The sequence below is a fragment of the Massilia sp. UYP34 genome (assembly GCF_056279385.1).
Window position 1 is genome coordinate 171,967 of record NZ_JBWBRF010000008.1, and the last position, 52,196, is coordinate 224,162.

Genomic DNA, 52,196 nt, shown 5'->3' on the forward strand with positions numbered 1-52,196 from the left:
CGGGACGCAGCAGCGCCAGGCGCTCGCCGCCAGCGCTCGCCCCGCCCCTGCCGGCCGGCCGGTCGGCGACGATCATGCCGATGCCGCGCCTGCGCTCCAGCAGGCTTTCCAGCTCGAGCAGGCCATACGCCTTGGACACCGTCATCGGATTGACGGCAAGCTGCAGCGCGACCTCGCGCACCGACGGCAGCGCATCGCCCGGCGCCAGATGGCCGCCGGCTACCAGCCGACGCACCTGCTCGACCAGTTGCCGGTAGATCGGCTCGGTAGAACCAGGGACGATCGAGAACAGTTGGGGAGAATGGCTGGACATCGCGTATTAGTGTATTAGTTGGTTAATACACTAAGCGATCATGATCTGCTCGTCAATAGCGGTCGAGATTTTATCCGCCATGGGTACGCGCACTTCCAGCGCATTGAGCGCACGTTGTCGATGTCCGCCTCCTTGCGGCCGGCATCAGCCACAGGAGACCATCCACAGCGCAGGGATCGGAACGATCATGGATAAGGCCGGCGTGGAAACTGCCTAAAGGATCCAGACATGACGCAGAGAAACAAGCTGATGTCGGTCAAATTCCGGTTGGCAGCGGCAGGGTAACGTGACCGCTGAATTCTTAAGTGCGCTATGACCACAGCCATTGGAGGCGATGAATGGGTGAAAGCCAGGGAATCGCGGTCGGCGCCGCGTTGTCAGCGTTCAGCGGCGCATCCCAACACAACCGGCTCATGCGGCTCGACTTTCCATTTAAGGACGGGCCACCTGCGGTCCTTCTGCCGAACAAGCTGGTCGCGCATGAGGAGGTGTCGCGCAGTTTCCGCTTTGACATCGAGGTGCTGTCGGACGATCCGCGCATCCCGCTGAAACTGTTGATGGGCCGGATGGTGACCATCTCCCTGGTGCGGGAAGACGGATCGCTGCGCTACTTCAACGGCCATATCACCGAGTTCCGCTTCCTGCGCAGCGATGGCGGCTTCGCGTTTTACCGGATGGTGCTCGAACCCTGGCTCGCCTTCGGGCGCCTGCGCAAGGACAGCAGGTCGTTCCACAATAAAAGCGTGCGGGAGATTACCGAGGAAACCCTGAAGCATTACCGCCAGGCCCACTGGCACATGTATACGATGATCGACGAGTCGAAGCTGACCGTTGCCAACCAGTATAACGAGACCGACTACAACCACCTGCACCGGCGCTGGGAAGCGCTTGGCCTGCACTACTGGTACGAACATACATTCGACGGCCACAAGCTCATGATCTCGGACAACAGCTTCCTGGCCTGGCCGATCGACGAGGAAGCGTACGTCATCTCGTTCCACGACCAGGGCGGCTCGCGCGAGGACGACGGGGTTCACGCGTGGACGGCCATCCGCCGGCTTGGTTCGGGCAAGACCACGCTCGCCTCGTTCGACTACAAGAATCCGAGGGCGCAACGCGTTGAAGCTCCTTCGGTCAACCGGCAAGGTGACTTCTTAACCTACGAAATCTACGAGGACCTCGGTGCCTATGGCTTTCGTTTGCTCCGCGAGGGAGAGCAACTGGCTGGGCGGCGCATGGACGAGGCGGAGAAAGACACGCAATACTTCGAGGCTGCCGGCAACGAAAGGTTCGTGCTGCCCGGCCGCACGTTCAAGCTCGGCGGCCACTTCAGCGCCGAGACGCGCTCGCGCGAGTACGACGCCGAACCGCGCCGCGGCATCGGCGACCGCTATTACCTGATCCTGTCCGCCGACCACGAGGTATCGAACAATTACCAGGCCGGCCCGGGCGCACCTTCGCACTACGAAAACCGCTTTACGTGCATCCGCCAGGAGATCCGCTGGCGTCCCGGCCGCAACTTCAACAGCGAGCCCGTCATCTATACGGGGCTGCATACCGCCATCGTCGTCGGCCCGGCCGGCGCCGATATCCACACCGATGGCTACGGACGCGTCAAGCTGCAGCTTCACTGGGACCGGCTGGGCAATTACGATGAAAGGAGCTCGCCCTGGATCCGGGTGATGAGCCCGGCGGCCGGCAGCGAATTCGGGCAGATCCGGTTGCCGCGTGTCGGCGAGGAAGTAGCAGTTATCTACCCTAACGGGAATATCGACCATCCGCTCGTACTCGGCGCGCTCTACAACCAGGCACACATGCCGCCGTGGTCGCTGCCGCAGCAGCAGTCGCTCGCCGGCCTGCGCAGCCGGGAGCTTGGGGGCGGAGGGCGCGGCAATCACCTTGTCCTCGACGACACGAAAGACAAGATCCAGGCCCAGCTGAAGAGCGACCATCAATGCAGCCAGTTGTCGCTCGGCCACATTACGCGCATCGAAGACACCAGCGGGCGCAAGGACGCACGCGGCGAAGGCTGGGAACTGCGCACCGATGGCCATGGAGTGGCACGTGTAGCCAAGGGGCTGCTCATCACGACCGAAGCGCGGCAGGCAGCGCGTGGCCCAATCAAGGACATGGGCGAGACCTCACGCCGGCTCACGCTCGCTGCCGAACAGCACAGATCCTTGGCCGAGGTCGCGCAAAACAACGGGGCACATGATGCAGGCAATAGCCAGACTGATGTAGCTGTCCCCCTCAAGATGCAGACCGACGAGGTACGCGGCGATGCCGGGGGCGCGAATGGCTTTCCCGAGCTGACAGCTCCGCATCTTGTTGTCGCCAGTCCAGCTGGCATCGCTACTACGAGTGGGCTCGACACCCATATCGCCAGCGAACGTCACACGGCCATTACCAGCGGGAAAGACGTTTCAGTGGTTGCCGGGACCAGCCTTTTCGCGAGCATTCGCCAGACTTTCCGGTTGTTTGTGCAAAAGGCTGGAATGAAGCTTATTGCTGCTTCTGGTGACATAGACATTCAGGCGCTGTCGCACAGTATCAAGGTGCTGGCTAAACTCGAGATTTCTCAGCAAGCGAATCGCATCACGATCAGTGCCAAGGAAGAAGTGGTGATCAACGGTGGCGGGAGTTATGCCAGGTTCGCCGGAGGATCGATCGAGATTGGCACAAGCGGTTCGTTTGTTGCTCACGCCTCGACGCACAGCCTTCCTGGCGGCAAAAGCATGAACGTAGCGATTCCGATAACCGCTGCCAAATTCGGGTCGTCGCTTGCTGCCGAACAGATGCTAAGTGATCTCACCGAAAGTTTAACTTGGGTGGAATTCAAATTAGTTGATGAAACCGGTCCCATTCCAAACGAAGCCTATGTGCTTACTGACCCCAGCGGCAATAAACATGTCGGGAACGTCAATGAGCAAGGAGGTGCTCGTGTCGAGGCCATCCCTGCCGGGCACTGCAAGATAGAATTCCCAAATCTGGGATCTACGCTTGAAGTTCCGACAAGCTGAGCAAATCCAGCTCGGACGCTCATTTACCTCTAGGATCCTTGATCGTGCCAACGATAAATGCAACCCCTAAGAGTACTAAAGATGGCATTGGCATTGCGACCAAACAGGTCACAACAATTCAGGTTCAATCACCAACTATCGAGATTTTGGTCGGTGGGCCTTATCGATCACATGGTGAAGAACATACCTACGGGCACGTCGCCCTACGCGTAATCACCCCCGATAATGAGTTTGTTTATGATTTTGGCAGGTACAATGGCGAAAGTGGTCCTTTTGGTCAAGGCAGACTTCGTGTGTGGACTAAATTCACGAAATACATCGCCGGCGAAAATGCTACCGGGCGCACAACTACCGGATTCGTTTACAAAATCCCTGCCGCATCGGCAGCTAACATAAACGCCCATTTCACGTCCCTTATTGGCAACCGCCCGGTCTTAAAGGCATACGGAGACCACATGAAGGAATATCGATTGGCAGTGGATTACCATGCCCTGAATAATAACTGCACTACCACGGCGATGACAGGGGTACGCGTTGCGATCCGGGATCTAGATTTCGACGTGCCGACGCACAATATTGGCACAGGCATGAGCTTCGTGGAGAAAGTCGGCGCAAGAGGTGCTGGCTGGCCCAGCCACATCTTCATGCCAGCCGACCTGCAAAAAATGTTAGAAAATAACCCGAAACACCGCCCGGACAAGGTCGAAAAATATGGTGGTGCAAAATGAAAAAGAAAATTGTATCCTTCACTGTTGCATCCTTAATTTTCATCGCAGGAGTTCTTACCTCTTTCCTCTGGAAGATTACAATGGACACAAAACCTTCGTACCGTCTCAAAGAGCCGATGCTGATTTCCAACAGCAGCGGCGCGCCCTACTACATGATCCCTGCAAACACTGTCCTTCACTTCGAAAAGGGATTTGCTGAAGGGCACCAACTCTACAAGATTGATGTATTTTTCAAAGGCGAACTGCCTGCCGACCAGCTGCCGCCGGAAACAGCCTCAGAGTCCACATGGCTCTATTCGCTTGATGCCGACGATGTTCAAAAGGTGCTTCAACAATATCCGTTATCAAAAGAGGATCTTGTGCAGATCATGAAAGCGCGGAAAATGACGCGCGACGATCTGGCGCAAATCGTCCGGGACTGGAAGGATGAGTAGACCCCCAGCATTACAGAATGCAAATGAAAAAAAATGCGGCTGTTGCAATGTTGACGTCAGGATCCATCTTTCTGACATACCTTCTCTTAGCAACTGGAGTTTTTCCCATCACGTCGAAAATAGCATTCAAACTCGAAGAACCACTTTTGATCGAGGGCGAGCAGCAAAAGACGTACTCGCTGCTTCCGGCCGGATTAATACTTTATCTCGATAAGATCTGGGCGGAAGCACATCAGACCTTTCACGTATGTTTTCACTTTAAAGGCGAATTCAGCGCGACTCCTGCAGATCCCAATTCGATTTCACCGCTTTGGCTGAGGAAAGCAGATCGTGAAGCGTTGCCGAAGTTGCTCAACGATTATCCGCTAAGCAAGCAAGAGCGCGTAGTGTTTCCTGCAAGCTAAAAGTGTGAGCAAGTTTGAATTAACACAAATTTTGCGTGAATGGCCGGAAGAACAAAGCAAACTTAGCCCTTAAATTAAGGCTGATTAACTGAACAAGCGAGTTGCGCTTACTGGAAACGCTATGTCCCTAAAAATCATAACGGTTGACGATAAAACCGATCACGGCGGCACCGTCATCAGCGGCTCGCCTAGTCACGATATTCGGGGACGCGCGATTGCAAGGCTCGGCGATCAGGTCGACTGTCCGCAGCTCTACCCTGGAGGCAAACCACATGGGGTTAACAAGATTGTTACTGCCTTCAACTCTTTCACTGTCAATGGCACACCGGTCGCGGTCGAGGGGTGCACGACAGAGTGTGGCTGTAAGCTGATCGGCAGTCAGCCAGTCAGCGTCGGCTAACGCTGCTGTGAGAGACGAATAAAAGCGTCACCATATCTGATTCTAACTATTTATTTTTTGTCAGTTCGAGCGTAGGCGGACGGAAAATCCACTGCCGATATTGGCAGCGGGCAAGTTTAGCTGTCATGTCCCGGCCACTCAGTATTTCCGCCCCTGCTCTTCCTTGCTGATGGAGCCATAGAGCCAATGGTCGACCGTGTCAACCTCGACCGGAATTTCATGCGCGATGGGTACGCGCTGCCGTCCGCAAAAAAAACAGGGACGAAAAAAAACCGGAGCTTTGGCTCCGGTCTTTGTTCAATCGACGTAGCCGATTACAGGTGTATCTTAATCTGCGGCATCAAATCGTCGAAGGTGCGGCCGGTGCCGTTCTCGCCGATCGCATGCATCTTCCACTCGGTGTTGTGGCGGTACAGCTTGGCCATGATCTGGGCCGAGTGCGAACCGGTCACCGACAGGTTGAAGCGCGCCACCTCTTGCTGATTCGCTGCATTGATCAGGCGGCAATAGGCGTTCTCGACGGTCGAGAAGTTCTGGCCGGTGAAGCTGTTCACCGTAAACACCAGCGCCTTGACGTTCGCCGGCACGGCGCTCAGGTCGACATGGATCTGCTCGTCGTCGCCATCGCCGGCGCCGGTGCGGTTGTCGCCCGAGTGCGAGATGCTGCCGTCGCGGCTCTTGAGCTGGCGGAACCAGACGGTATCGATCGCATTGTTCGACTCATCGAACATCACCACCGAGGCGTCCAGGTCGACGGCTTCGGACTTGCCGCCGCCGAAGCCGAAGAAGCCCTTCGACTTGATCGCATCCCAGCCCAGCCCCATCGTGATGCGGCTCAGACCGCCGCCGCCTTCCTTGTCCAGGGAGATCTTCTGTCCCTTTTGCAGATTGACTGACATCGTTATTCCTCCTTATTTTGCGGGCGCCTGCATCCAGGCCTTGAATGCAGTACGGTTACGCGAACATACATAGACCTTGCCACGCCCCGAGAAACGCAGGACCATGCCCTCGCCGCTGGTCTGGCTGTTGATCAGGTTACCCAGGAAGCCGCCGCTGGTGCCGGTCGTGATCGAGATTTCGTAGCGCAGCGTGCTGTCCCAGCACACCACGTGCGAGTTGTCGATGATCGCGTCCTTGCCCGGCTCGACGTCAAGCACCGACATCGAACCGAAGCCCGACACCACCACCTGGCCCTGGCCGCCCGTCTCGGTGACGAAAAAGCCGCCGCTCTGCGCGAACAGCGCGTTGCCCAGGCTTTGCGTGCGCACCCGCAGGTCCACGCCGGAGCTGGCCGCGACGAAGGCGCCATCGCTGATGATGTAGTTGTTCGGACCGACGTCGACGATCTGCATCGCGCCCGGCAGGGTCGGCGACAGCAGGCAGTCGCCATCGCCGCGGACCGCTTCGATATGCTGCTGGAAGAACGACTCGCCGTTGGCGAAGGTACGCATCAGCGCGCTGCCGAGGCCGCCCTTCATCTTGCCCTTGAGATCGAGGGTCGATTCCATCATCACCATCGCGTCGGATTCGCAATAGATGGTCTCGCCCTGCTTCATCGACACGTGCAGGAAGGGATCGACATCCCCGGTCACGGTAAATACTGGCATTTGGCTTCCTTTCATGAGGCGGTCCCATGGACCGCCCCCACAATACCTTAAACGTTCACGCCGTAGTTGCGGGCGAGTGGCCCCAGGCCGCCGTTGAAGCCCTGGCCGATCGCGCGGAACTTCCAGTCGGCGCCGTTGCGGTAGATTTCACCGAAGATCATTGCCGCTTCGGTCGAGCTGTCTTCCGACAGGTCGTAGCGCGCGACTTCCTGGTTGGTGGCGTTGTTGACGCAGCGGATGAACGCCTTGCCGACCATGCCGAAGTTCTGGCGACGCGCTTCGGCGTCGTGGATGGTCACGCCCAGCACGACCTTGTCGACGTCGGCCGGCACCTTGGTCAGGTCGATGGTGACGAACTCGTCGTCGCCATCGCCGGCGCCGGTGGTGTTGTCGCCCGAGTGGACGATCGAACCATCGGCCGATTTCAGGTTGTTGTAGAAGATGAAGTCGCTGTCCGAACGGACCTTGCCCGACGAATTGAGCAGGAACACTGCGCCGTCGAGGTCGAAGGCTGCGCCGTCGGTGGCGCGAATGTCCCAGCCGAGGGCGACTTTCAGCGAAGTCAGGCCTGGAGCTTCTTTCGACAGGTTGACGTTGCCGCCTTTTTGCAGACTGATTGCCATGATGAGACTCTCCTAGTTAATGAACACCGGGTTGCAAACGCAGCGAGCTGGTGTTCTGCCGCTCGCCGCGGATTCTGTATTGCTTCGTTACACGCCGCTTGTAGGGTCGGCGGGTTCCCGCCGACGCGGCGATGGTTGACGGCAAGATCATGCGGAACGATATCGAAGCCGATAACAATCACCGCGTCGGGTCATCGGGTCCAGTGGACCAGATGACGAGCCGCCAACCCTACTCCCTTACTTACACGCCGCCTTCCAGCGCGGCGTGCTTTTTCTTGTAGCGCAGCGAGCTCCACAGCGAAGCCAGGATGAAGGCCACGCCGACGCCACCGGTGATCAGCTCGGGCACGTGCCACTTCATGCTCGCCAGCATGATCACGGCCAGGATGCCGATCGCGTAATGCGCACCATGCTCCAGGTAGACGTATTCGTCCAGCGTGCCTTTGCGCACCAGGAACACGGTCATCGAACGCACGAACATCGCGCCGATCGCCAGGCCCAGCATGATAATCACGACGTCGCTGGTGATCGCGAAGGCGCCGATCACGCCGTCGAACGAGAACGAGGCATCCAGCACTTCGAGGTACAGGAAGCCGCCGATACCGCCCTTCTTGACCGCGTCGCCGACGGCGCCGCCGCCGGACTCGCTCTTTTCCAGCATGCTGCTGAGCATGTCGACACCGACATAGACCAGGATGCCCCACATACCTGCGATCAGAACGACCATCTTCTGCGCTTCTTCAACATAGGTCATGCTGAACATCAGCGTGGCGATCGCGACCATCACGGCGATCGAGGACACCTTGCCCAGCGCGCCGATTTTTTTCTCGAAGTTGCCCAGCCAGTGGGTTTCCTTCTCATGGTCAAGCATGAAGTTCAGGAACACCAGCAGCAGGAACATGCCGCCGAAGGCCGCCACTTCGGCGTGGTGGTTGGTCAGGTGGGTCGAGAACGCTTTCGGATCCGTCAGCGCCAGGTTCCACACTTCCATGGCGCCCAGGTCCGCGGCCACGGCCACGATCACCAGCGGGAACACCAGGCGCATGCCGAACACGGCGATGATGATGCCGACGCCCAGGAACAGCTTGATCCAGAACTCGTCCCAGCCCTTGAGCACCGAGGCGTTGACCACGGCGTTGTCGAAGGATAGCGAGACTTCCATCACCGCCAGGATGGTTGCCACGCCCAGCGCAGTGAGCGCAGCGGTCATGCCGCCATGCTCGAAGCCCCACCAGGCGGATAGCGCGAGGCAGACTGCGGTCACGATAAATGACCAGGTAAAGTACTTCATAAGTTTTTCCCTCTTTATAAGTTATGCGCCAACAGGGTCGGCGAGCTATATTGTATAGGCTGAGCTTTTATTGAAAAAGCGAAGATAATCGAAACATTACTTCCAAAAAACAGAAGCCATGAACCACGCGCTACCCAATTTCCGCCACCTTTATTACTTCTGGGTGGTCGCCAAGGAAGGCAGCATCACGCGCGCCGCCGAACGCCTTGGCCTGGCGATCCAGACTGTCAGCACGCAGCTTACCCTGCTTGAGCAGGCGTTTGGCAAAGCACTGTTCAATCAGCAGGGCCGGCGCCTGAATCTGACCGAAGCCGGCCGCCTGGCGCTGTCCTATGCCGACCAGATCTTTCTACTGGGAGAGCAGATGCAGGAGGCGCTGGACGCGTCGGACAGCGCGCGCATCCGGCTTGCGGTGGGCATCTCGGATTCGCTGCCCAAGTTCACCGCCTACCGCCTGCTCGAGGTGACGACCCAGCTCGCCACGCCGGTGCGGCTGGTTTGCCACGAAGACGAGTACGAAGCCCTGCTGGGCGACCTGGCCCTGCACAAGCTGGACGTGGTGCTGACCGACCGCGCGGTGCCGACCGGGACCACCCTGCGCGTGTTCAGCCACCTGCTGTCCGAGAACGAGATGTTCGTGGTCGGCGCCCCGGCCCTGGCCAACGACTACCGCGCGGGGTTCCCGGCCTCGCTGCACGGCGCCCCGATCCTGCTCCCGACCCGCAACAATGCCCTGCGCGGCAAGATCGACGACTGGTTCGAGCGCCATGCGATCCGGCCCGACGTGGTCGGCGAGTTCGAGGACAACGCCCTGCTCAACACCTTCGGCCGGCGCGGGCTTGGCCTGTTCTTCACCCCGGCCGCGCCGGTGGCCGACATCAAGGTCCAGCTCGGGGCCGAACTGGTGGGCCGGGTGCCCGAGGTGCGCGAGCACTTCTATGCGATCTCGAACGAACGCAAGATCAAGCATCCGGCGGTCGAGGCCATCCTGGCCGCCGTGCACAGGGAAGCGCTGGGCGCGGAGTAAGCGCCTATCCCGGTAGATGGGACAGGCTCCAAGGACGGGGCAGGTTGTACAATGACCCCTGGCTTTGCCTTTTGTTAATACAACCAGCATGGAAAACATTTTATTCGTCGTTCTGGCGTTCTTTTTGGTGGCGCTGAACGGCTTTTTCGTGGCGGCCGAGTTCAGTATCGTCACGCTGCGCAAGACCCGGGTGCGCGCGATCGCCAAGACCACCGGCCTGCGCGGACGCATCCTGTCCAAGGTCCACGGCCAGCTCGACGCCTACCTGTCGGCCTGCCAGCTCGGCATCACCCTGGCCTCGCTGGGCCTGGGCTGGGTCGGCGAGCCGGCCTTCGCCAGCCTGCTCGAGCCGGTGTTCGCCTTCGTCGGCGTCACCTCCGAGGAACTGATCCGCGGCGTGTCCTTCGTCGTCGCCTTCTCGGTGATCTCCTTCCTGCACATCGTGATCGGCGAGCTGGCGCCCAAGTCGCTGGCGATCCGGCTGCCGGAATCGGTGGCCCTGTGGTGCGCGATGCCGCTGTATGGCTTTTATTGGGCAATGTACCCGGCGATCGCCCTGCTCAATGCCAGCGCCAACGGCGTGCTGCGCATGGCCGGCCTGGCCGGCGCCGGCGGCCACGACACCCATTACTCGCTCGACGAGCTCAAGCTCATCCTGCGCACCAATACCAACACCACCACGCCGGGCGAGAAGATCACCCAGGACGACCGCAACATCCTGGCCCAGTCGCTCGACTTCAGCACGCTGCAGGTATCCGAGCTGATGCGGCCGATCAACGAAGTCAGTGCCCTGTACGCCAGCCGCTCGCTGGAAGAGAACCTGGAAACCGTGCGGCGCAACCGCTTTTCGCGCTACCCGTATTTCGACGCGCAAGGCGAGGAGGTGCTGGGCATCATTCACCTGAAAGACCTGTATTTCGCGCTGCAGGCGGGCCGTCCGGTCACCGACCTGACGCAGTTCCTGCGCCCGGTCGAATCGATCTCGGCGCGCACCCCGGCCCAGGACATCTTCCGGCGCTTCCGCGGCGGCGCGCCGCACTTCGCCATGATCGGCGAAAAAGGCAAGCGTCCGGTCGGCTTCGTCACCCTGGACAACCTGCTGGGGGCGATGGTGGGCGAGATCCGCGACGAGTTCCGGATGAACGAAAACGACTGGCTCAAGCAGCCGGACGGCACCTATATCGGCAAGGCCAGCCTGCCGATCTTCTCGCTCGAACGCCTGCTCGCGATCGACATCGACAATGAGCAGATGGGGCTGGAAGACGTGGAATCGGTCGGCGGCCTGCTGATGGAAAAGCTGGGCGACATCCCGAAGCAGGGCCAGCGCATCGCGTTCCCGCAGTTCGACGTGGTGGTCAAGAAGATGAATGGGCCGCGCATCTTGCTGGTTAAGGTCATACCGCAATTGACCCGCGCAAATGAGAACGACGAGCGCGACTGACGCGTTTTCACAACCCTGATCGCATGCCGCCCTAGCTGACATTACCGACGAAAAATGTTATTGTCGTTGCATGTGTGCGTGAAAATAGTGGAAGGCATTGCATGTCCGTCAAGACTCGCAACAACGTCCATGTGACCGGCCAGGGAGCGGCCACGATGGTGTTTGTCCACGGTTTCGGCTGCGACCAGACCATGTGGCGCTTTCTCGCGCCCGCCTACCAGGACCGGTTCCGCGTCATCACCTATGACCTGACCGGCTGCGGGAGCTCCGACCTGGCGGCCTACGACCGCGCCCGGTACGCGTCGCTGCACGGCCACGCCGACGACCTGCTCGAGATCGTGGATGAGTTCGCCACCGGGCCGACCGTGCTGGTCGGCCACTCGGTCGGCGCCATGATCGGCATGCTGGCCGCCATCGCGGCGCCCGAGCGCTTCGCCGCCCAGGCCATGATCGGCCCCTCCCCCTGCTACATCAACGATGGCGACTATGTCGGCGGCTTCAGCCGCGAAGACATCGGCGAGCTGCTCGACACCATGGATGCGAACTACCTGGGCTGGTCGCAGAGCCTGGCCCCGGCGATCATGGGCGCCCCCAACCGTCCCGACTTGCGCGCGGAACTGACCAGCAGCTTCTGCCGCAACGATCCCGAGATCGCGCGCCATTTCGCCTGCGTCGCCTTCCTGTCCGACCACCGTCAGGATGTGCCGAAGTCGAGTGTGCCGGCCCTGGTCTTGCAGTGCAGCGACGACCTGATCGCGCCGCGCACGGTCGGCGCGTGGCTGCACCGGCGCCTGCCCAACAGCAGCCTGGCCGTGATCGACAACGTCGGCCACTGCCCGCACATGAGCGCGCCGACCGCCAGCTCGCGCGCGATCGACGTATTCCTCGCGCAGACGCTGCGCTAGCCTTCGATGAACGCCGCCCTGCCCGCCGTCGAGGCCTTTTACGAACAGGCCGCGTGCGCTCTGCTGGTGACCGACGCCAGCGGCATGATCGTGCGCGCCAACGCCACCCTCCACGCCTGGCTCGGCGCGCAATCCGATGCCCTGACCGGCAAGCTGCGTTTCTGCGACCTGCTGTCGGTCGGCGCCCGCCTGTTCCTCCATACGCGCTGCGTGCCGCTGCTGCAGCGCGAAGGCGCGGTGAACGAGGTCCAGGTCGACCTGCTCACCCTGGACGGCCGCCACCTGCCGGTGCTGCTCAATATCGTGCGCCGTCCCGGCGCCGACGGCGCCTGGCTCGACCACTGGGCCGTGTTCAGGTCGAGCGGGCGCCACGCCTACGAGCACGCCCTGCTGGACGCGCGCAAGGTGGCCGAGGAAGCGCTGGAGGCGCAGCGCGCGACCGACCTGCAGCTGCAGGCGCTGAACCTGCAACTGACGGCCGCCGACCGCCGCAAGGACGAATTCCTGGCCACCCTGTCGCACGAGCTGCGTAACCCGCTGGCGCCGATGCGCAGCGCGGTCGACGTCTTCAGGCTCAAGTACGGGAGCGATGCCGACGAGCGCCTGCTGCAGGCCTTCGACCGCCAGCTGCGCCACCTGACGCGGCTGGTGGACGACCTGATGGACGTTTCGCGCATCACCCAGAACCGGATGCGGCTGCGGCGCACGCCGGTCGACCTGGCGCCGCTGGTGCGCAGCGCGGCGCAGGACATGGCGCCGGCGATGGCGGCGGCGCGCCATACGCTGCGGCTGTCGGTCCAGGATACGCCGGCGGTGGTCGACGGCGACGCCACGCGCCTGGCGCAAGTCGTCATCAACCTGCTGGCCAATGCCGCCAAGTACACGCCGGATGGCGGCCTCGTCGAAGTCGAACTCGCCTGCGCGGACGGCCACGCCGAACTGCGCGTGCGCGACAACGGCATCGGCATTCCGCCGGACGCGCTGGGCGCGGTGTTTAACATGTTCGCCCAGCTCGAGCCGGCCCTCGACCGGGCTCGAGGCGGGCTCGGCATCGGGCTGGCGCTGGCGCGCGGCATCGTCGACCTGCATGGCGGCGAGATCCTGGTCGAGAGCCCCGGCCCCGGCCTGGGCAGCGAATTCACCCTGCGCCTGCCGCTGGTCGCCGGCTGCGCCGCGCCGGAACCATCGGCGGCGCCGGCCGCGCTGGTCTCATGCAAGCGGGTGCTGGTGGTGGACGACAGCCTGGACACCGCCGAGACCATGGCGCTGGCGCTGGAACTGTTCGGCTGCGAGACGCGCATGGCGCATACCGCTACCGCCGCGCTGGAGGTCGCCGCCGAATTCGCACCCGACGTCGCCCTGCTCGACATCGGGCTGCCCGATTACAACGGCTACGAACTCGCCCGCCGCCTGCGCGCCCTGCCCTGCGGGTTGGACACGACGCTCATCGCCGCCACCGGCTGGGGCCAGGACAAGGACCGCACGCTGGCGCTGGACGCCGGCTTCGATCATCATTTGACCAAGCCGATCGATTTCGAGCAGCTGCGCCTGCTGCTACGATGAGCGCTTGTGAACTTCGAGCACGATCCATGACCATCCAGTTTTCAATCCTTTCCAGGCTGGCTGCAGGCCTGTTGTGCCTGGCTTGGCTGATGCACGCGGACGCCGCCGCCTGCGAGCGGCGCTATCCCGAAGCCAACGGCGACGACCGCACCCGCCACGTCCGCCTGTCGGCGCGCTGGCCCGATGCACAGATCCTGCAGAACCTGCGGCTGCAGATCGACCGCGCCGAGATCAAGCAGACCGCGAGCAAGGACGCGCTCAAGACCGACTACGTCTACTTCGGGCGCGCGGTGACGATCACGCGGTCGGCAAAGAACGGCGTCGAGGTGCAGCTGCTGGAACAAGGCAGGGACAAGCTGGTCTGGAAGCTGGGCAGCTGCTAGCGCGGTGCGATGTCCTCGTCGTGCTTGACGATCGGATCCTCGGTCCCGGTCCATTCGCTCATCAGGGAGTAGCCGACCGCCAGCAGCACCGGCCCGATGAACATGCCGACGAAGCCGAAGGCGATCACGCCGCCCAGCACCCCGAGCAGGGTGAGCAGGAACGGCAGGCTGCTGCCGCGGCTGATCAGCATCGGCCGCACGACGTTGTCGACGCCGCTGATCAACACCGTGCCCCAGATCGCCATGAAGATCGCCCAGCCCGTTTCGCCCTGGGCGAGCAGCCACACGGTCGCCCCGCCCCACACCAGCGGCGGGCCGAGCGGGATCAGGGACGTCAGGAATACCAGCACCGACAGCAGCGGCACCGCCGGCACGCCGGCAATCGCGAACCCGACCGCCGCCACCAGCGCCTGGGCCAGCGCCGTGCCCAGCAGCCCGTACATCACGCCGCGCACGGTCTGGCTGACCGTGTGCTGGATCGATTCGGCGCCCTCGCCCATCACCTTGCGCATCGTCACCGCGATCACGGCCAGCAGCGCATTGCCGTCGCGGTACAGGAAGAAGCTGACGAAGGCCGCCAGGCTCATCTGCACGACACCGGTGCCGAGCATGATGCCGCCCTTGACCAGCCAGGTGCGGGCCGGCTCGATCATGCGCTGGGCCAGCGCCAGCATCTGCTCGCGGCTGGCGATCAGGTCGTGCAGGTAAGTGTCGATCGTTGCCCCGAGCAGCGGAATGTCGCGGACCCAGGCCGGCGGCGCCAGTTCGCGGTGCTCGACCAGGACGCGCAATTGACCGAAGCCGCGCGCGACGTCGTCGCCCAGGTTGTAGGCCACCATCGACAGCGGGATGATGAACAGCAGGGTCAGGGTGAGCGTCATGGTCAGCGCCGCGACCGTGCGCTGGCCGCGCAGCTCGCGCAGCAGGCGCAGGTACAGGGGCCAGGTGGAGATGGCGACCGCGGCGGCGAACAGGATCGCCGGCAGGAAGGGGCGCAGGACGTAGAGGCAGCCCAGCGTCAGCAGGACGACGATGGCGATGCGGGTGTAGTTTCTTCCTGGTCGCGCTTGCATTCCGTCCTGCGTCGATGGTGTTTACACCATCATAACAGTTGGCGCAGGTCGTGGGCGATCAGCGCCGGGCCCTGGCCGTGGCGCACGAACAGGCGCAGGCGGCCTTGCTTGTCGAACACAAAGCTGCCGGCCGTGTGGTCCACCGTATAGCTACCCGGGTCGGTGCCCGGCGCCTTGGCGTAGAACACCTTGAATTCCTTGGCCACCCTGGCGGTCGCGGCGGCGTCGCCGTACAGGCCGATGAAACGCTTGTCGAAGGCCGGCACGTAGTGCGACAGCAGCTCCTGCGTGTCGCGCTCGGGGTCGACGGTGATGAACAGCACTTGCACCTCGTCGCTCGCCGGGCCCAGTTCCTTCATCACCGTGGCCATCTCGGCCATCGTGGTCGGGCAGACGTCGGGGCACTGGGTGTAGCCGAAGAACACCACCACCACCTTGCCCTTGAAATCCTGCAGGGTGCGCGGCTTGCCGGTATGGTCGGTGAGCGCAAAACCCTTCGCGTAGTCGACGCCGGTGACGTCGGTGTTGTGGAAGGCCGGCGGCGCGCTTCCCAGCTTCGCGCCCACCTTGTCGCAGCCGGCTGCCAGCAGCGCGACGGCCGTGAATCCGAGTACCCCCAGGAGTGTCTTCATCTTTTGACCCGTCATCAGAACTTGAAGTAATGGTCCACCAACAAGGCCGCGAACAGCAGCGACAGGTAGACGATCGACCAGGTGAAGGTCTTGCGCGCGGCCAGGTCGCTGTAGTTGCGGTGCACCCGCCACGCGTGGCGCAGGAAGATGGCGTTGAGCGGCACGGCGGCCGCCAGGTAGATCAGGCCGCTCATGCCGACCGCGAACGGCAGCAAGGTGGTGGCGGCCAGGCCGATCGTGTACAGCCACACCTGCAGGCCGGTGAACTTCATGCCGTGGGTGATCGGCAGCATCGGCAGGCCCGACCGGGCGTACTCGTCGCGGCGATACATGGCCAGCACCCAGAAATGCGGCGGGGTCCACATGAAGATGATCAGGACCAGCAGCCAGGCTTCCATCGGCACTTCGTTGGCGACCGCGGCCCAGCCCAGCGCCGGCGGCATGGCGCCGGACAGGCCGCCGATGACGATGTTCTGCGAGGTGTTCGGCTTGAGCAGGAGGGTATAGATGAAGGCATAACCGACGAAGGTGACGAAGGTCAGCCACATGGTCAGCGGATTGACGAAGGCGTACAGGATCACCATGCCCAGGCCGCCCAGCAGAAGCGAGAAAGCGATCGTCTGCGACTGGCTCAGTTCGCCCGAGGCGGTGGCGCGGCGCGCGGTGCGCGCCATGCGCGCGTCGACCTTGGCCTCGACCAGGCAGTTCACCGCGAAGGCGGCAGCAGCCAGTAGCCAGATGCCGACCGTGCCGGCGACCAGCGTCTGCCAGCCCGGGAAGCCGTCGGTGGCAAGGAACATCCCGATCACGGCGCAGAACACCGCCAGCTGCGTCACGCGCGGCTTGGTCAGGGTCCAGTATTGCGAGAACCGGCTCGGAGGCTTGTGGATGGCGGTCTGGGTCGTCATTTAGGGGGCATGCTGGCGTGGCAACGCTTCGGCAAATTCGGGCGCCGGGGCAGCGCGGGCCGCGTCGAGTTGGAACTTCACCCGGTAGTTTAACATGGTCACCAGAATGACCAGCAGGGCCGCCCCGGCGTTATGCATGACGGCGATGGCCAGCGGGAAGTCGAAGTACACGGTGGCGATGCCGGTGAACAGCTGGACGACCATCACCAGCAGCAGCCGGCGCGCGGTCGTGCCCACTTCCGGCAAATGCCAGGCGCGCCAGGCCGCCAGGCCCAGCACCAGCACCACCGCCAGCGCGAACGCCCGGTGCACCCAGTGGATCGCCACCAGGGCCGAGAACGGCAGGTAATGACCTTCCTTCGTCATGCCCAGTTCGCGCCACAGGTGGAAACCGTGCTCGAAGTCGAGTTCCGGCACCAGCGCGCCCTGGCACAGCGGGAAGGTGTCGCAAGCCATGGTGGCGTAGTTGGTGCTCACCCACCCGCCGAGCGCGATCTGCACGGTGAGGACCACGGCGGCCAGCAGGGACAGGATGCGCAGGCCGCGCAGGCGGCGCACGAGGTCCCGCACTTGCCCCAGGCTGCGCGCCAGCGGCGGGGGTTTCAACAGGTAGTCTTCGCGGCAACCCATCCACACCAGCATCGCCAGCAGCATCATGCCCAGCAGCAGGTGGATGGTGACGATCACCGGCTGCAGCTTGAGCGTGACGGTCCAGGCGCCGAACGCGCCCTGCACCAGCACCGATACCAGCAGTGCCAGCGGCATGGCCGGCTTGAAGACCTCGTTGTGGGTGCGGCGCCATTGCTTGACCGACGTGAACAGCAGCGCCAGGATCAGCGCGCCGATGCCCATCGCCAGATAGCGGTGGATCATCTCGATCCACGCTTTCGCAACGGTCACCGGGCCGGTCGGCATCGCCGCTTCGGCGGCGGCGATGTGTTCATGAGCCAGGAAGGGATTGGCTTCGCCGTAGCAGCCCGGCCAGTCCGGGCATCCGAGGCCCGAGTCGGTCAGGCGGGTGAAAGCGCCGAACACGATCAGGTCGAAGGTCAGAAACACCATCACCCAGACCAGCTTGCGGTATTTATTGGGATCGGCCGACATCCAGACAATGGCCAGCGGCAAGCTGGCGACGAGCAGCCCCATCAGGAGCAGGTGAAGCAGTGATGACAGATCCATGTATTTCTTTTAACTGTGACTGTGAAGCGCAACCGGGAAGGCTCAACCGATGGACGAGGCCTTGAGCAGCTTGGCGATGTCCTTGTAGACGCGGCCCGGCTCCGGCTGGTAGGGGAAGCGCATCATGAGGTTGCCGAGCGGGTCGATCAGGTAGATGTGGTCGCCCTGTTTCTGGCCGGGTGCGACCGGCAGCCATTGCGCCACCGTTGCGGCGGGCGCGCGCAGCAGCTCCATGCCGTCGTATTCGCGCATCAGGACGGTATCGAGCGGCTCGTTGTCGGTGATCAGCCAGACCCGCTCCATGCGCTCCATGTTCTTGCCCTGCATGGTGCGCCACTGGCGCATCGCGTACAGCTGGCGCTGGCATTCATCGTCGCAGGCGCCGCCGCCGACGCGCAGCATCACCCATTTGCCCTTCAGGTCGGCCAAGGTGCGCGGCTTGCCGTCGAGCATGGTGGTGGCCATCTCGGGAATCGGCAAGCTGCGCGCATCGAGGATGGTGCCGTAGTTGGTGCGGCCATCCGGCTTGACGATATAGAACGTGATATAGGACACGATGATCGGCAGCGCGCAGACCAGGAGCACGGCCAGCAGTTTCATGCGGCCGCGGCGGCGCGCGGCTGCAGGGTCATGGAGGTCAGCGATTTTTTCTTGAGCCACGTCGAAATCCCGTTATCACGTAAAAAAGTACGGCCAGCGCCGCCAGTGCATACCACTGGAAGGCGTAGCCGCGGTGTTTGTCGATGCCTGCGGAAGGCGCGGGCCAGTCGCGGGCGAGCACATCGCGCCGGCCGGCGGCCTGGGTCTGCTGCACCACGAAGGGCTGCAGCGTCAGGCCGCTGGCCGCGGCCAGCGCCTCGGGCGTCAGGTTCTGGACCAGGGCGCCGGGCGCCAGCGGCGGCCCCTCGCCCAGCTCCATCACCTTGCCGGCAGTCGACACGATCCTGCCCTTGAGCACGAGGGGGCCGGCGGGCGTGGCGAACGCGGGCAGCTTGCCGTATTCGGCCCCGGGGGGCCGCGGCAGCCAGCCACGCAGCACCAGCACGTGCGTGTCCGAACCCGCTATTTTAAACGGCATTGCGAGATAGAACCCGGACTGCGCCCCGGACCGGGTCGTCATCGGGCGATTGGCGAGGAACACCGGCCAGCCGGCGACGAATTCGCCGCGCAGCAGCACGCTCCGGAATTCGTCGTCCGGGCCGATCCTGGTAGAGGGAGTGAGTTCGAGCGGCGGCTCGGCGGCGCGCGCCTGCTGGCGCGCCTGCAGAGCGGTTTTATGGTCGGCCCGGCCCTGTTGCCAGTTGCCGAGCAGGATGCCGATGATGGCCACGACCAGGGCCGCGGCGAAGGCGACGGGGCGAAAACGCAAGCCGAACCGCATTACAATGAAGCCTCAACCTTTCGCGGGTCCACCATGAAAATCTTCGTCGCCATCGCCTTCGTCCTGATCCTGGCCAGCCTCGGGTCGGCCCTGTTCTTCCTGATGCGCGACAAGGGGCGCAGCAACCGCACCGTCAATGCGCTGGCGATGCGGGTCGGCTTGTCGATCGTGTTGTTCCTTTGCGTGCTGGCGGCGCACCAGCTAGGATGGATTGCGCCGACCGGCCTGCGTTGATTGAACGCGTCGGCGGCGGAGCCGCCAACCCTACGTAGGGTTGGCGGCTATGCCGCCGACGCGTTCAACCCTCATTTGCATCACAACCAATATATAACAACGTACAAGCCCAGCCACACCACGTCGACAAAGTGCCAATACCATGCGGCGCCTTCGAAGCCGAAGTGGTTGTCTGCAGTAAAGTGCCCTTTCATCACGCGGTACAGGATCACCCCCAACATGATCGCCCCCATCGTCACGTGGAAGCCGTGGAAACCGGTCAGCATGAAGAAGGTCGAGCCATAGATGCCCGAGGTCAGCTTCAGGTTCAGGTCGCGGTAGGCATGGATGTATTCATACGCCTGGAAACCCATGAACACGGCGCCCAGCAAGATCGTCGCCGCCAGCCAGATCGCGGTCTTGTTGCGGTGTCCGGCGCGCAGCGCGTGGTGGGCAATGGTGAGCGTCACGCCGGAGGTCAGCAGCAGCGCGGTATTGATGGTCGGGATCGGGAACGGTCCCATGGTACGGAAGCCGTCGACGATGTTGGCAGGACCGGTATTGCCCCACTGCGCCGAGAAGTCGGGCCACAGGATCTGGTGGTCGAGGTCGGCCAGCCAGGGCATCGAGATTGCGCGCGCGTAGAACAGCGCGCCGAAGAAGGCGCCGAAGAACATCACCTCAGAGAAAATGAACCAGCTCATCGACCAGCGGTAGGACAGGTCGATGCGCTTGCCGTACAGGCCCGCTTCGGATTCGCGGATCGCATCGCCGAACCAGAAGTACAGCACCACCAGCATGGCGACGATGCCGGCCAGGCACACCGGCGGCGCCCACGACATGCTGTTGACCCAGCCGGACGCGCCGGCCATCGTCACCAGCATCGAGATGCCGGCCAGCAGCGGCCAGCGCGACGGGCCGGGAACGTAATAGTAAGGCGCGGCGCCTGCGGAACTCACTGGTGACGAACTCATGTTTATCTCCTCCGTGATTCTATTATTGTGCATCTGTGCTGATTAACCTGGGTCCCCGCCTCCGCGGGGACGACGTTGTCTGGTATAGCTATGCCGTCGATACTGCGAACCTTACCGCGAGCATGATCAGTCCGATGAAGATCGCGACCCCGATCAACCCGGCGACGATCACGTGGATCGGATTCAGGTTGGCGGCATCGCTCTCGTAATCCTTGCGCTTGCGTACGCCGAAGAAGGACCAGAACACGGCCTTCATGGTGGCGAGAAAATTCGCCTTGCGCTGGTGTGGCTTATCCATTCTTCGCCGGCGCCGGCGCCGGTGGCGCCGCTGCCGCCTTGAAGGCGCCGCCGATCTCGAAGAAGGTGTACGACAGCGTGATGTTCTTCACTTCGCGCGGCAGCTTGGGATCGATGAAGAACACCACCGGCATCTGGCGCGCCTCGTTCGGCCCCATGGTCTGCTCCTGGAAGCAGAAGCAGTCCACCTTCATGAAGTGCGGCGTGGCCGATTGCGGCGCATAGCTCGGGATCGCCTGGGCCTTGACCGCCCTGCCCTGGGTGTTGACCACCTCGTACATGACGGTGGCCAGCTCGCCCGGGTGCACGTCGATGCTGCGCGTGGTCGGGCGGAAGCGCCACGGGCCCTGCGAATTGCCGTCCAGCTCGATCGTGATGGTGCGCGACGTGTCCACCTGGGTGTTGGTCGGCGCCGCCACGAACTCGCCCTTCTGGGTCAGCACGTTAATGCCGAGCACTTCGCAGATCTGTCGATAGACCGGCACCAGCGCGTAGCCGAAGCCGAACATCGCGATCGCCACCACCACCAGCTTGCCGAGCGTAGTGCGGTTCAGGCGCAGGAGCTTGCTGTTCATGGCCGGCCTCAGCTCAGCAGCGTGAACTTGACGAACACGCTGGCGAAAAAGAACAGCGCCAGGCCGCCCACCCACAGGGCGGTGCGCAGATTGTTCGGTTTACGCGGGTTCATCATTTCACCAGCGGCGGATGTTCGAAGGTGTGGAACGGCGCCGGGCTCGGCACGGTCCACTCCAGGCCTTCCGCGCCTTCCCATGGTTTCGCCGGCGCCTTGGCGCCGCCGCGGATGGTCGGCAGCACCACCGCGAACAGGAAGTACACCTGGGAAAAACCGAAGCCGAAGGCGCCGATCGACACGATCATGTTGAAGTCGGTGAACTGCACCGCGTAGTCGGCATAGCGGCGCGGCATGCCGGCCAGTCCCAGGAAGTGCATCGGGAAGAAGGTGACGTTGAAGGTGATGAGCGACAGCCAGAAGTGGATCTTGCCGCGGCCTTCGGGATACATATGGCCGGTCCACTTCGGCGCCCAGTAGTAGAAGCCGGCGAACAGCGCGAACAGCGAGCCGGCCACCAGCACGTAGTGGAAGTGGGCCACCACGTAATAGGTGTCGTGCACCTGGATGTCGATCGGGGTCACGGCCAGGATCAGGCCGGTGAAGCCGCCCATGGTGAACACGAAGATGAAGCCGACCGCGAACAGCATCGGGGTCTCGAAGGTCATCGAGCCCTTCCACATGGTGGCGACCCAGTTGAACACCTTCACGCCGGTCGGCACCGCGATCAGCATGGTGGCGTACATGAAGAACAGCTGCGAGGTCACCGGCATGCCGGTGGTGAACATGTGGTGGGCCCAGACCACGAACGACAGGATCGCGATCGAGGCGGTGGCGTACACCATCGAGGCATAGCCGAACAGCGGCTTCCTGGCGAAGGCCGGGATGATCTGCGAGACGATGCCGAAGGCCGGCAGGATCATGATGTAGACCTCGGGGTGGCCGAAGAACCAGAAGATGTGCTGGTACATCACCGGGTCGCCGCCGCCGGCGGCGTTGAAGAACGAGGTGCCGAAGTGGCGGTCGGTCAGGGTCATGGTGATGGCCCCGGCCAGCACCGGCATCACGGCGATGAGCAGGTAGGCGGTGATCAGCCAGGTCCAGCAGAACATCGGCATCTTCATCAGGGTCATGCCCGGCGCGCGCATGTTCAGGATGGTGACGATGATGTTAATGGAACCCATGATCGACGAGGCGCCCATGATGTGCATCGCGAAGATCGCCATGTCCATGCCGACACCCATCTGGGTCGACAGCGGGGCATACAGGGTCCAGCCGGCGGCGGTGGCGCCGCCCGGCACCAGGAAGGAGCCGGCCAGCAGCAGCGCGGCCGGCGGCAGCAGCCAGAACGAGAAGTTGTTCATGCGCGCGAACGCCATGTCCGAGGCGCCCACCTGCAGCGGCAGCATCCAGTTGGCGAAGCCGACGAAGGCAGGCATGATCGCGCCGAACACCATCACCAGGCCGTGCATCGTGGTGAGCTGGTTGAAGAATTCGGGGCGCACGAATTGCAGGCCCGGCTGGAACAGCTCGGCGCGGATCATCAGCGCCAGCACGCCGCCCGAGAGCAGCATGATGAACGAGAACCAGAGATAAAGGGTGCCGATGTCCTTGTGGTTGGTGGCGAACAGCCAGCGGCGCCAGCCGTGTGGATGCTCGTGGTGTTCGTCGTGCGCATGGTCGTGCGCATGCGCCTGGTCGTGGCCGTGGTCGATCGTCGTGGTGCTCATGTCGTTACCCCTGCATTATTTGCGTGCGGCCAGGACTTCGGCCGGTTGAACGATATTTTCCGCAGCCTTGTTCGACCAGGTATTGCGGGTATAGGTGATCACGGCGGCGATCTCGGTATCGGACAACTGTTTCCAGGCCGGCATCTCGGTCGGGAACCTGCCGGTCTTCTGGCCATTGAGCAGGATGTCGATCTGATGCTTCTTGTCGCCCAGCACGTTCGGCGAACCGTCCAGCGCCGCGAAGGCGGCGGGCACGCCCTTGCCGTTGGCCTGGTGGCAGGCCACGCAGTTGGCGGCGTAGACCTGCTCGCCGCGGGTCTTGAGCTCGTCGATGGTCCAGGTCTTGGTCGGATCGTCGGCCAGCGCCGCCATTTCCTTCTTCTTGCCCTCGACCCAGGCGGTGTATTCGGCGTCGGTCACCACGCGCACCACGATCGGCATGAAGGCGTGGTCCTTGCCGCACAGCTCGACGCAGTTGCCGCGGTAGACGCCGGTCTTCTCGGCGCGGAACCAGCCGTCGCGCACGAAACCGGGGATGGCGTCCTGCTTGATCGCGAACGCCGGAATCGTCCAGGCGTGGATCACGTCGTTGGCGGTGAACACCATGCGAATTTTCTTGTTAACCGGGACCACCATCTCGTTATCGACTTCGAGCAGGTAGTTCTCGGTGCGCGCCTCGGTGGGCTTGACGCCCGGCTCGCCGATCTGGGAGCGCGGCGTGGCCAGGTTCGACAGGAACGAGATGCCTTCGCCCTCGCCTTTCAGGTAATCGTAGCCCCACTTCCATTGCATGCCGGTGGCCTTGATGGTGAGGTCGGCGTTCGAAGTGTCCTTCAGGTCGACCACGGTCTTGGTCGCGGGCAGCGCCATGCCGATGACGATCAGGAACGGCACCACGGTCCAGGCGATCTCGACGGCGGTGGATTCGTGGAAGGTGGCCGGTTTGTGGCCCAGAGATTTACGGTGCTTGAACACCGAGTAGAACATGACGCCGAACACGCCGAGGAAGATCACCAGGCAGACGATCATCATCCAGTTGTGCAGGGAATAGATGTCGGCGCCGACGGCGGTGACGGGAACCTGCATATTGAGCTGGTGCTCGAGAGGCCGGCCCGTGAGCGGCTGTTGCTGCGCCAGGGCTGGCGTGGCGCCGGCTGCTGCGAGTACGGCAAAGCCGTACAGCACGGCCTGAAGTCGCGTTGCATATGTCATGTATGTCCCCAACCACCCTAAAAATAAGAATATTTTTAAACGGGCCCAGCAATTTCGTGAACGAACCGCGCCCGCTCCTACTGATCGCAAAGGGCTTGCCGGGTCGTCCCGCGTAATTGCGCTGCGGAATGGTGGGAAACCATCTCGCCCACCTGGCAATACGTTGCTGCCAGGACCGGGCGACTCTGCGACTGCTGCAATTCTTTTTTCTACTTTTCGTCCGATTCTGCCGCTTTTTTAAGCGATTCTATTAGCCCGACGGGAAAAATAGCAATTGATTATATCTAAAGCACTAATTTTTATTCAAGGAAAATCGGGACTATTCACGTATGAGCCATGCAAGGCAGGTATCAGGGCTTGCGGGGCTGGAAGCGCACGATCGATTCGCCCGAGGCGGTGGTGCGCGGCGCGGGACGGAAGGCGTGGCCGTAGATGACTTCGAAGCTCAAGCCGAGCTTGCCGTCCGGCCGGCGCTGCGCCTCGAAGGCGTCGAGCAGCCGCTGCCAGGCCGCACGGCCGATCAGGCCGCGGCGGCGCGATTCCAGCGGATTGCCGCCCAGCGCCCGCACGTCCGCCAGCAGCGCCTGCGGCGTGTCGTAGGTGACGGTGATGCGTTCCATGTCCATCACGGGGGTCGAGAAACCGACCTCGACCAGCTGGTCGCCGAAGTCGTGCATGTCGACGAAGGGCAAGGTGTGCGGATAGGCGTCGAGCGCGGCGAAGGCAGTGCGCAGCTCGGTGAAGGTGTCGGGGCCGAAGCAGGAAAACATCAGCAGGCCTTCCACCCGCAGCACGCGGCGCCATTCGGCGAACACGCGGTCGGGCAGCGGGTGCCAGTGCAGCGCCAGGTTCGACCACAGCAGGTCGAGCGAGTTCGGTCCCAGGGGCAGGTTGCCGTAGTCGCCGCACAGCAGGTCGACGCCGGCCTTGGCCGGCATCAAGCGGTTTAACAACTGATTGAGCGCGCCGCCGGTCGATGCCGGCGCCTTGGCCGCGCGCACCATGGCCCCTGCCCCATCGAGGCCCAGGATCTGGGCCGCCGGATAGGTTTTCTGCAACAAGCCCAGGTCGGCCCCGGCGCCGCACCCCGCGTCCAGCACCTGCCGGGGAACGATCTTCACCAGGCTCAGGCGCTCGTGCATGCGTTCGGCGATCTCGCGGCGCAAGAAATCCGATGGGGCGATGCGCTTGGGATGGGCGAACAGCCCGCGCACGCGGGACAGGTCGATCGGGGCGCTCAGCCTGGACGGGGATTGAGGAGAAGCCATGGGAAGCAAGTCGAAATGAGATAATGTCGGCAGTTTAACCGGTTGTGGGAAGTCGAGCCGATGCTGGACCTTCGCGCACTGCCCGGCCGCCTGCTGGGCGCCATGCTGCCTTCGGCCTGCGCCTTGTGCGGAGGGCATTCGGGACAAGCCGTGTGCCCGGCCTGCGAGCAAGCCTACGTTTTGCCCGTGACGCGCTGCCCGTGCTGCGCCAATCCGGTCGGCGCGCTCGACCTTGGCCGGCATTGCGGCGCCTGCCTGGCGGGCAGGCCCGCCTTCGACGCCACCGTGGCCGCCTGCGATTACGCGGCGCCGCTCGACAGCCTGGTGCTGCAGCTCAAATTTGGCGCCCAGCTGGCGCTGGCCCCGTGGATGGCGCGCGTGCTGCAGGACGCCGTCGCTTTTGCAGCGCCAGCCTTGCCCGACGTGCTGTGCCCGGTGCCGCTGGGCCCCGCCCGCCTGGTCGAGCGCGGCTACAACCAGGCGCTCGAGGTGGCGCGACCGCTGGCCGGCGCGCTGCGCTTGCCGGTCGCGCCGCGGCTCTTGCAGCGGGTGCGGGAAACCCCGGCGCAGTCGAATGCGGCGCCGGGAGAGCGCAAGAAGAACGTGCGCGGGGCGTTCGGGGTGGACGCCGCGGGCGACCTGCGCGGACGCCATGTGGGCGTGGTCGACGACGTCATGTCGAGCGGGCATACGCTCGACGAAATCGCGACCGTCCTGAAACAGGCCGGCGCCGCGCGCGTCACGAACTTCGTGTTCGCGCGCACACCGCCGCATGCATGACGCATCGGCATCAGACACCAATGAGGAGAAATACGTTGTTCCATGTCGTCCTGGTCGAGCCAGAAATCCCGCCGAATACCGGCAACGTGATCCGCCTGTGCGCCAACGCCGGCGCCCAGCTGCACCTGATCGAACCGCTCGGTTTTCCGCTGGACGACGCCAAGATGCGCCGCGCCGGGCTGGATTACCACGAGTACGCCAATATGAAGGTGCACAAGAACTGGGACGCCTTCCTGGAGGCGGTCCAGCCGGATCAGTCGCGCATGTTCGCGCTCACCACGCATGGCTCGTCGCCGTTCGCCGACGCGCGCTTCCAGCCGGGCGACGTGTTCGTGTTCGGGCCGGAGTCGCGCGGCCTGGCGCCGGCTTTTAGAGAAACCTTCCCGCCGGCCCAGCGCATCCGGCTGCCGATGCGGCCCGATAACCGCAGCCTGAATCTGTCGAACACGGTGGCGATCGTGGTGTACGAGGCCTGGCGGCAGAACGGTTACCTGGGCGGAACATAGTTCGGGCTCGACCTTGGGTCGCAGGATAAGGCCCAGTACGACCCTCATGCAGGCGCCTGCATGCGGCGTGTGTCCGCTGACAAGCACAGCAGACACCGGCGTATCGCGATCGCAGCCGCTTCAGGTACGCTGACGGACGTAACTATCGACTTCCTTGCCGTTCAGCGCAGTCTTCATGTCGTACGTCATTCCCAGGCGCTCGGCAACACGACGCGATGATTCGTTGCCGGAATCGATCAGCGCCCGCACCTTCGGTTCACGCCGAACCTCGAACGCATGTTTCATGACTGCCGCCGCCGCTTCGTTCGCAATTCCTTTTCCCCAGAATGCGCGATAGGTATTCCATCCCATCTCCATCACGGTTGATTCGTCGCGAAAGAAAGCTCCCACGCTGCCCACCAGCCGGCCCGTCTGCCGGTCTTCGATCGACCACCAGCCAGCCTGGTGCAGGAGCCACAATCCGGCATGGGAGGTGAAGATGCGCCAAGCGGTCTGACGGTCTGCCGAGCCCAGAGATGCGCGGAGCTTTCAGGATTCGACAAGTGCTCCGCAAATAATTCGAAGTCTTCAACACGATATTCCCGCAGCGTCAGCCGGTCTGTCTGGAGGCGAGGCACGGAAATCGTCAGGGCGTGATTCATGAGAAGTGCATCCTTGAATGTTGAACTGGTGTTCACTGTCCGCTTCTGGTCGAAAGCAGGTCTGGTCAGTCCGCTATCGACCCAGGGTGTGTCAAAACGCGCGCAGACTGCTCTGTCGTTCGGCTCAACTGCGATTACTTTCTGGTGGGCCAAACGGCAGGTCGGAGTTCCCTTTCACGGCCCACTTCGTGCGTCAGGCGGAACTGTTCTGTCAAAGATTTGGCGAAAGCTGGCGTGGTACGGATACGGGCAACTTCTTCCTTGCTAAGTTTAATGCTCACTTCGTAAAGACCGACGCTCCCGGCTAGGTATGTCAGCACCCAGTCGTCGCCATGTCTGAAAACGACGAAATTCCACGCTTCTTCCGCAAGCACTTCGGTGGCCATCCCAGCTCCTATCTGCTCTAGGCGACACATCTTCCTTCTAAAACATTTTAAACTGGACGCTGATACTAGCTCAACAGCTGGTGGTAAACGAGATACGGTGAAATGCATCATCGTCAAACCAAGCCGCAGCAAACGAGCCGTCTGCCTTCGATGTAGGGTGGATTGCAAACACGGTCATTAGGGTACCTAACACTGGCAGTAAAGGTCTGCTTCTGGCCGAGGTCAACCGCTCCTTGTAGGGCAGCCATCGATCCAGGGCATCTTCGCAATCTCATCACTACGACAGGCGCGCGATCAGCTCCGCATGCCCGGGCCAATCCTGCCTGAGGACGGCCTCATCCCCGATCTCGAATTCTTCGAACTCAAAGCCCGGGGCGACCGTGCAACCCACAAGGCTGTAGCCCTCCGGCGCCTCGCATTCAGCGGCGAACCAGCGCCCGGCGGGAACCAGCACCTGGAAATGCGCGCCCTCGTGCCGCAATGGGTTACCGAGTCTGAGAACGCTGAGTCCTCCATCGGGCTCCAGCACGTAGATTCGAATCGGCACACCGTCATAGAAATGCCACATCTCGTCCGATCGAATCCGATGCCAGGTCGACCTCTCCCTTGCGCGAAGCAGGTAATAGATCGCGGTCGAGGCAGAACGGTCAGCCACCTCCCCCGCCCTGTTCACGCGGTGTTGACTCCGGTAGGTCTCCTTGAAATGGCCTCCTTCCGGATGCGGCGTGAGCGACAGCAGAGAGATCAGATTGTCCGAGGGGGTTTCAAACGTCATGGGAGTCTCCCAGGTCAAGGGGTAACAGTTTTATATTCCAGCAAAAGTACTATTCAAATCCAAGTCTCGTCATTGCCAAACACCCCGGCACGGAAAGCCAACGTGCAAAAACGTTCGCCGATCAGGCGGTGCGCCTCCGCCTCGGGGTGCAGCTCGTCGGGCAGCGGATAACGCGCATTGTCGTCCAGGCCGTAAAGCTCCGTCCCGTCGAGATAATGGAGATTCGCATCGGCCAACGCGCGCTGCCGGACGATCTTCTGCAACTGCTCGCGAATCACGCCGAGGGTCAGCTTGCCCTGCCGGCGCTCGGCGTCGTTGCCCATCGCCCGGAACAGCAACTTGCCCTTTTCCAGCGCCTTGCCATCGAACATGGTCGGTCCCGGCGTCGTTTCATGGATCGGGCACCAGGTCGGCGAAATCACCAGCAGCGGCGTCGTCGGATGCCCTTCCCTGATCGTGTCGAGAAAACCGTGCACCGCCGGCCCGAAGGCGCGCAGCCGCATCGCGTCCGTGTTGACGAGGTTGATCCCGAGCTTGAGGCTGATCACGTCGGCCGGCAAATCGCGGATCGTGCGCGCCGTGAACGGGTCCAACAATGCGCTGCCACCCAGGCCGAGATTGAGCAGATCGACACCGGCCAGCTGCGCGGCCACGGCCGGCCAGATGCCGGTGGGGCTGGTTGCATTCGAGCCCTGACTGATCGAGCTGCCATGGTGCAGCCAGCGGCGCTTGCTGGTCGCGGCCAGCGGAGCGACCGGCGCATCGGCATCCAGCGCCACCAGCTCGGTCGTCTCGTCATGCGGCAGCCAGATCTCGACGGTCTTGTCGCCCGGCGGCAGGCCGGCAAAGCGCAGCCGCTGGGGTTCTCCCGGCCGCATCTTCGCCGCGCCGGACAGCATGTCGATGTCCATGATCTTGCCGCCCGGCGCGCTGGCCTGCTGCGTCAATGCGCCATCGACGAGCAGGTCATAAAGGCCGTCCGGGCGCGGCGCCATGGCGCCGTAGCGGCGCTTGGTCGGCAACACGACCAGTTCCACGACCGTCGCCGCTGTCCGCAGCGCCAGACGCACGCCGGAAGGCTGCGCCTCCGCCATCGCCAGTTGCGGATCCTGGCACTGGGCGCGCGCCCAGGCCGGCAGGCGGTGCGGCAGCAGGCCCGCTTCCGTGCGCTCGAGTTCGACGGCGCCATGGACCAGGTCGGGCGTGATCGGTAAATGGAAGGACAGCGTCATCGCGGTATTCCTGAGAGGATTGATGCAGCGCTCATTATAAGTATCGCAGCCCAAGGGCCTCAGCCTGAGGACCCCGGCCGGTGACACCGGCGCCGCCGCTGCGTGGTTTGCTCATCTACAGTTCCCGCGACAAGCTCTGGGACGCGTACCATACGGGTTGACCCTGCGCCGGCATCCGCCTGCAAGCTGCCCCCGGCCCAGCCCCCATCCAGCCAATGAAACGAAAGCCGACACCATGCTGATACGCGTCTTCACGACCGATGACCAATCCGAACCTTCGCTGGCCATGGAAACGCAGGTCGACGCCGCCGCACTGATGGCGATGGCGCAACCGCGCGCAGCCGAGGCGCGCGAACGTGGCGCCGAATGGACCGCGGGCGCCATCCCCTTCTTCGTCCAGGAACTGGTCGATGCGCTACAAGCAGGCAAACCCGGCCAGGATATCGAGATGCAGGCGGCGAACGCGGCGATGGCCGCATGGCTCTACGACTCGGTCCACGACGGCGTGGATGCCGACATCTTCGCGCAGTGCGACCTGGCGTTCACGCTGTCGGAGGGCGGTGTGGTGCAATACGACCGCATGCCCGCCACGGCAGGCTGAGCAACGACAGACCTAGGCCGCGCGCCCGGCGGCTTCGCGCGCCAGCAGGTCCAGAGCCTCGACCAGGCGATCCAGCTCCCCCGTCGTCGTGGTCAGCGCCACCGTCACGCGCACGACGCTCGCGTCTCCCACGTGGCGCTCGACCGTGAACACGCCGAACCGCTCCAGCAGCGCCCCGCGCACGTCGCACGCCGCCATGCCGTCGATCGTGAACGCCGCCAGCGCCGTCCCGCCGTCGAGCGGCGTCAGCAGGCGCAGCCCCGGCAGGTCGGCCACGCGCCGCATCCAGTAGCTGCGCAGCCAGTTCAGGCGCGCTTCCTTTGCCGCAGTCCCGCCGAGCATCTCATGGAAATCGAGCGCGCGCGGCGCCGCCATGATGGCGCTCACCGGCGGCATGCCCGCGTGCAGGCGGCCGCGGATGTCGTCCTCGGCATAGTCGCGGTCGCCAAAATGCGGCTCGATCTTCGCCAGATGCGCGGCGCGGATGTAGACGAAGCCCAGTCCCGGCGGCGCGCCGATCCATTTGTGCAGGTTGAAGCCGGCGAAGTCGATGCCCATCGCCTGCACGTCGACCGGCACCTGTCCCAGCGCATGCGCACTGTCGACCAGCACGTCGATGCCGCGCTCGCGCGCCAGCGCCACGATCTCGCGCACCGGCGCCTGCTGGCCGTTGGCCGGATAGACCTGGGACAGCAGCATCAGCTTCAAGCCCGGCGTGTCGCGGATCGCCGTCGCATAATGATCGAGCAATGCGTCACGGCTGAGCGGCAAGGTGAACTGCAGTTCGACCGGACGCGCGCCGCGCCGCCCTTCGAGCCAAGCCATCGCGTAGCGCATGGCCGGATAGTCCAGGTTGGACCACAGCACCGCATCACCCGCCTCCAGCGCGCGATACTGGCCGATCAGCACCTGCATCGATTCGCTGGCGCTGCGCGTGAGCAGGATCTCGTGCGGCTCGGCGTTGATCAGCTGCGCCAGCCGCGCGCGCAGCACTTCTGCATGCCGGTTTCCGAACTCGCCGCGCAGAAAAGGACTCAGGTGGGTGTTCGTATGCCGGATCGCCTCCTCCAGCGCCTGCTGCACCGGCAGCGCCATCGCCCCGAAATAGCCGTGCTCGAGATTGACGATGGCGTCCGGCGCGCGCGGATACAGGGCCTCGAGATCGGCAGCCAGGCCAGGAGGCGTCGGCATGCCGGTCAGCCGCGGATCCGCGCCACCAGTTTGGTGGTCGAGCGGTCATGCTCGAAGTCGATCGCCACCGCCCGGCCGCCATAGGCCAGCACGGCTTTCCCTTCGGGGATCTGGTCCATCACATAGTCGCCGCCCTTGGCGTAGATGTCGGGCCGCCCCTGCTGCACCACTTCCAGCGCGGTGTCTTCGTCGAATTCGACCACCAGGCTCACCGCTTCCAGCGCCGCCAGCACCGCCATGCGATCGGCCAGCGTGTTGTGCGGGCGGTCGTCGCCCTTGCCCAGGCGCTTGACCGAGGCGTCGGTGTTTACCGCCACCACCAGCGAGCCTCCCAGCGCGCGCGCCTGCGCCAGATAGGTCACGTGGCCGCGGTGCAGGATGTCGAACACGCCGTTGGTCAGCACCACGGGTTTCGGTAGTGCGGCAATGCGCGCGGCCAGCTCGGCGCGCGTGCAGATCTTGTTTTCGAATGAAGGCATACGGGATACGGGTTGAATCATTGTTTCGGGGGTTCGTCTTCAGGTTCTTCCTCGATCGCCATCGACAGCTCGGCCGGGCGCGCGGCGGCGCCGCCCGGCTCGCGCCGTTCGCCCGACAGCTTGATCTGCAGGCGCAGGCCGTTGGCCGAGTCGGCATTGCGGATCGCCTCGTCGTAGCCGATCAGGCCCTTGTTGTACAGCTCGAACAAGGCCTGGTCGAAGGTGCACATGCCCAGTTCGCGCGACTTGTGCATGATCTCCTTGATGTTCTGGAAGTTCCCCTTGAGGATCATCTCGCCGATGGTCGGCGTGTTGAGCAGGATCTCGATCGCCGCCTTGCGTCCTTTTCCGTCCTCGGTGCGCACCAGGCGCTGCGAGACGATGGCGCGCAGGTTCGACGACAGGTCCATCAACAGCTGATTGCGCCGCTCTTCCGGGAAGAAGTTGATGATCCGGTCCATCGTCTGGTTGGCGTTATTGGCGTGCAGCGTGCCCAGGCACAGGTGGCCGGTCTCGGCGAAGGCGATCGCGTGCTCCATCGTCTCGGTATCGCGGATCTCGCCGATCAGGATCACGTCCGGCGCCTGGCGCAGCGTGTTCTTCAGCGCGTGGTGCCACGACAGGGTGTCGACACCCACTTCGCGGTGCGTCACCAGGCAATTCTTGTTCTTGTGGACGTACTCCACCGGGTCTTCCACCGTGATGATGTGGCCGGCCGAGTTGCTGTTGCGGTAGTCGATCATCGCCGCCAGCGTGGTCGACTTGCCGGAACCGGTGCCGCCCACCACCAGCACCAGGCCGCGCTTGGTCATCACCACGTCCTTGAGCACCTCGGGCAGGTCGAGCTTTTCGAAGTTGGGGATCTCGGAGGCGATCGTGCGCACCACCATGCCCACGCTCTGCTGCTGCACGTAGACGTTGACGCGGAAGCGGCAGACGCCGGGCAAGGAAATAGCAAAATTGCACTCCATCTCGGTCTCGAACTCGGCGCGCTGGCGCTCGTTCATGATCGACAGCGCCAGCGCGCGCGTGACTTCGCCGGTGAGCCGTTGCTGACTGAGCGCCTTCATCGCCCCCTGGTGTTTAATACTTGGAGGAAAATCTGCCGAGATGAAAAGATCGGAGCCGCCCTGATGGTGCATCACCGTCAACAGCTTGTGAATATAGGCCTGGGCTTCCGCCGGACCGAACGTCGAAGACATGCTGGCCTTTCAAAAATTGCAGTGGTGTAGCCTGCGGAGCAATTATATCGACTATGATTCTCGCTAAACTACTATTTCATGGCCAAAACGGGTCCGGCGCCGCGGCGCCGACCGCAGATGCCTGTCCGAGACACCTAACATGACACTCACCGAGCTGAAATACATTGTCGCCGTTGCGCGCGCCAAACACTTCGGCCATGCCGCCGAGGCTTGCTTCGTGGCCCAGCCCACCCTGTCCGTCGCCATCAAGAAGCTCGAGGACGAACTGGGCGTGACCCTGTTCGAGCGTGGCGGCTCCGAAGTCTCCGTCACGCCGCTGGGCGCCCAGATCGTGGCCCAGGCCGAGCGGGTGCTGGAACAGACCGCCGCCATCAAGGAGCTGGCCAAGCAGAACAAGGATCCGCTGGCCGGCCCGCTGCGCCTGGGCGTGATCTACACCATCGGGCCCTACCTGCTGCCGCCCCTGGTGAAGAACCTGATCGACACCGTGCCGCAGATGCCGCTGGTGCTGCAGGAGAACTACACGCACAAGCTGCTCGAACTGCTGCGCCAGGGTGAGCTGGACGCCGCCATCATGGCGCTGCCGCTGCCCGACCATGGCATGTCGGTGCAGCCGCTGTACGACGAGCCCTTCGTCGTGGCCATGCCGCGCAACCACCCGTGGGCCGGCCGCAAGGAAATCTCGGCCGAAGACCTCAAGAGCGAAACCATGCTGCTGCTGGGCGCAGGCCACTGCTTCCGCGACCAGGTGCTCGAAGTGTGCCCGGAGATGGCGCGCTTCTCGGCGCCAGCGGCGGGCAACGGCATGCAGCGCACCTTCGAAGGCTCGTCGCTCGAGACGATCCGCCACATGGTCGCCAGCGGCATCGGCATCACCGTGCTGCCGCGCGCCTCGGTGGTCGACATGGCCGACCCCAACGGCCTGCTGGCCTACGTGCCCTTTTTGCCGCCGGCGCCGTCACGGCGCGTGGTGATCGCCTGGCGCAAGAGCTTCACCCGCCGCGCCGCGATCGATGCGGTGGTGCGCGCGGTGGGCGAATGCCACCTGCCCGGCGTCGACATGGTCACGCTCGAGGCGGCGGCGTAACTTTACCGAGCACCACCAGCTCGGCCTCGGCCTCCTTGTCGTGGCCGAGCAGCTGCTCCCTGGCCTCGGCCAGCTGCTCGGGCGAGAACACGATCTTCTGGGTCGGGAAGGCGAGGCTGATGCCGGCCGCTTCGAGCCGCTCGTAGATGGTCAGCAGCAGGTTTTCGCGAATGATGACCTGGGTGTCGAATTCGCGCACGTCGATGTACGAGAACACGTCGATGTTGAACGCGCGGTCGTTGATGCTGCCCAGGCGGGCCCGGTGTCCCTCGGCCATGTTCTTTTGTTCGGTCAGCACCTGCTGGACGATCGAAATCGCTTCCCTGAGCTTGGCGGACGACGTCTCGGGCCCCACCGCGATGGTCGGGTTGAACAGAAAGCGGTCGCGCGCCGCGAAGTTCTCGATCTGGCGCGCCGACAGGTCGCCGTTGGGGATAGTGACGATGGTGCGCTCGCCGGTGCGGATGCGGGTCGAGCGGATGCCCACGTCCTCCACGGTGCCCACCACGTCGCCCACCTTGATGAAGTCGCCCACCTGCAGCGGCTTGTCGGCGATCACGGTGACGCTGCCGACCAGGTTTTCCACCGTCTTCTGGGCGCCCAGCGCCAGCGCGATACCGCCGATGCCCAGCGCCGCGATCCCGGTCGTGACGTCGATGCCGAAGGTGCCGAGGATGGCGATGCCCGAGAACGCCAGCAGCAGGATCTTGGCGGCGCGGCGCGCCAGCGTGATGACGGCCACCACCTGGCGCCGCTGGCTGCGCTGCATGCGCGCGGTGGCCAGCTCGGCGACCGCATCGATCAGGCGCAGGCCGAACCACACCAGCGCGATGACCGAGACGATGCCGGTGTAGCGCAGCAGGGTCGTGCGCGCGACGATCGACACCGGCAGCCGTTCGGCCCAGCTGTAGAACAGGCCGACCGCGATCAGGAGGCTGGCCGGCGGCAGCGCCGCCTCCATGAAGCGCACCAGGCCGTTAGCCGCGGCATCGGCCACCAGCCTGCGCATGGCGGCGACGATCAGCGCCGCCACCGTCCACAGGCCGCCAAAGATCAGGATACCGAGCCCGATCAGCATCGCCCAGTCCTCGAGCGGCGCACCGGCGATGACGAATCTGCTCTTGTCGGGCTCCTGCGCCACCGGCGCCTGGCGCGCCGCCTGCGCGACCTGGTCGATCGTCTCGCGCGACACGCGCCAGACCTGGTGCTCGCCTTCCTCGCCACGGGTCAGCAGGATCGGCACCTTCTTGTCCCCGATGGTCAGGATGCCGACGTTTTCCTGCTCGCCCGGCAGGTCGTCGTCGATCTTGCCGATGGCCTCGTTTGACAGCGCGACGAACGGCGACAGCGAACCGCCGTCGTCCAGCAGCGCGTGGAAGTTGCGCGCCTGGGTGATCGCGTTGGTGCGCTGGCGGTTGCTGCCGGCCGGCATGTCGAGGTACTGGGCGGCGCGATCGTAGTCGGGCTCGGCGAGGGCGGAAATCAGGCCCGACACCATCGAGCGCGGCGTCTCGCGCTTGAGCGGATCGGGAACGACCTCCTGGGCGGGCGGCGCTTCGTCCGCCTGGCCGGCGGCGAAAGCGATCGGCGACAGCGGCGCCGCCAGGGCGATCAGGAGCAGTAGTAGTAAACAGCGGAAATGAAGACGCATAAGCGAGTCGACTCCTTTGACTGGGCATCCGGCTGATGCGGTGCAAAATGTATATGCAGAAAATGCAAACGGACACTCATGTCCGTCAGCAAAGTCTAGCATCCAGCCGGGCCTGCCCCCACACTATTGCCAGCCTTCTACGCTCGCTTCTACGCTGATTTCACGCGTAATCCCGCCCAATGCGCGGCAACCGCCCGGTTGTCGGCCATCTTCCTGGTCGCCTGGGCCGTCGCCGGTCCGACGCTCAACCGCGCTTGCGGCGGCGCCCCAGCAGCAGGCCCGCCAGCAGCGGCAACACCATGGCCACGGTCGACGGTTCCGGCACCTGCGCCACGATCGAGAAGGTGTCGCCCGCCGCCAGGCCGCTGGTATCGAGCAGCCAGTCGCTGCGGCCATCCAGCAGGGTCGGATTGCCGAACAGCGTGTCGGCCGTTTCGCCATTGGCGAACTGGATGACGGCGACATCGCTCGAATAGCTGGCCTGGGCGCCCGAGAACGAGGACACGCTGCCAGGCGCCGCATAGCGGATGCCCTGCAGGCCGAAGGTGAACTGGTGCATGGACAGGCCCACCAGGTTGCGGATGATCGCGCTGAAGTTCAGCGGGCCGGCCAGGTCGGATTCTTCCAGCACGAAGTTGAGCGTGGTGGTGCTGAAATCGCGCAGGTCGAGGTCGAACGACACGACGCCGGCGTCGCTATAGTCGGTCACGAGATTGGCGCCGCTGCTGCTCGTCAAGACGACGGCGCCGGCGGCGTGCGGGAAGGCCAGCGCGCCCAGGGCGATGGCGGCGGCGGCGACGAATTTGTTCATGTTCATGTTCGTTTTCCTTTATAAAAAAGTGGAGGTAAAGGTGGCGTTTACAGCGGGCCCCTGGCCCACGGGCCCGAGATCGCGAAGGTCACGCCCGGGGTCTGGATGTTCACGAACAGGTAGCGGCCGGTCGGGTCGAAGCAGGCGCCGGCGAATTCGTTGCCGCGCCGGTCGCCGGCGAGCGAAGGCAGCTTGCCGGCGCCCTGCAGTTGGGCCGCCGTCAGGTTGATGTTGTTCTTGGCGAAGATGTAGGCGTCGCCGGCGCCCGTCAGGCCCATCAGGCGCTGGCCGTAGCCGAAGTGGTCGGTGATGGCGCTCGACGCGTCTTCGCAGATCAGGATCGCGTTGCGCGGGCTGACCGTCAGGTTGTCGCCCATATTGCCCACCAGCTGGCTCGGGCTCGAATAGATGCACCTGAGGGTCTGGTGCGCCAGGTCGAGTTCCCAGATCGCGCCGCGGTTGACGTGGCCGCCCGAGGTGTCCATCACGTACATCTTGCCCTGGGCATACCAGATGCCTTCGCCGCGGTTCATGCGCAGCGCGCCTTTCGTCCAGCCCTGCACGAAGGGGCCGGCGGCGCCGTTGATGGTTTCGCCATCCGGGCCGGTGCCGTTGCCGCGGTTGGCGTCCGGATTGGCGATCGGCACCCACTCCAGCGCATAGGTGTCGTCGACCGACGCCACCGCCAGGTTGACGTTGTTGCGGCCCTTGACCTTGGCCATTTCGAGCACGCCGCCCATGGCCAGCGAACCGGGCGCGCCGGTCTTGACGTCGGGGACGTAGCGGTAGAAGCCCGACTTGCCCGAGGAATCCTCGGTCAGGTAGACGTTGCAGTTGCTCGGATCGACGGCGGCGGCTTCGTGCGCGAAGCGGCCCATATTGACGATCGGCTGGCCGCTGACCTGCTGCGGATCGGCCGTGACCTCGAACACGTAGCCGTGCTTCTTGCCGCCGGCGCTGACCGCGTCCGAACCTATCTCCTCGCAGGTCAGCCAGGTGCCCCAGGGGGTGATGCCGCCGGCGCAGTTCTGCTGGGTGCCGCCCAGGCTTGGGGTCATGCTGACCCAGTCGCCGTCGCGAAACACCAGGTTGGTGGTGCCGCCGCAGGAACGGTTGGCCGAGCTGCCGCTCACATTGCCGGTGTCGTACAGGCCATAGGCATTGATGAAATTGACAGCGGCGCTGCCGCTGATTTCATGATTGCGCACCAACACCTGCTCGGTGCCGCGGCCAGCCTTGCGCGTGACGATCACGCCCATGCCGTCATGGCCGCCCGGGCAGGGATGGCCGTCGCTCATGGGGTCGCCGCGCCAGCCATAGCTCTTGTAGCTGAAGCCCGGCGGCAGTTGCAGCAGTGGCAGGCCGGTGGCCAGGTCGTTGACCGGGGCGATCGGGCCGTAAGGGCTGTCGACCAGGGCGGTCGCGCCATTGGCCGCAAGCGCCTCGCGGGCGTGCAGCGCGGCGAAGGCGCCGACGAAAGGCAGCGCGGAGGCGCCGGCCATGCCCTTGAGCAGGTTGCGCCGCGAAGGCGACATAGCGTGTTCGTTCATTGAGAAGCTCCACAGAGTAGGATCGAGCCGGTGGCCCGGCGTCTGGTGTCTTGGCAGCGCCCATGCATCGGGGGCCGTTCCTACCACCCCCGGTAGGACTGATGCATTAAAACAAACAAACATGTCAGATTGATGACGACAGAAAGACAACCAACGGGTGTCCCGCACGCGATGCATGCACAGCGCTTTCAAGCACGATAAATGCGTCCGTATGGACTGGATCGAACGGGCGGCACCCGTCTAAACCGGCTAGAATCGCTGTCTTCTGCTCAACAATTCTTGCTTGGCAAGACGCGACTCCCCATGAACAAGCTGGCGCTCTACTTCCGCCTGGTGCGGGCCGACAAGCCGATCGGCATCCTGCTGCTGCTGTGGCCGACCCTGTGGGCGCTGTGGATGGCGTCCGGCGGCGTGCCGGACCTGCAGGTGCTGGCGATCTTCGTCGTCGGCACGGCGCTGATGCGGTCAAGCGGCTGCGCCATCAACGACTACGCCGACCGCGACTTCGACCGCCACGTCAAGCGCACCGTCGACCGCCCGCTCACCAGCGGCAAGATCAGCGGCAAGGAAGCGGTGATGGTGGCGGCGGTGCTGGCCATCGTGTCGTTCCTGTTGATCCTGCCGCTGAATGCGCTGACCAAGCAGCTGTCGGTGGTGGCGGTGGTGGTGGCCGGCACCTATCCCTATTTCAAGCGCTTCTTCGCGATTCCCCAGGCCTATCTCGGCATCGCCTTCGGCTTCGGCATCCCGATGGCCTTCGCCGCCGTGCAGAACCAGGTGCCGGCCGTGGCCTGGTGGCTGCTGGTGGCCAACGTGTTCTGGGCCGTGGCCTACGACACCGCCTACGCCATGGTCGACCGCGACGACGACCTTCGGCTCGGCATGCGCACCTCGGCGATCACCTTCGGGCGCTTCGACGTGGCCGCGATCATGCTGTGCTACGGCGCCTCGCTGGCGATCCTGCTGCTGTGCGGCTGGTCGCTGGGCCTGCGCTGGTGGTTCGTGGCCGGGGTGGCGGTGGCGGGCTGCATCGCGCTCTACCACTACACCCTGATCCGCGATCGCGACCGCATGAAGTGCTTCAAGGCGTTCCGCCACAACAACTGGCTGGGGGCCGCACTGTTCATTGGTGTCGCGCTCGACTATGCATTAGGTTAATATTGTCCAAAATGCATTCACCCACCACACACAAGAGGCCCATGATGATCGAAAAAATCCCGACCCAGACCGGCACCCGCGACCAACTGGTCAGCGACCTGAAGACCGTGATCCACGACGCTGAATCCTGGCTGCGCAACGGCGGCCAGCTGACCGGCGATGAGCTGAAGGCCGCCAAGGTCAAGTTCGAGCAGACCCTGTCGTCCGCCAAGACCAGCCTGATCCATGCCGAAGAAACCGTGGTCGAGCGCACCAAGGTCGCCGCCAAGGCCACCGACGAATACGTCAAGGACAATCCATGGAAGTCGGTCGGCCTGGGCGCCGCCATCGGCGTCGTGATCGGCATGCTGATCGCGCGTAAATAAGACGAAGGACGACGATGACGATTTCCGCGACCATCGGAAGGATAGGATCCAACCTGCTCGCCATGGTGCGGACCAGGTTGGAACTGGCAGCCATCGAGCTGCAGGAAGAGACGCACCGGCTGATCGGCTATCTGGCCTGGGGCGTTGCGGCCGCCTTTTTCGCGGTGGTCGCGGTATTGCTGGCGATCCTGTTCGTGCTGGTCCTGTTCTGGGATACCCATCGCCTGCTGGCGATCGGCGTCATGACGGGGCTGTTCGCCCTGGCCGGCCTGCTGGCCTTCTTCAAGGTGCGCGGCGACCTGACAACCCGTCCGCCGCTCATGGCCGCCACGCTGGCCGAACTGCGCAAGGATGCGCAAGCCGTCAAAGGAGAGCCGAACAATGAGCAGCAATGAGACCCTGGCGGCGCGCCGCCGCCTGCTCGCCGCCCAGTGCGCAGAACAGCGCGCGCAGATGGCGCACGACGTGGCGCTGCTGCGCCATCCGGCCGAACTGGGCGGCGCCCCCGGCTACGTGGCGCAGCACAAGACCGCCGTCCTGGCCGCCGCCGGCCTGGGATTGGGCTTTTTGATCACCAAGCCGAAGTGGGTCGTCGGCGCGGTGACCGGCGCCCTGTCCGCCTACAAGCTGGCGCAGAAGGTATTACCGGTGCTGGGCTGGCGCAAGTTCGAAGTGCACTGAGCATGCGCTGAACGTCCCCTCCCCGTCGCGGTCCAAACGGACAGGCGATACGGCTGGGGGACGTCATGTACACGCCCATCCTGCGGCTCACGCTGCCGCTTACTTTTCCATTGGTCCCTGGACTGCTGGCGGCAACGCCCGCGCATGCGTTTCAGTCCGACCAGCCACTCGTCGCGCGCCTCGCCGGCCAGTATCGCGTGGGACGCCCATAGCATCGAAGCGCTCGACGGCGCGCCCGGCGCATTGGCGATGCGGGGACAGCTGACGGGCTTTTATCACTCATAGTAGATTATCTCCTTGCCCATAGCTGATAGCCCAAAGGCAGGCGCCACGTATTCATGTTCGCGCGACCTGACCGTGATCATGGTTGTTCCACGACTGGAGCCCCGAGGGGTGTGTTGCTTGTTGCGCATTCACAGGACCACTTGCCTGCCTCCCAAGTAAATTGGCGGTGCATACTAAACCCAAGAACACTCATGCTCTGCGGAAGCAGTCCTACTTGCGACGAAAGCAATATGACCATACACCGTATCCATCTGATTGCCGGCAGTGCGTTCGCTGCATTCTTGTCTTGTGCATCTGCAACAGCGCAATCACTGTACAGTCTGGATCGTATCCCGCCGGTTACGCGGCCAGGACCGGGCGATAAACATTGCGCCAAGCCCGTTTACCCTAAATCCTCTTTACGCTACGAAGAGCAAGGAACGGTTACCGTTTCATATCTTGTGGACGTAGACGGGGCAATTCTGGATAGTCGGATAGTTAAATCTTCTGGCTATCGTGCACTTGACAAGGAAGCGTTTTATAGCCTAGCGAAATGCCAATTCAGATTGCCAATGGGTGTGACCGAGCCACAATGGACATATGTGCAGTATGTATGGTCGATTCAGGATCGCCCGCTTAGCAGCCAATAATTAAGCCGCATCCAGTCATTTGGAATAACATGCCATAGGTACTTCTTCGATTTTGTCTACACCCTCTCAGTCACGGCCCAACTCTTCACCCAGCTCGCGTCCACGCGCCGCGGCCGCCTTCATCGCCGCGACGATGGCCTCCTTGACCCCTGCCGCTTCCATGCTGGTGATCGCCGCATGCGTGGTGCCGCCCTTCGAGGTCACGCGCTGGCGCAGCACCTCGACCGGCTCGTCCGACTGCGCCGCGAGCTGCGCCGCGCCGGTGAAGGTGGCCAGCGCCAGCTCCCTGCCCTGCTCCGCGTTCAAGCCCATTTGCAGGGCCGCCTCCTGCATCGCTTCGAGGAAGAAGAACACATAGGCCGGACCGCTGCCCGACACCGCCGTCACCGGATCGATCAGCGCCTCGTCATCGAGCCACACGGTCTTGCCGACCGCGCGCATCACCGTGTCGGCCTGCGCGCGCTGGGCCTGGCTCACGCCCGGCTGCGCCGCGAGGCCGGTCACGCCCATGCCGATCAGCGCCGGCGTGTTCGGCATCGTGCGCACGATCGCGTCGTAGCCGCCGAGCCAGCGCGACAGGTCGCGGCTGGGGATGCCTGCGGCGATCGACAGCACCAGTTGGCGGTGCAGGTGCGGCGCCAGCTCGGCCGCGACCTCGCGCATCTGCTGCGGCTTGACCGCCAGCACCACGACTTCGCTGTCATGGACCTGCGCGTCGATCGCCGTCGCGGTGCGCACGCCATACTGCTGCGACAGGCGTTCCAGCGCTTCCGGGTTGCGGTCGACGACGTGGATGTTCGCGCCCGAGCCGACCTGGCGGACGATGCCCGAGATGAGCGCGGCGGCCATATTGCCACCGCCGATGAACGTGATCTTCATGTGTTTTTCCTGTTATTCGTAGTTGCGTGCGCCAAAGATGGCGCTGCCGATGCGCACGATGGTCGCGCCTTCCGCGATGGCAGCGGCCATGTCGCCCGACATGCCCATCGACAGCGTATCGAGCGGCAGGCCGTCGGCGCGCAGCGCGTCGTGCAGCTTGCGCAGGCGGGCAAAGGCGGCGCGCTGCTGCCCGGGTTCGGTCGCGCGTTCGGGAATCGCCATCAGGCCGCGCAGGCGCAGGTTCGGCAGTTGCGCCACGGCGCGCGCCAGTTCAGGCAACTCGGATTCAAGCGCGCCGCTCTTGCTGGCCTCGCCGCTGATGTTCACCTGCAGGCAGATGTTCAACGGGCCGAGTTCGGGCGGGCGCTGCTCGGACAGGCGCTGGGCGATCTTGAGGCGCTCGACCGTGTGCACCCAGTGAAAATTGGCCGCGATCGGGCGCGTCTTGTTGCTCTGGATCGGGCCGATGAAATGCCATTCGACCGGCGCATCGGGTTGCGCCTGCGCGACGTTCGCGATCTTGTCGAGCGCTTCTTGCAAATAATTTTCGCCGAACGCACGTTGTCCGGACGCCATCGCATCCAGCACGGCTTGTGCGGGGAACGTCTTGGAGACAGCAAGTAATTGCACCTCGTCCCGGGCGCGACCGGCGGCCTGCACTGCCTCCCCGATTGTCGCTTCGACAGCTTGCAAGTTGGCGGCGATTGTGGACATAATGATTTTCTATAGGAAATATTTTTCGAGCGGCGGTGATGACAAAGGCGCACCTCGAGCCACAGGGATTATAAATGGACATTTCGGAATTACTCGCCTTCTCGGTCAAGAACAAGGCGTCGGACCTGCACCTGTCGGCCGGCCTGCCACCGATGATCCGCGTGCATGGCGACGTGCGCCGCATTAACCTGCCGCCGCTCGAGCACAAGGACGTGCACGGCATGATCTATGACATCATGAACGACGGCCAGCGCAAGCAGTACGAAGAAGTGCTCGAGTGCGACTTCTCGTTCGCGATCCCCGGCCTCGCGCGCTTCCGCGTGAACGCCTTCAACCAGGAACGCGGCGCGTCGGCCGTGCTGCGTACGATTCCCTCCAAGATCCTGAGCCTGGAAGAACTGAACGCGCCCAGGATCTTCGCCGACCTGGCGATGAAGCCGCGCGGCCTGGTGCTGGTGACCGGCCCCACCGGCTCCGGTAAATCGACCACGCTGGCGGCGATGGTGAACCACCTGAACGAGAACGAGTACGGCCACATCCTCACCATCGAAGACCCGATCGAGTTCGTGCACGATTCCAAGAAGTGCCTGATCAACCAGCGCGAAGTCGGCCCGCACACGCTGTCGTTCAACAACGCGCTGCGCTCGGCGCTGCGCGAAGACCCGGACGCGATCCTGGTCGGCGAATTGCGCGACCTGGAGACCATCCGCCTGGCGCTGTCGGCGGCCGAGACGGGCCACCTGGTGTTCGGCACCCTGCACACTTCGTCGGCCGCCAAGACCATCGACCGTATCGTCGACGTGTTCCCGGCCGAAGAAAAGGAGATGGTGCGCGCGATGCTGTCCGAATCGCTGCAGGCCGTGATCTCGCAGACCCTGCTCAAGACCAAGGACGGGTCGGGCCGCGTGGCGGCGCACGAGATCATGATCGGCACCCCGGCGATCCGCAACCTGATCCGCGAAGCCAAGATCGCCCAGATGTATTCGGCCATCCAGACCGGCAGCAACGCCGGCATGCAGACGCTGGACCAGAACCTGACGGATCTGGTGCGCCGCAACGTGATCTCGACCGGCGCCGCGCGCGCCGCGGCCAAGATCCCGGAAAACTTCCTCGGCTAAGGACCATCCAGATGGAACGCGACCAGGCATCCAAGTTCATGTTCGACCTGCTGCGCCTGATGGTCGGCAAGGGCGGTTCGGACCTGTTCATCACGGCGGGCTTTCCGCCGGCGATCAAGATCGACGGGCGCATGACGCCGGTCTCGAACCAGGCGCTCACCGCCGGCCACACGGCCGACCTGGCGCGCGCGATCATGAACGACAAGCAGGCGGCCGGCTTCGAGCTCACGCGCGAGGCGAACTTTGCGATCATGCCGGGCGACCTGGGACGCTTTCGCGTCTCGGCCTTCATGCAGATGGGTTGCGTGGGCATGGTGCTGCGCGTGATCACCACCGCGATCCCGAAGTTCGAAGACCTCGACCTGCCCGCCACGCTCAAGGACGTCGTGATGACCAAGCGCGGCCTGGTGATCATGGTCGGCGCCACGGGCTCGGGCAAGTCGACCACGCTGGCGGCGATGGTCGGCTACCGCAACGAAAACAGCTACGGCCACATCATCACGGTCGAGGACCCGGTGGAATTCGTCCACCCGCACAGGAACTGCGTGATCACGCAGCGCGAAGTGGGCGTGGACACCGACAGCTTCGAGGCGGCGCTGAAGAATTCGCTGCGCCAGGCGCCGGATGTGATCCAGATCGGCGAGATCCGCGACCGCGAGACGATGGAGCACGCGATCGCCTTCGCCGAGACCGGCCACCTGTGCCTGGCCACGCTGCACGCCAACAGCGCCAACCAGGCGCTGGACCGCATCATCAACTTCTTCCCCGAAGAGCGCAGGCAGCAGTTGCTGATGGATTTGTCGCTGAACCTCAAGGGCCTGATCTCGCAGCGCCTGATTCCAAAGAAGGAAGCCAAGGGGCGCGTGGTGGCGATCGAGATCCTGCTGAACTCTCCCTTGATTTCGGACCTCATCTTCAAGGGCGAGGTGCACGAGATCAAGGAAATCATGAAGAAGTCGCGCGAGCTGGGCATGCAGACTTTTGATCAGGCCTTGTTCGACCTGTACGAGGCGGACAAGATCACGTATGAGGATGCGCTGCGCAATGCGGACTCCGTCAACGACCTGCGGCTGAACATCAAGCTCAATAGCAAGCACGCGAAAAATCGGGATTTTTCGAGTGGGACGGAGAAGTTGGGGTTGATCTGACTACCAGCATACTGCCACCGTATACTTCAACGTACCGCCACCATCTCTTTCCACCACCACCGCCTGCACGTCGTTCCCGCGCAGGCGGGAACCCAAGTGTGCATGCGTCGCCACCGATATTTGCTCTAGCGGCTGCGCTGCAAACTTAGGTTCCCGCCTTCGCGGGAACGACGTTTTGAGGCCGGCGGACGAATCATGCCGCCGTCGGTCAGCCAGCTTAAAACCGCGACTCCAGCGTCACCCGCGCCATCGTCTGCCCCTCACTGAAACTGGTCCTGCGCAGCGTCCCGAATTCATCGGTATAGCGTGAATCCGAGATGCCGTCCTGGCGCAGCAGGTTCGACGCCGCCAGGCGCAGCTGGTACTTCGGATTGAACTTCCACAACGCATACACGTCCAGGTCGCGCCGCACGCTCTGGTAGCGCGACTGCTCCAGATTGACGCGCACCGGGCCACCGTCCTTGAACGCGAAGCTGGCGCCGGTACTCAATTTGCCGTCGCGCGTCTTGTAGTCGATCCCGAGCGTCGCCGACAGCGGCACCTGCTGGTCCAGGCGGTTGTCCGGGCCCGGCACCGCGTCGACCTCGGACCAGTTGCGCGACACGCTCGCGCGCAGGTCGATCTCGGGCACCGATGTCAGCAAATTCGACAACACCGCCGACAGCGGAAACTTCGCTTCCAGCTCCAGGCTGCGCGTGAGCGCGTCGCCGTCGTTGACCGGGGTCTGGATCCAGCGCCCGTCCTCCAGGATCAGGCCCTGGCGCGTATAGTCCTCGATGCGGCGCACCGACACGCTGGCGCTGAGCAGCGCCTTCTCGGCCCACCAGTGCTCGTAGGCGGCGTCGATGCCGGTCGCCAGTTCCGGCTGCAGGTCGGGATTGCCGCGGTAATCGGGCTGGGTCTGGCTGTTGTTCGGCGTCGTGAAGCGACGCGGGATCAGGTTGCTCGCAGACGGCGCCTTGAAGGTGCGAGTCAGCGCCAGGCGCACCTGGTCGCGGCTGTCCGGGATCTTGTACAGGGTCTGGGCCAGCGGCGAGAACACGCTGGCGCGGTTGGTGCTGGTCTCGAACGTATTGCCCTCGCTGGTCGTCTCCAGCCCTTCCCAGCGCAGGCCGGCGTACATCGACCACTGCTTGCTGACGTTCCACTCGTCCTGGACGTACAGCGCCAGGCGCTTGATGGTGGCGTCATATTCCTCGTCCGTTGCGAGCTCGCGCCCCGCCAGCGGGAACACCTCGATTTCGCCGCGTTCGTCATCGCGCCGCGTGTAGCCGGCATCCCAGCCCATCGCCAGCGCGTGGTCTTTCATCCATGGCGTCGTGTACTTGCCGACCAAGGTCAGGCCGCGTTCATCGGTCGCGCTCAGGACGCTGGAATCGCGCGCCAGCCGAGCGAGGTTGTCATCGCGCTGGTAATCGAATTCGCGCCAGTCGCTGCGGTTGCGCATGCCGTTGACGCCGAGCTTGAGGTCGAGCTTCGCCCCCTCTTCCAGGTTGTGCACCCAGTTCACGTCCGTGCGCAGCATCGCGTGGTTGCCCTCGCTGTTCATGTCGCGCACGTCGTACGGCGGCGGCGCGCCAAGCTCGGTCGTGGTCACGGCATCGCCCTGGTAATCGTTGCGGTTGTACGAGACCATCGTCTGCCAGCTGACCGTGTCGCCGTTCTCGAGCGTCCAGTTCAGGCGCGGCGTGAGGTTCAAGCCCCGCGGGCTGCCGCTGTCGGTCTGCTCGGTGCGGCGCAGCTGCGTCAGCCGGCCCTGCGGGTCAAGCTGCGTTTCTTCGTACGGTTGCGGGCGGTCGAAGTTGTAGCGCCAGACGCTGGCGCCGATCGAATACGACAGGGCGTCGAGACGGTCCGACATGTTCAGGCTCGCGCTCGGGTTGCTCGCGTCCCCGCTCTTGCCGTAGCCGACCCGCAGTTCGCGCTGCGCCTTTCGCACCACCCGCTTGAGCACGATGTTGATGGTGCCGGCGATCGACTGGGTAGAAAATTCTGCGCTGGCCGCGCGCAGGATCTCGATCCGTTCGATGACGTCGGGCGAGAGCTGGTCGATGTCGAAGCCGGCCGGGGCCCGCTCGCCGTTGATCAGGATCTGCGTGTAGCCGCTGCCCAGGCCGCGCATGCGGATCTCGCCCGCCCCACGGCCGCCGCCGCCGCCAACGGTGATGCCGGGCAGGCGCTTGAAGACGTCGAGCACCGAGGTGTCGCCGTAGCGCTTGATCTCTTCGTTCGAGACCACGATGCGGCTGGCGGTGTCGTCGCGCCGCGGATCGTAGCTGTTGGCGTCGGCCTTGACCTCGACCTTCTGCATGGTATCCAGGCTGGCCGGCGGCGGGTCGGATGGCGGGCTGACTTGTGCGGCGGCGGGCAGTGCGAACAGTGACGAAATGGATAGCGCGATGAGCGTTGGTCTGAGCATCGAAGGCGGGACGGAGTGGACAAAAGTGCGGATATTCTGTCATAGCTCGCCCGCCTTGAACCGCCTTGCCCGAATTATTCATCCGGCATATCGCCAGTATTGACGGGCTATATTTACTGTGACCCCATGCCGCCGCCCGGCGGACCGAAGCCCCGCCCGCCCGGCCCACGCGGGCCGCGTCCGCCGCCGAAGGTGCCGAAGCGGTACGACAGGCCGACATAAACCAGGCGCCCGTCCTGGCGCCGAAGGCTGTACTCGCGCAGGCTGTCGGTCTCGGTGATCGACTCCGACTTCTGAGAATCGAACAGGTCGTTGACGTTGACGACCAGGCTCAGGGCCTGGCTCAGGTTATGCCGGTAATTCAGGTCCGCGGTGCGGGTCGGCTGGCGATAACCCTCGCCGAACAGCGTCTTGCCCTGGGCATTGAGCACCAGTTGCAGGCTGTTGGACGGGTTGAACTGGTAATTGAAGCGCGCGCGGCCGGCGATCGAGGTCGCGCTGCGCTTGTCGTCCTCCAGGCTGCCGAGCACCGACTGCTCCGAATAGCCGATATTGCCGCTGGCATTGATCGTCAGCTTGGACGTGGCGCGCCCGCTGAAGGTGAATTCCAGGCCGCCCGAGCGGCTGGCGCCCGCGTTTTCGCGCGTGGTCAAGAGCACGGTGTCCGAGATGAAGTAGCGGCGCTCCGAGATCAAATCGGTGTCGCGGCGCGCGTACAGGCGCACATTGGTCTCGACGTTGCCAAGCCTGGTCTCGACGCCCAGTTCGAGCGAATCCGACTCGCTGGGCATCAGCTCGGGATTGCCCGACGAGACGTTCGTTTCGTCGCGGTAGATCACGAAGGGATTCAAGTCCGCGGCGCCGGGACGGCGGATGCGGTGCGCGTAGCTCAGGCGCAGCGCCGTGCGCTCCGACAGGTCATAGGTGAGGAAGGCGCTGGGGATCGCTTCCAGGTAGTGGTTGCCGGCCTGGATCCCGGTCGTGACCTGGTCCATGTCGAGATCGGTGTATTCGGTGCGCAGGCCGCCCAGCACGCCCCATTTTTCGCCCAGGCGCATCTGCCAGGTGCCGTACAAGGCCAGCGTGGTGTCGACCAGCTCGAAGCGGTTGGTGCGAGATGCGTTCACGCTTTCGAACAGGGTGCCCGGATCGACGTCGAGGAAGCGGGTGTCGATCACGCTGCTGTTGCGGACCACCTTGTAGCCCAGCTTGAGCACGCCCGCTTCGCCCGGACGCTCGTAGTCGCCGGTGAAGTCGATGATGCGGGTCTCGTTGAGGTTGTCCTGGCGGGTCAGCGGATTGGACGAATTGATCGGCCGCACCGTGTAGTCGCTGGCGAAGCGGGCGTCGCCCTCGCCCCGGGTGCCGGACAGGCGCAGGTCGGTCTTGAAGATCTCGCCCGGACGCGTACCCTTGTGGTCGAGACTCGCGCTCAGGCTGTAGCTGCGGTTCTCGGTGTCGCGCACGGTCGAACGCAGGTAGTCGCTCTCGACCGCCCCGGATGCGTCGGTGCCGCGGTAGCGCTCGGACGACAGGCCTTCCTGACGGTTGGCGTTGACGCTGGCCTTGAGCGACACCACGTCCTTCTCGCCCAGGTTGTAGTTGAGGGAGCCGTTGAAACCGGCCGATTCGGTGTCGTTCTCGCTGGTCGAGCTCTGCATGCTGCTGGCCACGGCGCCGGTGGCCGGGTCGATGCGGTCGCGCGTCGTCTCGCCGGTCGAGCCGCGGCTGTCGCGGCGACCGAACAGCGCGCCCTGCACGCTCAGGCGTCCACCCGTGTAGCTGCCGAAGGTGGAGGCATTGAAGCGGCCCTCGGCGCCAGCATTGGCGTTGACCACGCCGAAGCTGCCCGGCGTGCGTTCACGCCGCATCACGAGGTTGATGATCGGCCCGCCGCCGCCTTCGTTGCCGAACTGCGCGCCGGGATTGTTGATCACTTCCACCGACTCGAGGTCGGCGGCTGGCAGCGCGCCCAGGGCGGCGGCGCGGTTCTCGCCCTGCATCATGGCGGATGGCTTGCCGTCGATGAGGATCTGCACATTGCTGCGGCCGCGCAGGGTCACGTTGCCGTCCGGGTCGACCGCGACCGACGGCACCTTGTTCAGGGTGTCGGCAATGGTGTCGTTGGTGGCGGCCGCATCGCTCTTGACGTCATAGGCCTGGCGGTCGATGCGGTTCGACGAGCGCACCGCGCTGACCGAGACCGTCGACTGGACCGGGACCTCGGCCTGCACCGGAGGAGCTTCCGGCGCCGGAGTCGTCGGCGCCGTGGCGACCGGCATGGGGGCGGCGGGCGGCTGCTGGGCCTGGGCAGGAGCGAGCAGCGTGCCCGCCACGATCGGCGCGAACAATACAACGGAAGAACGGTGACGTGGCATGACAACCCGGGATACTGGACAATTGAACGAGCGTAATTGTCGCACGCGATTTGCCCAAAATTCGTTAAGAAATGCTAAGACGAAATAAATGTCAGCGCGATGATGCATGCTTCGACATCGCGTCAATACGCGTGCGCGTGGCGCCGCCTTCGCGTAAACTCGGCGCTTCAACGACAAGGAGAACGCCATGAACGCCTACGATTTCAACGCCACCGCGCTCGACGGCCAGCCGGTCGACCTGGCCCGCTATCGCGGCAAGGCGCTCCTGATCGTCAATACCGCGAGCGCCTGCGGCTTCACCCCGCAATACCAGGGCCTGGAAGAACTGCAGCGCCACTACGCCGACCAGGGCCTGGTGGTGATGGGTTTTCCGTGCAACCAGTTCGGCCGCCAGGAACCGGGCAGCGAGGCCGAAATCGGGGCCTTCTGCGAAAAGAACTACGGCGTGACCTTCCCGATGTTTGCCAAGATCGACGTCAACGGCGACGACGCCCACCCGCTGTTCCGTTTCCTGAAGGGCGAGGCGCCGGGCGTGCTGGGTACCGAGGCGATCAAATGGAACTTCACCAAGTTCCTGGTCGACCGGAACGGCATGGTGGTCAAGCGCTACGCGCCGGCCACCAAGCCTGAAGAACTGAAGGGCGATATCGAGAAGCTGCTTGCGGCGTAGGACATTTCAGGATCCCGGGCCTGCGCACACCGACTTGGCATGGAAGGCCCCTATCCTTACCTGATCAAACCCGGTCTATCACTGTGGGTGTTGCGCGCAACCGGCGAGCTCAACTGGCGCATGACCTCTTTGGCCAATCGCTCTGAGCCGATATGCGAAACGTGATTCCTGTCGATGAACAGGGCGCGTCCACTGGCATCGTGCGATTCGCAAACGCTGTCACTACAGAACAACTCAAGCCCGTCCACTACCTTTGCATGCCGATGCGCCTCGATCAACAAGTCGGATTGGTTCATCGCGCTGGTCATACTGATCCGACTTACTTTCTGTACCATCGCCTTGTGGTCGCCATCGGTAGCAGCGTACCGTCGGATGGCATACTCCGCCACCAGATGCGGGAACATTGGCGTATCCCCGACGAACACAACGTGCTTGTCCGCCGCCTTGAAACGCTGCAGCGTGTCGATGATTCGTTGTTTGATTCGGGAAGAGGTCGGCGCATGCCCGTCAATGGCGAAGCTCTTGTTTGATGCCCCGTCCAACACTTTCGAAAATCTGCCGACCCAGACAACCGTTTGCAAAGCCTCCTGGCGCAGGAATTCTTCGACAAATTTGAGGTGGCGCTCTGCACTGCAACCGAATTCTGCTTTGGTATCGATGCGCTCGATGCCGGGTATTGGGATGCAGCCATCGCTCAGGACAGCGTAGTAGGCTTGCCCGGCCTGATGCAGTTCCTTGTTCAGGCCATACAAGAGCGCGCCGGCGTATGAGTCTCCCCACAGCACACCAACCGGCCGTTTTGAGGCATCCCCAATAATGCATACGCGCGGCCCCAGCGGTGACTGCAAAGCCGCCGCTCGACAGAATTTCTCGCCACTTCCCCGCTCCTGCTGGGTATCGAACGCATGCTCGACGCCATTCCATTTTTCCCGGCCGCGAAATCCGTCAGTCAGATCACCCGACATGCCGAAACACAGGAAAGCAGCCATGCCAACGCCAGAAAAGGCGAATATCTTCTGCCTGCTGAAGCGCTTCTTGTCCCGAAACGGCGCTTCCACGAACTTCCAACTCGCGTAACCAAGCCCCAGTGAGCATAGTCCCAGCAGCGTGAACGCCATCAGGCCAGGCTCATGCAGGCTCCGGTGTCGCGCCATTGCAAACAGAGGCTGGTGCCAGAGATACGCGCTATAAGGCCACCTCGAATAACCCGCTCTCGGCGTGAGCAGAGCCAGGCGAAACGTGAGTCCGCGCTCCAGCATCGCTCAGTAGCGTGATTTTCAAAG

55 protein-coding genes (1 of these 55 running past the window's edge) are annotated in these 52,196 nt (G+C 63.7%); 23 read left to right on the forward strand and 32 right to left on the reverse strand.

Features of this window, described 5'->3' with window-relative positions; genetic code table 11:
• A protein-coding gene (locus ACZ9AQ_RS14755; RefSeq protein WP_429204023.1) for a GntR family transcriptional regulator crosses the window boundary here: on the reverse strand, window positions 1-313 show its 5' portion. It extends 95 nt beyond the left edge of the window; only the first 313 of its 408 coding nucleotides appear in the window; the start codon lies at window positions 311-313; its stop codon lies off the left edge, out of view.
• A 338-nt stretch (window positions 314-651) separates the two neighbouring features.
• Here ACZ9AQ_RS14755 and ACZ9AQ_RS14760 point away from each other — a divergent pair, with 338 nt between their 5' ends.
• From ACZ9AQ_RS14760 to ACZ9AQ_RS14780, 5 genes are all read left to right on the forward strand, one after another.
• Window positions 652-3,333 (forward strand): type VI secretion system Vgr family protein, encoded by a 2,682-nt coding sequence (locus ACZ9AQ_RS14760; RefSeq protein ID WP_429204021.1) that lies wholly within the window; start codon window positions 652-654, stop codon window positions 3,331-3,333.
• A gap of 44 nt (window positions 3,334-3,377) precedes the next feature.
• Complete coding sequence (locus tag ACZ9AQ_RS14765; RefSeq protein ID WP_429204020.1) at window positions 3,378-4,061, forward strand: hypothetical protein; 684 nt, start codon at window positions 3,378-3,380, stop codon at window positions 4,059-4,061.
• Window positions 4,058-4,495, forward strand: a complete 438-nt coding sequence (locus ACZ9AQ_RS14770; protein WP_429204018.1) for a hypothetical protein — start codon at window positions 4,058-4,060, stop codon at window positions 4,493-4,495. The genes ACZ9AQ_RS14765 and ACZ9AQ_RS14770 overlap by 4 nt, the downstream gene beginning before the upstream one ends.
• A gap of 17 nt (window positions 4,496-4,512) precedes the next feature.
• Window positions 4,513-4,899 (forward strand): hypothetical protein, encoded by a 387-nt coding sequence (locus ACZ9AQ_RS14775; protein ID WP_429204017.1) that lies wholly within the window; start codon window positions 4,513-4,515, stop codon window positions 4,897-4,899.
• Between the two features lie 121 nt (window positions 4,900-5,020).
• The gene (locus tag ACZ9AQ_RS14780) at window positions 5,021-5,299 is read left to right on the forward strand and encodes a PAAR domain-containing protein (RefSeq protein WP_429204016.1); all 279 of its coding nucleotides are present in this window, start codon (window positions 5,021-5,023) and stop codon (window positions 5,297-5,299) included.
• Between the two features lie 314 nt (window positions 5,300-5,613).
• Here ACZ9AQ_RS14780 and ACZ9AQ_RS14785 read toward each other — a convergent pair whose 3' ends face one another.
• The 4 genes from ACZ9AQ_RS14785 to ACZ9AQ_RS14800 all read right to left on the reverse strand — a co-directional run bounded on the left by ACZ9AQ_RS14785 (window position 5,614) and on the right by ACZ9AQ_RS14800 (window position 8,820).
• Entirely contained in the window at window positions 5,614-6,198 is a 585-nt protein-coding gene (locus tag ACZ9AQ_RS14785) for a TerD family protein (RefSeq protein ID WP_429204015.1), read from the reverse strand.
• A 12-nt stretch (window positions 6,199-6,210) separates the two neighbouring features.
• Window positions 6,211-6,906 carry a TIGR00266 family protein gene (locus ACZ9AQ_RS14790; RefSeq protein WP_429204013.1) on the reverse strand — a complete coding sequence of 232 codons (696 nt, stop codon included), beginning with the start codon at window positions 6,904-6,906 and terminating at the stop codon, window positions 6,211-6,213.
• Window positions 6,907-6,953: 47 nt separating this feature from the next.
• Window positions 6,954-7,529: a TerD family protein gene (locus ACZ9AQ_RS14795; RefSeq protein WP_429204011.1), complete on the reverse strand. Its 576-nt coding sequence runs from the start codon at window positions 7,527-7,529 to the stop codon at window positions 6,954-6,956.
• Window positions 7,530-7,770: 241 nt separating this feature from the next.
• Window positions 7,771-8,820, reverse strand: coding sequence for a DUF475 domain-containing protein (locus tag ACZ9AQ_RS14800; protein ID WP_429204010.1), 1,050 nt, complete (start codon window positions 8,818-8,820; stop codon window positions 7,771-7,773).
• A 118-nt stretch (window positions 8,821-8,938) separates the two neighbouring features.
• Here ACZ9AQ_RS14800 and ACZ9AQ_RS14805 point away from each other — a divergent pair, with 118 nt between their 5' ends.
• The 5 genes from ACZ9AQ_RS14805 to ACZ9AQ_RS14825 all read left to right on the forward strand — a co-directional run bounded on the left by ACZ9AQ_RS14805 (window position 8,939) and on the right by ACZ9AQ_RS14825 (window position 14,139).
• Window positions 8,939-9,847: a LysR family transcriptional regulator gene (locus ACZ9AQ_RS14805; RefSeq protein ID WP_429204009.1), complete on the forward strand. Its 909-nt coding sequence runs from the start codon at window positions 8,939-8,941 to the stop codon at window positions 9,845-9,847.
• 88 nt (window positions 9,848-9,935) lie between these two features.
• A complete protein-coding gene (locus ACZ9AQ_RS14810; RefSeq protein ID WP_429204008.1) occupies window positions 9,936-11,288 on the forward strand; it encodes a hemolysin family protein in 1,353 nt (450 codons plus the stop codon).
• 101 nt (window positions 11,289-11,389) lie between these two features.
• Window positions 11,390-12,193 (forward strand): alpha/beta fold hydrolase, encoded by an 804-nt coding sequence (locus ACZ9AQ_RS14815; RefSeq protein ID WP_429204006.1) that lies wholly within the window; start codon window positions 11,390-11,392, stop codon window positions 12,191-12,193.
• Window positions 12,194-12,199: 6 nt separating this feature from the next.
• Window positions 12,200-13,756 (forward strand): hybrid sensor histidine kinase/response regulator, encoded by a 1,557-nt coding sequence (locus ACZ9AQ_RS14820; protein ID WP_429204004.1) that lies wholly within the window; start codon window positions 12,200-12,202, stop codon window positions 13,754-13,756.
• A 26-nt stretch (window positions 13,757-13,782) separates the two neighbouring features.
• On the forward strand, window positions 13,783-14,139 hold the full coding sequence (locus ACZ9AQ_RS14825) for a hypothetical protein (protein WP_429204002.1): 357 nt from the start codon (window positions 13,783-13,785) through the stop codon (window positions 14,137-14,139).
• Here ACZ9AQ_RS14825 and ACZ9AQ_RS14830 read toward each other — a convergent pair.
• From ACZ9AQ_RS14830 to ACZ9AQ_RS14855, 6 genes are read right to left on the reverse strand one after another with little or no spacing between them, the layout of a single operon-like run.
• Window positions 14,136-15,212 (reverse strand): AI-2E family transporter, encoded by a 1,077-nt coding sequence (locus ACZ9AQ_RS14830; protein ID WP_429204001.1) that lies wholly within the window; start codon window positions 15,210-15,212, stop codon window positions 14,136-14,138. The genes ACZ9AQ_RS14825 and ACZ9AQ_RS14830 overlap by 4 nt on opposite strands.
• Before the next feature lie 29 nt (window positions 15,213-15,241).
• The gene (locus ACZ9AQ_RS14835; RefSeq protein ID WP_429203999.1) at window positions 15,242-15,844 is read right to left on the reverse strand and encodes an SCO family protein; all 603 of its coding nucleotides are present in this window, start codon (window positions 15,842-15,844) and stop codon (window positions 15,242-15,244) included.
• A 14-nt stretch (window positions 15,845-15,858) separates the two neighbouring features.
• Window positions 15,859-16,752 carry a heme o synthase gene (cyoE, locus tag ACZ9AQ_RS14840; protein ID WP_429203997.1) on the reverse strand — a complete coding sequence of 298 codons (894 nt, stop codon included), beginning with the start codon at window positions 16,750-16,752 and terminating at the stop codon, window positions 15,859-15,861.
• On the reverse strand, window positions 16,753-17,931 hold the full coding sequence (locus ACZ9AQ_RS14845) for a COX15/CtaA family protein (protein WP_429203995.1): 1,179 nt from the start codon (window positions 17,929-17,931) through the stop codon (window positions 16,753-16,755).
• A gap of 42 nt (window positions 17,932-17,973) precedes the next feature.
• Window positions 17,974-18,531 carry an SCO family protein gene (locus ACZ9AQ_RS14850; RefSeq protein WP_429203994.1) on the reverse strand — a complete coding sequence of 186 codons (558 nt, stop codon included), beginning with the start codon at window positions 18,529-18,531 and terminating at the stop codon, window positions 17,974-17,976.
• A gap of 37 nt (window positions 18,532-18,568) precedes the next feature.
• The gene (locus ACZ9AQ_RS14855) at window positions 18,569-19,312 is read right to left on the reverse strand and encodes an SURF1 family protein (RefSeq protein WP_429203992.1); all 744 of its coding nucleotides are present in this window, start codon (window positions 19,310-19,312) and stop codon (window positions 18,569-18,571) included.
• 33 nt (window positions 19,313-19,345) lie between these two features.
• On the opposite strand from ACZ9AQ_RS14855, the gene ACZ9AQ_RS14860 reads away from it, so the two are divergent.
• Window positions 19,346-19,546, forward strand: coding sequence for a twin transmembrane helix small protein (locus ACZ9AQ_RS14860; RefSeq protein WP_429203990.1), 201 nt, complete (start codon window positions 19,346-19,348; stop codon window positions 19,544-19,546).
• A gap of 80 nt (window positions 19,547-19,626) precedes the next feature.
• Here ACZ9AQ_RS14860 and ACZ9AQ_RS14865 read toward each other — a convergent pair whose 3' ends face one another.
• The 6 genes from ACZ9AQ_RS14865 to ACZ9AQ_RS14890 all read right to left on the reverse strand — a co-directional run bounded on the left by ACZ9AQ_RS14865 (window position 19,627) and on the right by ACZ9AQ_RS14890 (window position 25,577).
• Window positions 19,627-20,499 carry a cytochrome c oxidase subunit 3 gene (locus tag ACZ9AQ_RS14865; protein WP_429203989.1) on the reverse strand — a complete coding sequence of 291 codons (873 nt, stop codon included), beginning with the start codon at window positions 20,497-20,499 and terminating at the stop codon, window positions 19,627-19,629.
• Between the two features lie 88 nt (window positions 20,500-20,587).
• Window positions 20,588-20,797 (reverse strand): DUF2970 domain-containing protein, encoded by a 210-nt coding sequence (locus tag ACZ9AQ_RS14870; protein ID WP_429203988.1) that lies wholly within the window; start codon window positions 20,795-20,797, stop codon window positions 20,588-20,590.
• Window positions 20,790-21,371 carry a cytochrome c oxidase assembly protein gene (locus ACZ9AQ_RS14875; RefSeq protein ID WP_429203987.1) on the reverse strand — a complete coding sequence of 194 codons (582 nt, stop codon included), beginning with the start codon at window positions 21,369-21,371 and terminating at the stop codon, window positions 20,790-20,792. The genes ACZ9AQ_RS14870 and ACZ9AQ_RS14875 overlap by 8 nt, the downstream gene beginning before the upstream one ends.
• Window positions 21,372-21,483: 112 nt before the next feature.
• Complete coding sequence (ctaD, locus tag ACZ9AQ_RS14880; RefSeq protein ID WP_429203985.1) at window positions 21,484-23,097, reverse strand: cytochrome c oxidase subunit I; 1,614 nt, start codon at window positions 23,095-23,097, stop codon at window positions 21,484-21,486.
• A gap of 15 nt (window positions 23,098-23,112) precedes the next feature.
• Window positions 23,113-24,309 (reverse strand): cytochrome c oxidase subunit II, encoded by a 1,197-nt coding sequence (coxB, locus tag ACZ9AQ_RS14885; RefSeq protein WP_429203983.1) that lies wholly within the window; start codon window positions 24,307-24,309, stop codon window positions 23,113-23,115.
• Between the two features lie 350 nt (window positions 24,310-24,659).
• A complete protein-coding gene (locus ACZ9AQ_RS14890; protein WP_429203981.1) occupies window positions 24,660-25,577 on the reverse strand; it encodes a methyltransferase domain-containing protein in 918 nt (305 codons plus the stop codon).
• 60 nt (window positions 25,578-25,637) lie between these two features.
• Here ACZ9AQ_RS14890 and ACZ9AQ_RS14895 point away from each other — a divergent pair, with 60 nt between their 5' ends.
• The gene (locus ACZ9AQ_RS14895) at window positions 25,638-26,357 is read left to right on the forward strand and encodes a ComF family protein (RefSeq protein WP_429203980.1); all 720 of its coding nucleotides are present in this window, start codon (window positions 25,638-25,640) and stop codon (window positions 26,355-26,357) included.
• A gap of 35 nt (window positions 26,358-26,392) precedes the next feature.
• Entirely contained in the window at window positions 26,393-26,863 is a 471-nt protein-coding gene (gene trmL / locus ACZ9AQ_RS14900; RefSeq protein WP_429203979.1) for a tRNA (uridine(34)/cytosine(34)/5-carboxymethylaminomethyluridine(34)-2'-O)-methyltransferase TrmL, read from the forward strand.
• A gap of 120 nt (window positions 26,864-26,983) precedes the next feature.
• Here trmL and ACZ9AQ_RS14905 read toward each other — a convergent pair whose 3' ends face one another.
• From ACZ9AQ_RS14905 to ACZ9AQ_RS14920, 4 genes are all read right to left on the reverse strand, one after another.
• A complete protein-coding gene (locus ACZ9AQ_RS14905) occupies window positions 26,984-27,376 on the reverse strand; it encodes a GNAT family N-acetyltransferase (protein WP_429204226.1) in 393 nt (130 codons plus the stop codon).
• A gap of 262 nt (window positions 27,377-27,638) precedes the next feature.
• A complete protein-coding gene (locus ACZ9AQ_RS14910) occupies window positions 27,639-27,890 on the reverse strand; it encodes a hypothetical protein (RefSeq protein ID WP_429203977.1) in 252 nt (83 codons plus the stop codon).
• 277 nt (window positions 27,891-28,167) lie between these two features.
• Window positions 28,168-28,665 (reverse strand): cupin domain-containing protein, encoded by a 498-nt coding sequence (locus tag ACZ9AQ_RS14915; protein ID WP_429203976.1) that lies wholly within the window; start codon window positions 28,663-28,665, stop codon window positions 28,168-28,170.
• Between the two features lie 53 nt (window positions 28,666-28,718).
• Window positions 28,719-29,897, reverse strand: a complete 1,179-nt coding sequence (locus tag ACZ9AQ_RS14920; protein WP_429203975.1) for a GDSL-type esterase/lipase family protein — start codon at window positions 29,895-29,897, stop codon at window positions 28,719-28,721.
• A 235-nt stretch (window positions 29,898-30,132) separates the two neighbouring features.
• Here ACZ9AQ_RS14920 and ACZ9AQ_RS14925 point away from each other — a divergent pair, with 235 nt between their 5' ends.
• On the forward strand, window positions 30,133-30,498 hold the full coding sequence (locus ACZ9AQ_RS14925; protein ID WP_429203973.1) for a hypothetical protein: 366 nt from the start codon (window positions 30,133-30,135) through the stop codon (window positions 30,496-30,498).
• A 12-nt stretch (window positions 30,499-30,510) separates the two neighbouring features.
• Here the strand turns inward: ACZ9AQ_RS14925 and ACZ9AQ_RS14930 are convergent, their stop codons facing one another.
• From ACZ9AQ_RS14930 to ACZ9AQ_RS14940, 3 genes are read right to left on the reverse strand one after another with little or no spacing between them, the layout of a single operon-like run.
• On the reverse strand, window positions 30,511-31,689 hold the full coding sequence (locus ACZ9AQ_RS14930; RefSeq protein WP_429203972.1) for an aminotransferase class V-fold PLP-dependent enzyme: 1,179 nt from the start codon (window positions 31,687-31,689) through the stop codon (window positions 30,511-30,513).
• 5 nt (window positions 31,690-31,694) lie between these two features.
• Window positions 31,695-32,168 carry a D-glycero-beta-D-manno-heptose 1-phosphate adenylyltransferase gene (gene rfaE2, locus ACZ9AQ_RS14935; RefSeq protein WP_429203970.1) on the reverse strand — a complete coding sequence of 158 codons (474 nt, stop codon included), beginning with the start codon at window positions 32,166-32,168 and terminating at the stop codon, window positions 31,695-31,697.
• 17 nt (window positions 32,169-32,185) lie between these two features.
• Entirely contained in the window at window positions 32,186-33,370 is a 1,185-nt protein-coding gene (locus ACZ9AQ_RS14940; RefSeq protein ID WP_429203968.1) for a PilT/PilU family type 4a pilus ATPase, read from the reverse strand.
• Window positions 33,371-33,509: 139 nt separating this feature from the next.
• Here ACZ9AQ_RS14940 and ACZ9AQ_RS14945 point away from each other — a divergent pair, with 139 nt between their 5' ends.
• Entirely contained in the window at window positions 33,510-34,457 is a 948-nt protein-coding gene (locus ACZ9AQ_RS14945; RefSeq protein ID WP_429203966.1) for a hydrogen peroxide-inducible genes activator, read from the forward strand.
• On the opposite strand, the gene ACZ9AQ_RS14950 is transcribed toward ACZ9AQ_RS14945, so the two are convergent.
• From ACZ9AQ_RS14950 to ACZ9AQ_RS14960, 3 genes are all read right to left on the reverse strand, one after another.
• Complete coding sequence (locus tag ACZ9AQ_RS14950; RefSeq protein ID WP_429203964.1) at window positions 34,435-36,108, reverse strand: mechanosensitive ion channel family protein; 1,674 nt, start codon at window positions 36,106-36,108, stop codon at window positions 34,435-34,437. The genes ACZ9AQ_RS14945 and ACZ9AQ_RS14950 overlap by 23 nt on opposite strands.
• A 244-nt stretch (window positions 36,109-36,352) precedes the next feature.
• Complete coding sequence (locus ACZ9AQ_RS14955; protein WP_429203963.1) at window positions 36,353-36,925, reverse strand: PEP-CTERM sorting domain-containing protein; 573 nt, start codon at window positions 36,923-36,925, stop codon at window positions 36,353-36,355.
• Between the two features lie 41 nt (window positions 36,926-36,966).
• A complete protein-coding gene (locus ACZ9AQ_RS14960) occupies window positions 36,967-38,469 on the reverse strand; it encodes a PhoX family protein (RefSeq protein ID WP_429203962.1) in 1,503 nt (500 codons plus the stop codon).
• A 303-nt stretch (window positions 38,470-38,772) separates the two neighbouring features.
• On the opposite strand from ACZ9AQ_RS14960, the gene ubiA reads away from it, so the two are divergent.
• From ubiA to ACZ9AQ_RS14985, 5 genes are all read left to right on the forward strand, one after another.
• Window positions 38,773-39,627 carry a 4-hydroxybenzoate octaprenyltransferase gene (gene ubiA, locus ACZ9AQ_RS14965; protein WP_429203961.1) on the forward strand — a complete coding sequence of 285 codons (855 nt, stop codon included), beginning with the start codon at window positions 38,773-38,775 and terminating at the stop codon, window positions 39,625-39,627.
• Between the two features lie 41 nt (window positions 39,628-39,668).
• Window positions 39,669-39,992 (forward strand): ElaB/YgaM/YqjD family protein, encoded by a 324-nt coding sequence (locus ACZ9AQ_RS14970; RefSeq protein ID WP_429203960.1) that lies wholly within the window; start codon window positions 39,669-39,671, stop codon window positions 39,990-39,992.
• Window positions 39,993-40,006: 14 nt separating this feature from the next.
• Window positions 40,007-40,387 carry a phage holin family protein gene (locus ACZ9AQ_RS14975; protein ID WP_429203959.1) on the forward strand — a complete coding sequence of 127 codons (381 nt, stop codon included), beginning with the start codon at window positions 40,007-40,009 and terminating at the stop codon, window positions 40,385-40,387.
• On the forward strand, window positions 40,374-40,673 hold the full coding sequence (locus ACZ9AQ_RS14980; protein ID WP_429203958.1) for a hypothetical protein: 300 nt from the start codon (window positions 40,374-40,376) through the stop codon (window positions 40,671-40,673). Before ACZ9AQ_RS14975 ends, ACZ9AQ_RS14980 begins: the two co-directional genes overlap by 14 nt.
• 515 nt (window positions 40,674-41,188) lie before the next feature.
• Window positions 41,189-41,587: an energy transducer TonB gene (locus tag ACZ9AQ_RS14985; protein ID WP_476108141.1), complete on the forward strand. Its 399-nt coding sequence runs from the start codon at window positions 41,189-41,191 to the stop codon at window positions 41,585-41,587.
• Between the two features lie 66 nt (window positions 41,588-41,653).
• Here the strand turns inward: ACZ9AQ_RS14985 and proC are convergent, their stop codons facing one another.
• Entirely contained in the window at window positions 41,654-42,466 is an 813-nt protein-coding gene (proC, locus tag ACZ9AQ_RS14990; protein ID WP_429203955.1) for a pyrroline-5-carboxylate reductase, read from the reverse strand.
• Window positions 42,467-42,478: 12 nt separating this feature from the next.
• Window positions 42,479-43,180 (reverse strand): YggS family pyridoxal phosphate-dependent enzyme, encoded by a 702-nt coding sequence (locus ACZ9AQ_RS14995; protein ID WP_429203954.1) that lies wholly within the window; start codon window positions 43,178-43,180, stop codon window positions 42,479-42,481.
• A 74-nt stretch (window positions 43,181-43,254) separates the two neighbouring features.
• Between ACZ9AQ_RS14995 and ACZ9AQ_RS15000 the strand changes: the two genes are divergently transcribed.
• Window positions 43,255-44,298, forward strand: coding sequence for a type IV pilus twitching motility protein PilT (locus tag ACZ9AQ_RS15000; protein ID WP_429203952.1), 1,044 nt, complete (start codon window positions 43,255-43,257; stop codon window positions 44,296-44,298).
• 11 nt (window positions 44,299-44,309) lie between these two features.
• Complete coding sequence (locus ACZ9AQ_RS15005) at window positions 44,310-45,446, forward strand: PilT/PilU family type 4a pilus ATPase (protein WP_429203951.1); 1,137 nt, start codon at window positions 44,310-44,312, stop codon at window positions 45,444-45,446.
• Between the two features lie 217 nt (window positions 45,447-45,663).
• Here ACZ9AQ_RS15005 and ACZ9AQ_RS15010 read toward each other — a convergent pair whose 3' ends face one another.
• Together ACZ9AQ_RS15010 and ACZ9AQ_RS15015 are read right to left on the reverse strand one after the other, a co-directional pair.
• Window positions 45,664-47,865 (reverse strand): TonB-dependent receptor plug domain-containing protein, encoded by a 2,202-nt coding sequence (locus ACZ9AQ_RS15010; RefSeq protein ID WP_476108144.1) that lies wholly within the window; start codon window positions 47,863-47,865, stop codon window positions 45,664-45,666.
• Window positions 47,866-47,978: 113 nt separating this feature from the next.
• Window positions 47,979-50,243 carry a TonB-dependent receptor domain-containing protein gene (locus tag ACZ9AQ_RS15015; RefSeq protein ID WP_429203949.1) on the reverse strand — a complete coding sequence of 755 codons (2,265 nt, stop codon included), beginning with the start codon at window positions 50,241-50,243 and terminating at the stop codon, window positions 47,979-47,981.
• Window positions 50,244-50,430: 187 nt separating this feature from the next.
• Between ACZ9AQ_RS15015 and ACZ9AQ_RS15020 the strand changes: the two genes are divergently transcribed.
• Entirely contained in the window at window positions 50,431-50,913 is a 483-nt protein-coding gene (locus tag ACZ9AQ_RS15020) for a glutathione peroxidase (RefSeq protein ID WP_429203948.1), read from the forward strand.
• 56 nt (window positions 50,914-50,969) lie between these two features.
• Here ACZ9AQ_RS15020 and ACZ9AQ_RS15025 read toward each other — a convergent pair whose 3' ends face one another.
• The gene (locus tag ACZ9AQ_RS15025; RefSeq protein WP_429203947.1) at window positions 50,970-52,031 is read right to left on the reverse strand and encodes an SGNH hydrolase domain-containing protein; all 1,062 of its coding nucleotides are present in this window, start codon (window positions 52,029-52,031) and stop codon (window positions 50,970-50,972) included.
• Window positions 52,032-52,196 lie beyond the last annotated feature (165 nt).

Coding starts and splice junctions, on each gene's coding strand:
- ACZ9AQ_RS15000 (WP_429203952.1), top strand. CDS start 43,255: ATGGACATTTCGGAATTACTCGCCTTCTCGGTCAAGAACAAGGCGTCG.
- ACZ9AQ_RS14915 (WP_429203976.1), bottom strand. CDS start 28,665: ATGACGTTTGAAACCCCCTCGGACAATCTGATCTCTCTGCTGTCGCTC.
- ACZ9AQ_RS14950 (WP_429203964.1), bottom strand. CDS start 36,108: ATGCGTCTTCATTTCCGCTGTTTACTACTACTGCTCCTGATCGCCCTG.
- ACZ9AQ_RS14785 (WP_429204015.1), bottom strand. CDS start 6,198: ATGTCAGTCAATCTGCAAAAGGGACAGAAGATCTCCCTGGACAAGGAA.
- ACZ9AQ_RS14925 (WP_429203973.1), top strand. CDS start 30,133: ATGCTGATACGCGTCTTCACGACCGATGACCAATCCGAACCTTCGCTG.
- ACZ9AQ_RS14865 (WP_429203989.1), bottom strand. CDS start 20,499: ATGAGTTCGTCACCAGTGAGTTCCGCAGGCGCCGCGCCTTACTATTAC.
- ACZ9AQ_RS14820 (WP_429204004.1), top strand. CDS start 12,200: ATGAACGCCGCCCTGCCCGCCGTCGAGGCCTTTTACGAACAGGCCGCG.
- ACZ9AQ_RS14890 (WP_429203981.1), bottom strand. CDS start 25,577: ATGGCTTCTCCTCAATCCCCGTCCAGGCTGAGCGCCCCGATCGACCTG.
- ACZ9AQ_RS15025 (WP_429203947.1), bottom strand. CDS start 52,031: ATGGCGTTCACGCTGCTGGGACTATGCTCACTGGGGCTTGGTTACGCG.
- ACZ9AQ_RS15020 (WP_429203948.1), top strand. CDS start 50,431: ATGAACGCCTACGATTTCAACGCCACCGCGCTCGACGGCCAGCCGGTC.
- ubiA (WP_429203961.1), top strand. CDS start 38,773: ATGAACAAGCTGGCGCTCTACTTCCGCCTGGTGCGGGCCGACAAGCCG.
- ACZ9AQ_RS14850 (WP_429203994.1), bottom strand. CDS start 18,531: ATGAAACTGCTGGCCGTGCTCCTGGTCTGCGCGCTGCCGATCATCGTG.
- ACZ9AQ_RS14805 (WP_429204009.1), top strand. CDS start 8,939: ATGAACCACGCGCTACCCAATTTCCGCCACCTTTATTACTTCTGGGTG.
- ACZ9AQ_RS14860 (WP_429203990.1), top strand. CDS start 19,346: ATGAAAATCTTCGTCGCCATCGCCTTCGTCCTGATCCTGGCCAGCCTC.
- ACZ9AQ_RS14985 (WP_476108141.1), top strand. CDS start 41,189: ATGACCATACACCGTATCCATCTGATTGCCGGCAGTGCGTTCGCTGCA.
- ACZ9AQ_RS14775 (WP_429204017.1), top strand. CDS start 4,513: ATGCAAATGAAAAAAAATGCGGCTGTTGCAATGTTGACGTCAGGATCC.
- ACZ9AQ_RS14930 (WP_429203972.1), bottom strand. CDS start 31,689: ATGCCGACGCCTCCTGGCCTGGCTGCCGATCTCGAGGCCCTGTATCCG.
- ACZ9AQ_RS14875 (WP_429203987.1), bottom strand. CDS start 21,371: ATGAACAGCAAGCTCCTGCGCCTGAACCGCACTACGCTCGGCAAGCTG.
- ACZ9AQ_RS15015 (WP_429203949.1), bottom strand. CDS start 50,243: ATGCCACGTCACCGTTCTTCCGTTGTATTGTTCGCGCCGATCGTGGCG.
- ACZ9AQ_RS14940 (WP_429203968.1), bottom strand. CDS start 33,370: ATGTCTTCGACGTTCGGTCCGGCGGAAGCCCAGGCCTATATTCACAAG.
- ACZ9AQ_RS14760 (WP_429204021.1), top strand. CDS start 652: ATGGGTGAAAGCCAGGGAATCGCGGTCGGCGCCGCGTTGTCAGCGTTC.
- ACZ9AQ_RS14770 (WP_429204018.1), top strand. CDS start 4,058: ATGAAAAAGAAAATTGTATCCTTCACTGTTGCATCCTTAATTTTCATC.
- ACZ9AQ_RS14830 (WP_429204001.1), bottom strand. CDS start 15,212: ATGCAAGCGCGACCAGGAAGAAACTACACCCGCATCGCCATCGTCGTC.
- coxB (WP_429203983.1), bottom strand. CDS start 24,309: ATGACATATGCAACGCGACTTCAGGCCGTGCTGTACGGCTTTGCCGTA.
- ACZ9AQ_RS14800 (WP_429204010.1), bottom strand. CDS start 8,820: ATGAAGTACTTTACCTGGTCATTTATCGTGACCGCAGTCTGCCTCGCG.
- ACZ9AQ_RS15005 (WP_429203951.1), top strand. CDS start 44,310: ATGGAACGCGACCAGGCATCCAAGTTCATGTTCGACCTGCTGCGCCTG.
- ACZ9AQ_RS14845 (WP_429203995.1), bottom strand. CDS start 17,931: ATGGATCTGTCATCACTGCTTCACCTGCTCCTGATGGGGCTGCTCGTC.
- ACZ9AQ_RS14970 (WP_429203960.1), top strand. CDS start 39,669: ATGATGATCGAAAAAATCCCGACCCAGACCGGCACCCGCGACCAACTG.
- ACZ9AQ_RS14960 (WP_429203962.1), bottom strand. CDS start 38,469: ATGAACGAACACGCTATGTCGCCTTCGCGGCGCAACCTGCTCAAGGGC.
- proC (WP_429203955.1), bottom strand. CDS start 42,466: ATGAAGATCACGTTCATCGGCGGTGGCAATATGGCCGCCGCGCTCATC.
- ctaD (WP_429203985.1), bottom strand. CDS start 23,097: ATGAGCACCACGACGATCGACCACGGCCACGACCAGGCGCATGCGCAC.
- ACZ9AQ_RS14795 (WP_429204011.1), bottom strand. CDS start 7,529: ATGGCAATCAGTCTGCAAAAAGGCGGCAACGTCAACCTGTCGAAAGAA.
- ACZ9AQ_RS15010 (WP_476108144.1), bottom strand. CDS start 47,865: ATGCTCAGACCAACGCTCATCGCGCTATCCATTTCGTCACTGTTCGCA.
- ACZ9AQ_RS14870 (WP_429203988.1), bottom strand. CDS start 20,797: ATGGATAAGCCACACCAGCGCAAGGCGAATTTTCTCGCCACCATGAAG.
- ACZ9AQ_RS14920 (WP_429203975.1), bottom strand. CDS start 29,897: ATGACGCTGTCCTTCCATTTACCGATCACGCCCGACCTGGTCCATGGC.
- ACZ9AQ_RS14790 (WP_429204013.1), bottom strand. CDS start 6,906: ATGCCAGTATTTACCGTGACCGGGGATGTCGATCCCTTCCTGCACGTG.
- rfaE2 (WP_429203970.1), bottom strand. CDS start 32,168: ATGCCTTCATTCGAAAACAAGATCTGCACGCGCGCCGAGCTGGCCGCG.
- ACZ9AQ_RS14980 (WP_429203958.1), top strand. CDS start 40,374: ATGAGCAGCAATGAGACCCTGGCGGCGCGCCGCCGCCTGCTCGCCGCC.
- ACZ9AQ_RS14835 (WP_429203999.1), bottom strand. CDS start 15,844: ATGAAGACACTCCTGGGGGTACTCGGATTCACGGCCGTCGCGCTGCTG.
- ACZ9AQ_RS14810 (WP_429204008.1), top strand. CDS start 9,936: ATGGAAAACATTTTATTCGTCGTTCTGGCGTTCTTTTTGGTGGCGCTG.
- ACZ9AQ_RS14780 (WP_429204016.1), top strand. CDS start 5,021: ATGTCCCTAAAAATCATAACGGTTGACGATAAAACCGATCACGGCGGC.
- cyoE (WP_429203997.1), bottom strand. CDS start 16,752: ATGACGACCCAGACCGCCATCCACAAGCCTCCGAGCCGGTTCTCGCAA.
- ACZ9AQ_RS14825 (WP_429204002.1), top strand. CDS start 13,783: ATGACCATCCAGTTTTCAATCCTTTCCAGGCTGGCTGCAGGCCTGTTG.
- ACZ9AQ_RS14895 (WP_429203980.1), top strand. CDS start 25,638: ATGCTGGACCTTCGCGCACTGCCCGGCCGCCTGCTGGGCGCCATGCTG.
- ACZ9AQ_RS14975 (WP_429203959.1), top strand. CDS start 40,007: ATGACGATTTCCGCGACCATCGGAAGGATAGGATCCAACCTGCTCGCC.
- ACZ9AQ_RS14910 (WP_429203977.1), bottom strand. CDS start 27,890: ATGGCCACCGAAGTGCTTGCGGAAGAAGCGTGGAATTTCGTCGTTTTC.
- ACZ9AQ_RS14955 (WP_429203963.1), bottom strand. CDS start 36,925: ATGAACATGAACAAATTCGTCGCCGCCGCCGCCATCGCCCTGGGCGCG.
- ACZ9AQ_RS14995 (WP_429203954.1), bottom strand. CDS start 43,180: ATGTCCACAATCGCCGCCAACTTGCAAGCTGTCGAAGCGACAATCGGG.
- ACZ9AQ_RS14815 (WP_429204006.1), top strand. CDS start 11,390: ATGTCCGTCAAGACTCGCAACAACGTCCATGTGACCGGCCAGGGAGCG.
- ACZ9AQ_RS14945 (WP_429203966.1), top strand. CDS start 33,510: ATGACACTCACCGAGCTGAAATACATTGTCGCCGTTGCGCGCGCCAAA.
- ACZ9AQ_RS14855 (WP_429203992.1), bottom strand. CDS start 19,312: ATGCGGTTCGGCTTGCGTTTTCGCCCCGTCGCCTTCGCCGCGGCCCTG.